This window comes from Isoptericola halotolerans, assembly GCF_045689585.1.
In the GTDB taxonomy this organism is placed as follows: Bacteria; Actinomycetota; Actinomycetes; order Actinomycetales; family Cellulomonadaceae; genus Isoptericola; species Isoptericola halotolerans_B.
In genome coordinates this window covers 3743178-3798524 of the sequence record NZ_CP140108.1, presented here as the reverse complement: position 1 = coordinate 3798524, position 55347 = coordinate 3743178, and the positions used below count along the sequence as shown (strand labels likewise).

Genomic DNA, 55347 nt, shown 5'->3' with positions numbered 1-55347 from the left:
TGGGTCCCGGGTCGGGACGGGGCCGAGCCGGAGGCCCGCCGGTGAGCGCCCGGACGGTGGACGTCGTGCGGGGAGTGGTGCTGCCCCGTCCCGACGGCAGCCTCACGTCACCCCAGGACGTCCTCCTCGACGGCGGCCGGCTACGCGCGGTCGAGCGGTCGTCGCACCGGCGCGGCGGGACGGTGCTCGACGGTGGCGGCCGCCTCGTGCTGCCGGGCTTCGTCGACGCCCACGTCCACGGGGGCGCCGCCGTGCTCGAGCCGGAGGTCCAGCACGCGCTGCTGCGCCAGGGGATCACGGCGATCGTCACCGGGGCCGACGGCGTGGGGTACGCGCCGTCGGACCGGACCTCCGCTGCCTGGGCGGGCCGCTACTTCGCGGGCATCGACGGCGAGCACCCGCGGTTCGACGGCGGCAGCGTCGCCGAGCTGCTCGCCGGCTACGACGGGACCATCCCGGTGAGCGTCGCGGCGCTCGTGCCGCACGGCACCCTGCGCCGCACCGTCGTGGGCGTCGACCGGCGTCCGGCCACCCCCGCCGAGACGGCGACGATGGTGGCGCTGGCGCGCCAGGGGCTCGCCGACGGCGCGGTGGGGCTGTCCACCGGCTTCGAGTACGTCCCGGCGGCCTGGGCGCACGAGGACGAGCTGCGCGCCGTCGTCGCGGTCGCCGCCGAGCACGGGTTGCCCCACGTCTCGCACATGCGGGGCTACGAGGACCGTGCCGTCCCGGCGCTCGAGGAGCTGCTGCGGCTGGCCGCGGCGACGGGCGCCGCCACGCACGTGTCGCACCTGCACGGCCCGGCGGCACCGATCGTCGCGCTGCTCGACGCGGCGCGCACTGCCGGCACCGACGTCACCTTCGACTCCTATCCGTACCTGCGGGGCTGCTCGCTGCTGTCGATGGTGGCCCTACCGACCTGGCTGCCGCTCGCCGACCCGGACGCCACCGCCGCGGCCCTCGACGCTCCGGCCCACGCCCGCCGGCTGCGCGCCCACCTCGACGAGCTGGCCGGCCTCTGGCCGCGCGTCACCCTCGCCTGGGTGCCGGGGCTGGCCCCGCACGAGGGTGACGTGGCGGGCCGGGCGCTGGTCGACGTCGCCGCGCGCTGGGGCGTTCCGCCGTCGGAGGCCGCGCTGCGCATCCTGCGGGCGTCCCGGCTGCGGGCGAGCTGCGTCTTCGCCCAGCCGCCCACCGGGACGGCCGCCGCGGTGCGCGCGCTGGCGAACCATCCCGCGCACCTCGCGGGTTCCGACGCGATCTACCAACCCGTCGGCGCTGCCGCCACGGAGGGTCGGCCGCACCCCCGCGGGTGGGGTGCCTTCGCCCGGTTCCTCGCCGAGCACGTGCGAGGCACCGGCGACTGGACGTGGCACGACGCCGCCGAGCACCTCTCGGGCCGGGCCGCACGTCGCTTCGCGCTGGCAGGCCGTGGACGCGTCGCGCCGGGGGCCGTCGCCGACCTCGTGCTGGTCGACCCTGACGCCGTGGCCGACCGGGCGACCTACGAGGCGCCCCGGGCCCCCGCGTTCGGGATCGACGACGTGCTCGTCGCCGGACAGCCGGTGCTCGCCGGCGGTGAGCTGACCGGCGCTCGTCCCGGCCGCGGCCTGTGGGCCGCTGCCGCCACCCGACCCCAGGAGAGGAGCCCGTCGTGAGGATCGACGACCCGGACCGGACGTGGCCGCTGCTCGCCCTCGACCGCAGCGGCGTCGAGCACAACGTCGCCACCGTGGCCGCCGCGCTGGCCGGGGCCGGCGTCGAGCACGCCCCGCACGTCAAGACCCACATGTCACGCCGGCTGTGGGACCGCCAGCGCGCGGCGGGAGCCTGGGGCGCCACCGTCGCGACCCCGGCGCAGCTGCGCACCGTGCTGGGGTGGGGCTCCGCGCGGCGGCTCCTGCTCGCCAACGAGCTGGTCGATGTCCGGGACGCCACCCGGCTGCGCGCCGCGCTCGACGGCGGCGCCGCCGAGGAGGTCTGGGTCTGCGTCGACTCACCCCACGGGGTGGAGGTGCTGAGCCGGGCCTTCGACGGCGTCACGCACCGGCGGCTCGGCGTGCTCGTGGAGCTGGGTGTCGACGGCGGGCGCACCGGGGTCCGGACCGTCGACGGTGCGGTGCGGCTCGCCCGGTCCGTCGTCGACGCCGGGCTGCGGCTCGTCGGTGTCAGCGGCTACGAGGGGCCGGTCGCGTCCGGGACGACCGCAGCCGAGCTCGACGCGGTCGCGCGCTGGTGCGGCCACCTGCGCGACGCCGGGGCCGCCGTCGCGCCGTTCGTGGACGGGCCCGTCGTGCTGTCCGCGGGCGGCAGCGCATTCGCCGACGTCGTGGTCCGGCACCTCACCGCGGCGGCGGGTGCCCGCGTCGTCGTCCGGTCGGGCGCCTACGTCGCGCACGACCACGGTCACTACGCGCACGCGGACCCGTGGACGCGCCTCGGCGTCGCGGCGCTGCGCCCGGCGATCACCGTGTGGGCGGCGGTGCTCTCGGCGCCCGAGCCCGGCCTGGCGGTGTGCGGGCTGGGGCGGCGCGACGTCTCGTTCGACCTGCACCTGCCGGTCCCGCTGGTCGCCCGGGGGACCGGCCCCACCGGCCGGCTCACCGGCCCCCGAGCGCTCGACGCGCAGGTGACGGCGCTCGACGACCAGCACGCCTACCTGCGGGTGCCGGACGACGACCTGTCGCCGGGCGACGTCGTCGGGTTCGGCGTCTCGCACCCGTGCACCACGTTCGACAAGTACCGCACCGGCGTCCTCACCGACGGCGACGTGGTGGTCGGCACCCTGACGTTCGACTTCTCGGAGGAACCATGACCAAGACCGCCGTGTCCACCCAGCACGCGCCCGCGCCCGCCCACACGTTCCACCAGGGGGTGCGCCGCGGGCCGTTCGTGCAGGTCTCCGGGCAGGGCCCCGTGGACCCGGTGACGGGGGAGTACGTGTTCGCGGACGACGTCGCGGCCCAGACGACGCGAACCCTGGAGAACGTGCGCGCGATCGTCGAGGCGGCCGGGGCGACGTTCGACGACGTCGTGATGCTGCGCGTCTACCTCACCTCGCGGGAGCACTTCGCGGCCATGAACGAGGCCTACGGGGCCTTCGTGACCCGGCACTGCCCGTCCGGGGTGCTGCCGAGCCGCACCACGGTGATGGTGGGGCTGCCGCGTCCGGAGATGCTCGTGGAGATCGACGCGTTCGCCGTCACGGCGTGAGGAGCGCCGGTCAGCGCCCGTCGTCCGCCGACGACGCGCTGTCCTGCGCGCTGTGGTGTGCGCCGTCCTGCGCGTCGTCCCGGGCTCCGTCCTCGGGGTCGCGTGACGAGCCGGCCCGACGGCGGCGGCGCACGAGCCGGTAGACGACGTAGCCGACGGCGGCGAGGACGAGCCACGGCAGCAGGACCCCGAGCACCAGCACCACGGTCTCGACCGTGGCGACGAGCGCCTCCCACCCGGTGGCCAGCCCGCCGGTGAACCCGCCGCGCGGAGCGGTGATCTGCGCCTCCGGCGCGTCGATCTGCACGTGGAGGGTCGACATCGCGACCTCGTCGCTCAGCGCGTCACGCTGGGCGACCAAGGAGTCGAGCTCGGCCTGCCGCTCGGAGAGCTCTCGCTCGACCTCGAGCAGGTCGGCGGTGGAGCCGGCGGCGGCCAGGAGCTCGGTGAGCCGTTCGGTCGACGTCGTGAGCGCCGAGATGCGGGCGTCCAGGTCCTGGCCGCGGCTGGTGACGTCGGTGCTGGACAGCTCGACGTCCTGCACGGTCCCGAGGTCGCCGATCGCGTCCACGGCGCTCGACGTGCGGTCCGCGGGGACCCGGACGGTCAGGCTGGCCGAGCCGGGGGAGTCCTCGTCGCCGGGGCTCTCGTGGCGCTCCTCGACGTGGCCACCGGCCTGCTCGACGAGGCGGACCAGCTCGGCCGCCGTCGTCGTGGGCTGCTCCGACACGAGCGAGAGGTAGCCGGTGACGACGACCTCGCGGTCGACGACCGACGAGGCGGAGTCGTCCTCCTCGGTCGCCGCGGTGGCCTCCGCGACGGCGGCTGCCTCCCCGGCGGAGTCCTGCGCGGACATCTCGGCGCCGGCGTCGCCGGAGCCCCCCGCCCCGGAGCCGGAGCACCCCGCGAGTCCGAGGGCGAGGACCGCGGCGACCGTGGCGGTCACGGCGCGACGAGGCAGGGATCGGATCGGCATGGCCCCGACTCTAGGTGGCTGACCTGGCCCGACGCGCGCCGTGGTCAGGATCGTGATGGGACCGTGGCGCGACCGTGACCTCCGTCCCGGACCGTGGGACGAGCGGCCGCCGACCGATGGTTACGATCGAGTAACGAAGGCGAACGGGCGATGGACAACGGGTCTGTTAAGACGCTCTACTAACAAACATGACCACGACGACTACGCGCACCAGCCGACGGGGACTGGGTGGCGGTCTGCGAGCCACCTCGAAGGTGCTGCCCGAGCACGCGAGGGCCCACAACCGCTCGCTGGTGCTCCAGCACCTCTTCCACGAGGGCCCCACGTCGCGCGCCGGTCTCGCGCGCGCCACCGGCCTCACGCGCGTCACCATCTCGGACCTGGTCGGCGTGCTCCTGGCCGAGGACCTCGTCGAGGAGCTCGGCACCCAGCCGGGGCGCCGGGTGGGCAAGCCCGCGATCCTCGTCGGGATGCGCACGGACGCCTACCAGATCGTCGCCGTCGACCTCTCCGACGACACCGTCCTGCGCGGCGCCGTCCTGACCCTCACGGGCGAGGCCGTCGTCCGCCAGGAGCTCGAGGTGGGCGACCGTCGCGGTGACGACCTGGTGGACCTGATCGCCCGCTTCGCCCGCCGTCTGGTGGCCGCTGCCACGCGTCCCGTCATCGGGGTGGGCATCGGCTCGCCGGGTGTCGTCGACCACGCCGGACGCGTCGTCGAGGCACCGAACGTCGAGTGGCGGGACCTGCCGCTCGCGGCCACCCTCACCGACCGGCTCGGGCTGCCGGTGCACGTCGCCAACGACGCGAACTCCGCGGCGCTCGCCGAGTACACCTACGGCGGGGCGGCCGACTCGATGCTGGTCCTCACCGTGGGGCAGGGCGTCGGTGCCGGCGTCATGGTCGACGGCGCGCGCGTGCACGGCTCCGCCGACGCCGCCGGCGAGCTCGGGCACGTCACCGCGGTCGACGACGGCCTGCCCTGCGCCTGCGGGCGCCGGGGGTGCCTGGAGACGGTGCTGTCGGCGCCCGCGCTGCGACGCGCCGTCGAGGGTCTCGACCGCGCGGCGGCGGACGCGGTGCTGGCCGACGTCGGCCGCACGCTGGGCAAGTCGCTCGCACCGGTCGTCGGCGCGCTCAACCTGGGCGAGGTGCTGCTCTCCGGCCCGCCGGAGCTGCTCGCCGGGGCGCTGCGCGCCGCGGCCCACGAGACCCTCGTCGCGCGGACCATGCCGGCCACCGCGGCCGGACTCAACCTGCGCATGGCGTCGCTGGACGACGACGTCGTGCTGGCCGGAGCCGCCGTCCTCGTCCTCGGCGCCCAGCTCGGAGTCTCCTGACATGACTCCTGACACGGCTCCCCGCAGCAGTCCCTGACCCGCTCCATCGACCGACCACCGCCGGTGCCACCTGGTACCGGCCCCCGCGTACCCCAATTTGGAAGGAAACCGAAGCAGTGAGAAGAACACGCACCGTCGTCGCTGCGGCGTCGACCATCACGCTCGCACTCACGCTCGCCGCCTGCGGCACCGACGAGCCGGCCGACACCACGGACGGCGAGACCTCCGACAGCGCCGAGGTGGAGCCAGGTGACATCACCCTCTGGGTCGCCGGCGCCGACACGCCCGAGGAGCTGCGCACCTATCTCGTGGACACGTTCGCCGAGGAGAACCCCGGCTCGACGCTGACCATCGAGGAGCAGGACTGGGGCGACCTGGTCACCAAGCTCACCACGGCGCTGCCCGACGCCGAGAACACCCCGGACGTCGTCGAGATCGGCAACACCCAGTCGCCGACCTTCACCAACGCCGGTGCGTTCCGGGAGATCTCCCCGGAGCTGTACGAGGAGCTCGGCGGCGACAAGCTGCTGCCGTCCTTCGTGGAGGCCGGTTCCGTGGACGACACCATCTACGCGCTGCCCTACTACTTCGGCTCGCGCTACATGTTCTACCGCGCGGACCTCTGGGACGAGGCGGGCGTCGAGGTGCCCGAGACGCTGCCGGAGTTCACCGAGGCCGTCACCGAGCTCACCACCGACGACCTGTCCGGGTTCGCCATGGGCGGCCAGGACTGGCGCAACGGCATCTCCTGGGTCTTCGCCAACGACGGTGAGCTGGCGGTCAAGGAGGGCGACCAGTGGGTCTCCACCCTCTCCGACCCGAACACCGTCGCCGGCCTGGAGATGTGGCAGGAGGTCTACGAGGGCGCCTCGAACCTGCCCGCGACCGAGCGCGACGTCGCCTACTGGGACTTCCTGAACGACGCCGAGGACGGCGGGGCCCCCGAGGCCGCGACGATCATGGCGCCGGGCTGGGCCCGCTGGTCCATCGGTGAGCTCGTCGAGAACGACGAGGGCGAGATGGTCCGCGACGGCATGGCCGACGCGGAGAAGTACGACATCTTCGCCCTGCCGGGTCTCGACGGTGGCATCGCCCCCGTCTTCGCCGGTGGCTCCAACGTGGCCGTCTCGGCCCAGTCCCAGCACCCCGAGCTCTCCGAGAACCTGCTGCGGATCATCTACTCGGACGAGTACCAGACGATGCTCGCGGAGAACGGGCTCGGCCCGGCCAACGCGGACTTCAACAGCATCATGGAGACCGACACGTTCGGCGAGGTGACGGTCGCGACGGCCGAGGCCTCCAAGCTCACCCCGGCCGCGCCGGGCTGGGCCGCCGTCGAGGGCGCCTTCGTCTACGAGGAGCTCTTCCAGAAGATCGCCGAGGGCGGTGACGTGGCCGAGCTCGCCGCCGAGTACGACGAGAAGCTCACGCCGATGCTCAACGGCCAGGCCGGCTGACGGTCCTCGTCCGCACGACCGACTGATCACGACGGGCGGGGCGGCGCTGCCGAACGGCTGCCGCCCCGCCCGCCCCATGACCCGGGAAGGAGGACCGCATGACCACGACCACCGGCGACACCGCAGGCACCGACGGCATCGCGATCCGCCGTCGGCGCAGGCCGGCCACCCCTTATCTCCTGCTGATCCCCGCCGTCGCGGCCCTCCTGGTCGGTCTCGGGTACCCCGTGTACTGGCAGGTCGTCACCTCGCTGCAGGAGTACGGCCTGATGCAGCAGTTCGGCGCCCCGCCGGCCTTCGTCGGGCTCGAGAACTTCGCCCGCATCTTCACCGACACCGAGGTGTGGGCGGTCGTGGCGAAGTCCATCGCGTTCTGCCTCGTCAACGCCCTGCTCACCGTCGGCATCGGGCTCGGCCTCGCCGTGCTCATGCGTGCGGTGCACGGCTGGGTGCGCATCACCATGCAGATCACGCTGCTCCTGGCCTGGGCCACCCCGCTCGTGGCCGCCGTCACCGTGTTCCGCTGGCTCTTCGACTACCGCACCGGCGTGGTCAACTGGTTCTTCGTCCAGCTCGGCGCCGAGCAGATGGACTCCTACAACTGGCTGGGCAACGTCTGGACGTTCTTCCTCGTGGCGTCGTTCGTCGTCATCTGGATGTCCGTGCCGTTCGTCGCGATGTCCATCTACGCCGGGCTGACCCAGGTCTCCGAGGAGGTCCTCGAGGCCGCGCGGATCGACGGTGCCAACCCGCGCAAGATCCTCTGGCTCATCATCATGCCGCTCGTCCGCCCGGTCATCGCGATCGTGCTGCTGCTGCAGATCATCTGGGACCTGCGGGTCTTCGCCCAGATCCGCCTCCTGCAGGACGCCGGCGCGCCCATCTCCGAGACCAACCTGCTCGGCAACTACATCTACGAGCTCGGCGTCGGCAGCCAGGACTTCGGCGGCGCCGCCGCCGTCTCCCTGTTCGTGCTGGTGCTCACGGTGGTGCTCGCGGGGCCGTACGTGCGCTATCTCATGAAGGAGGACGCGGCATGAGCGCCGTCCTGACAGCCACCACGCCGGCCGCCCAGGCCGACCGCACGCCGCTGCGTCGCCGTCGGCTCCGGCCGGGCAAGGTCCTGCTCAGCGCGCTGGGCCTCGGCCTCGCGCTGGTCTGGGTCTTCCCCGTCTACTGGATGATGCTCTCGGCCGTCACGCCGGACGCGATCCTCGGCGGCTCGACCCCGCACTTCCTCCCGGCCGACTTCACGTGGACCAACCTGTCCTCGGTGCTGACCGACTCGGGCTTCCTCAACGCCCTCGGCATGAGCCTCATGGTCACGGGGTTGACGATCACCCTGGTGCTCGCGTTCGCGTTCTTCGCCGCGCTGGCCATCAGCCGGTGGCGCTTCCGCGGCCGGACCAGCTTCATCCTGGCCGTGCTGTTCATCCAGATGCTCCCGGCCGAGGGGCTCTTCATCGCGCAGTACCAGATGATGTCGAGCCTCGGGCTGCTCAACCAGGTCATCGGGATCTCCGTGCTCTACGTCGCGATGCTGGTGCCGTTCACCGTGTGGATGCTGCGCGGGTTCGTCGCCGGGGTGCCGATCGAGCTGGAGGAGGCCGCCATGGTGGACGGGCTGTCCCGCCCGAAGGCGTTCCTGCGGATCACCTTCCCGCTGCTCGCCCCCGGCCTGGTCGCGTCCGGCGTGTACGCGTTCCTGCAGGCGTGGAACGAGTTCACGACCGCGCTCGTGATCCTGCCGGCCGAGTCGGCCCAGACCCTGCCGATCTGGCTGCGCAGCTTCCTGTCCGCCTCGGCGAACCGGGGCATCAACTGGGCCGAGGTCATGGCCGCGTCCACCCTCATCGCGGTGCCGGTCATCGTCTTCTTCCTGTTCGTGCAGGGGCGGATGACGTCCGGCCTGGTCTCGGGTGCGGTGAAGGGCTGACGTGAGCGACGCAAGAGCGACGGCGCGGACCATGCCGTCAGGGTTCAGCGTGGGCCTGGACATCGGGGGCACCAAGACGCTGGCGGTGCTGCTCGGCGGCGACGGCGAGGTGCTGGCACAGACCCGGCTCGCGACGGTCCGGGGCCCCGCCGGGGTCGTCGACGGCGCGGTCAGCGCCGTGCAGGGCGTCGTCCGCCAGGCGGGCGTGCCGATCGGCGACGTGACCGGCGTCGGGGTCGGGGTACCGGGCCTGGTGGACTCGGGTGCGGGGACCGTGCGGCACGCCGTGAACGTCGGCGTCGACGGCGCCCCCCTGGAGCTCTCCACCCTGCTCTCCGCGCGGCTCGGCGGGATCGGGGTCGAGGTCGAGAACGACCTCAACGTGGCCGCCGTCGGCGCCGCGCACCTCGTCGAGGCCGAGGGTGTCGGGCACACGCCGACCGACCTCGCCTTCCTGGCGCTCGGCACGGGGCTCGCGGCCGGGATCGTCCTCGACGGCCGCCTGCGGCGTGGCAGCCGCGGTGCCGCCGGGGAGATCGGGCACGTGCCCGTCGACCCGGCCGGACCACCCTGCGCCTGCGGGCAGCGGGGATGCCTGGAGCTGTACGCCTCGGGCTCCGCGGTGACCGCCCTGTGGCCCACGACCGCGGGGCGGCCCGCGCCGGTCGAGCTGTTCGAGGCCGCCGCCCGCGGCGACCTCGACGCCGTGGCCGCCCGGTCGACGTACGCGCGGGCCGTGGCCGCGGCCGTCCGGATGCTCGTGCTCACCGTCGACGTCCAGCACGTCGTCCTCGGCGGTGGCGTGTCCCAGCTCGGCCAGCCCTTGCTCGACGTCGTCCGCGACGCGCTGGACGACGAGTCGGCGGCGTCGGCGTTCCTGCGTTCGCTGGACCTGCCGGGGCGGGTGCGCCTGGCACCGGGGCGGGTCGCCGTCGGCGCCGTCGGTGCCGCCGTCGTCGGCCGGGCCGCCGGTGCCCGCGCCCGCGACCTGGCGGGATAGCGCACCACCACACCGGGCCCTGCGCGGGCGATCCTCGCGCCGGCCCACCCGTCATGACGAGAGGAACCTCCACCGTGATCCGACGACGCGCCGCATCCCGAGCCAGGGCCCTCGCGACCACCCTTGCCGCGGGCCTCGCCCTCGTCCCCGTGCTGGCCGCGTGCGGACCCGAGGAGGTCGTCCCGGAGAGCTCGGACGACATCGTCCTGTGGCTCGTGGGCGCCGACACCGGGGACGACCTGCGCCGGCACCTCGTCGAGACGTTCGAGGCGCGCAACCCGGGCGCGACGCTGACGATCGAGCAGAAGGAGTGGGGCACCCTCGTCGACGACCTGGAGGCCTCGCTCGTCGACCCGGCGGCGACGCCCGACGTCGTCGAGCTGGGCAACACCCAGGCGCCGACCTTCGCCGACGCCGGGGCGTTCCGTGCGATCTCGCCCGCGCTCTACGAGGAGCTCGGCGGGGAGGACCTGCTGCCGTCGTTCGTCGAGGCGGGCTCGGTGGACGGCACCGTCTACGCGCTGCCGTACTACTTCGGCTCGCGCTACGTCTTCTACCGCAAGGACGTCTGGGACGCGGCCGGTGCCGAGGTGCCGCGCACGCTCGAGGAGTTCGGCGAGACGGTCAAGGACCTTCGCGACGGCAACCAGGCCGGCTTCGCCATGGGCGGGCAGGACTGGCGCAACGGCATCTCGTGGGTGTTCGCCCACGGCGGCGAGCTCGCCGTCAAGGAGGGCGAACACTGGGTCTCGACGCTGTCCGACCCGAACACGATCCGCGGGCTGGAGGAGTGGCAGGACATCTACGAGAGCGCGTCCCAGCTGCCCGCCACGGAGGTGGACGTCGACTACTGGGACTTCATCAACGACGGGCTGGCGACCGGCGAGCCCGCGGCGGCCAGCATGATGGCGCCGTCGTGGGCCCGGTGGTCGGTCGGGGACATCGTGCGCGACGACGACGGTGCCGAGGTCCGCGACGGCATGGCCGACACCGAGAAGTTCGGGATCTTCGCGCTGCCCGGGGTGGACGGCGGTGTGGCGCCGGTCTTCGCCGGGGGATCCAACATGGCGGTCTCCGCGCTGACTCGCAACGTCGCGCTGTCCGAGGACCTGCTGCGGGTGGTGTACTCGGAGGAGTACCAGACGATGCTCGCCGAGGCCGGGCTCGGGCCGGCGAACACCGAGTTCACCGAGCTGATGACCGGGGACAAGTTCGGGCGCACGCTGGTCAAGACGGCCGAGGCGTCGAAGCTGACCCCGCCCGCCCCGGGCTGGGCCGACATCGAGGCCCGCGGCATCTACGAGGAGCTGTTCAAGGAGATCGCGCGCGGCGGCAGCGTCCCCGCGCTCGCCCAGCAGTACGACGCCCGCATCACCCCGCTCCTCGACGGGACCGTCGAGGAGGAATGAGCCGGCCCCCGTCGTCCGTACGGACCCGACGGGTGGACCGCAAGCCTGACTGGAAGGATGTTTCGATGGAGGTCGTGATCGCTCCGGCGCAGGAGCTGGCGGTGCTGGCTGCTGATGCGGTCGAGGGGGTGCTGGGTTCGCGGGGCGAGCCGGTGCTGGGGTTGGCGACGGGGTCGAGCCCGTTGGCGGTGTATGACGAGCTGGTGCGGCGTCATGTCGAGGAGGGGCTGTCGTTCGGGCGGGCGTGGGGGTTCATGCTCGACGAGTACGTCGGGCTGTCCGCGGACCACCCCCAGCGGTACCGCAACGTCATCGCCACGGAGATCGCCGACCGCGTGGGCTGGCCCGCCGAGCGCGTCGCGGGCCCGGACGGGGCGGCGACGGACCTGCCGGCCGCGTGCGCGGCGTACGAGCGGTCGATCGCGGCGGCGGGCGGCGTGGACCTGCAGATCCTGGGGATCGGTACGGACGGGCACATCGGGTTCAACGAGCCGGGATCGTCCCTGGCGTCGCGCACACGGATCAAGACGTTGACGCAGCAGACGCGGGTGGACAACGCGCGGTTCTTCGACGACGAGGTGGACCAGGTCCCGACGCACTGCCTGACGCAGGGGCTCGGCACGATCATGGAGGCCCGGCACCTGGTGCTCCTGGCGACCGGGAGGCACAAGGCGCAGGCGATCCACCAGCTGGTGGAGGGGCCGGTCTCGGCGTTGTGGCCGGCGACGGTGATGCAGTGGCATCCGCATGCCACGGTGCTGGTCGACGAGGCGGCGGCGTCGCGGTTGCAGCTGGCGGGGTACTACCGCCAGACGTACGCGTCCAAGCCGTCCTGGCAGGGCCTGTGACCCGCCCCGCAGCGGTCCTGCTGCCGTCGGACGCGCCGTCGGTGTCGGTGGCCGGCACGTAGGATGGAGTCATGAGCGAGCCCCTCTCCACCCCACCCGCGGATCCTGCCCAGGAGACCGGATCGGGCACCAGCGTGCTGGAACGGCCGGACACCCGTGAGCAGGCCGCGGAGCCGGGCGATCACGAGCGGTTTGCGCACTATGTGCGCAAGGAGAAGATCATGGCCTCGGCGATGTCGGGCAAGCCCGTGATCGCCCTCTGCGGCAAGGTGTGGGTCCCCGGTCGCGACCCGTCGAAGTTCCCCGTGTGCCCCGTCTGCAAGGAGATCTACGACGGTCTGCGCGACCCGCAGGACGGTGGCAAGGACGGCGACGGCGACTCCGACACGTGAGTGCGTCGTTCCCCGAGCCCGAGTCCGTCGATCTCTTCGAAGCCGCCTCCGAGCCGCAGGAGGCCGCCAAGCCGCTGCCGCAGTCCCCGTCGGTCGCGGCGGCCTCCCACCTCAGCCCGGCCTACCCGCGCCGGGCGCCGTGGGGGACCGCCTCCAACCTGCGTGCCTGGCAGGCCGAGGCGCTCGAGCTGTACCACGAGCGCTCGCCGCGGGACTTCCTCGCCGTCGCGACGCCCGGCGCCGGCAAGACGACGTTCGCGCTGCGGGTCGCCACCGAGCTGCTGGAGGCGGGTGTCGTCCGCCGTGTGACGATCGTCGCGCCCACGGAGCATCTCAAGCACCAGTGGGCGGACGCCGCGGCCCGGGTCGGCATCAGGATCGACCCGTCGTTCAAGAACTCGCAGGGCCGGCACGGCTCCCACTACGACGGCGTCGCGCTCACCTACGCCCAGGTGGCGGCCAAGCCGGCGCTGCACCGCGCCCGCACGCAGGCGGCCCGCACGCTGGTCATCCTCGACGAGGTGCACCACGGCGGCGACGCGCTGAGCTGGGGTGAAGCCGTCCGCGACGCGTTCGAGGACGCGACGCGGCGTCTGGCCCTGACCGGGACCCCGTTCCGCAGCGACACGGCCTCCATCCCGTTCGTGACCTACGAGGCCGACCACGAGGGCATCCGGCGTTCCAAGGCCGACTACACCTACGGCTACGGCGAGGCCCTGCGCGACCACGTCGTGCGGCCCGTGCTGTTCATGACGTACTCGGGCGAGATGCGGTGGCGCACCCGGGCCGGCGACGAGGTCTCGGCGCGTCTCGGCGAGGCCATGACCAAGGACATGCACGCGCAGGCGTGGCGCACGGCCCTCGACCCGAACGGCGAGTGGATCCCGTCCGTGCTCGCCGCGGCGGACAAGCGCCTGACGGAGGTCCGCCGCGCCGTGCCGGACGCCGGCGGGCTGGTCATCGCCTCCGACCAGACCGACGCCCGCGCCTACGCCGGGCACCTGGCCCGCGTCACCGGGCAGAGCCCCACCGTGGTGCTGAGCGACGACGACGGCGCGAGCGCCCGCATCGACGAGTTCGCGGCAGGCTCGCAGCGCTGGATGGTGGCCGTCCGCATGGTCTCCGAGGGCGTCGACGTGCCGCGGCTCGCCGTCGGCGTGTACGCCACCAGCACCTCCACGCCGCTGTTCTTCGCCCAGGCCGTCGGCCGGTTCGTGCGCGCCCGCAAGCGCGGCGAGACAGCGTCCATCTTCGTGCCCAGCGTGCCCCTGCTCCTCGAGCTGGCGAACGGCATGGAGATCGAGCGCGACCATGCGCTCGACCGGCCGCAGACGGCCGAGGAACAGGGCATCGAGTACGACCCGGAGGCGGCGCTGCTCGCCGCGGCGAACAAGGAGGAGAAGGCCTCCGGGGAGCTCACCGGCTCCTTCGAGGCGCTCGAGGCCCAGGCGTCCTTCGACCGCGTGCTGTTCGACGGCGGTGAGTTCGGCACCGGCGGCGACATCGGCTCCGCCGCCGAGCAGGACTTCCTCGGCATCCCCGGGCTGCTCGACGCCGACCAGGTCACCACGCTGCTGCGTCAGCGCCAGGCCGCGCAGGCGAGCGGCCGGTCCGGGGCCGGGGCGACGGCGTCGGAGGCCGCGCTCGAGCAGTCCGAGCAGGAGCACCGCCGGGCCGCCGCCCTGCGCAAGGAGCTGTCCAAGCTGGTCTCCGCCTGGGCGCGCAAGTCCAGCCGCCCGCACGGCTCGGTGCACACGGAGCTCCGCCGGCGGTGCGGGGGACCGGAGGTGCCGCTCGCCACGGCCGACCAGCTCGCCGAGCGGGTGGAGATGGTGCGCGGCTGGTTCGTCGGCAAGAAGTAGGCCGCCCGTCTCGGACCACCCTGCTGGGTGCGCGGCGGGGACCTTGCCGCTCAGTCGAGGACGGCCACCGCCAGCGGCTCGTCCTGGCCGTCCCAGGATGCGACCAGCGTCGCAACCCCGGGCTCCGGCGCGTGCGGCAGCCGGACCGTGCGGACGGTGGCGGCGTCGTCTGGCGCGTCGCCTGCCAGGCGCTGGGCCCGGATCGTGGGGGGTCGAGCAGCGACCGTCCCGTCCGCGTGGTGCACCGTCTCCGCGGCCTGCGCCGGGCCGGTACGGATCGCCTGCCGCACGGCCGTCAGGTAGACGGGGTCCGCGGTGGCGTCGTAGACCCAGCGGGTGCCGAGGACGGAGTGCTCCGCCGTGCCCATCAGCGCGTGGGCGAGCTCGGGTGCTGCGGTGCCGCGGTAGGTGCACGGGACGTGGACGACGGTGCCGTCCTCGGCGCGCACGAGCAACAGCTCGACACCCACCTCTCCGGCAGGATCGTCGAGCCGGAACCCGCCGATCGTCTGGACCTCTCCTCCGGGGTACCACGGCCGGTCGGGCAGCCAGCCCGCGAGGATCTCGCGCTTGCTCGGCACGATGGTTGCCTGGTGGAGGATCGCCATGACCAGCCACCTTACGCCGCCGCCCGGCGCGCCCGGGGTGGACGGCGCCGACCGCAGGAGCGCGCCGGAACGAGAGAGCCGGTCTCAGGTTGAACGTTAAACGTTTCGGTTCCGCCGTTCGGGGCGACCGTCGGGGCAGGATGTTAGCGATCACATCACGGGCCACGACGACGTGGCCCCGAACCAGGAGGAGTGAAGGATGAAGAGGTCCAGAGCCCGCCTCGCACTGGGAGTGGCCGCCGCGCTGGTGCTGGCCCCGGTGCTCGCGGCACAGACCGAGGCGCCCGCCGTCGCCGACGACGGTGTCAACCTGGTGAGCAACGGAGACATGGAGGACGGCACGAACGGCTGGACGGCGTTCGGTGACGGTGCGGTGGAGCCCGGCTGGTACCCCGTCCACGACGGCAGCATGGCGCTGCGGTCCATCGGCCGGAGCGCCTCCTGGAACGGTCCGGCCCAGGACGTGACCGCCGCGCTGTCGAACGGAGCGACCTACTCCACGAGCGTCTGGATGCGGACGGAGACCGGGACCCCCGACGGCAAGGTCACGCTGAGCGTCACGGCGGGCGGCACGACCGACTACGTCACGCTCGCCCAGGGCGGCGTCAGCTCCGGAGGCTGGACGGAGCTCACCGGCGAGGCCACCGTGTCCTGGCCGGGGTCGCTCGAGTCGGCGACCCTGTACGTCGAGACGACCAGCGGCACCGACGACTTCCGCATCGACGACGTCCGCGTCGCCGGCGGGACGGGCGGGGGCTCCACCTGCGAGCTGCCGTCGTCGTACGACTGGTCCTCGACCGGACCGCTCGCACGGCCGGGCCCGGGCTGGGCGTCGCTCAAGGAATTCACCACCGCCCCGTACGACGGCGGTCATCTCGTCTACGCCACCACCCACGACTTCGGTGACTCGTGGGGCTCGATGAACTTCGACGTCTTCGGGGACTGGTCCCAGATGGGGTCTGCGGCCCAGCACGGCATGCAGTCCTCGACCGTGGCGCCGTCGCTGTTCTACTTCGAGCCCGATGACACGTGGGTGCTCGCCTACCAGTGGGGGCCTGGCCGTTCATCTACCGCACGTCGGACGACCCGACGGACGCGAACGACTGGTCGCAGCCCAGCCCGATGTTCACCGGGTCCATCCAGAACTCCGGCACCGGCCCGATCGACCAGGCGCTCGTCGCCGACGACACCCACATGTACCTGTTCTTCGCCGGCGACAACGGCAACATCTACCGGTCCCGGATGCCGATCGGGGACTTTCCGGGGAACTTCGGGTCGTCGTACGACGTCGTCATGAGCGACACGACGGACAACCTGTTCGAGGCCGTCCAGGTGTACACGGTCGACGGCACCGGCGAGTACCTCATGATCGTCGAGGCGATCGGCGCGAACGGCCGCTACTTCCGTTCGTTCACCGCCGACAGCCTCGACGGGCAGTGGACGCCGCAGGCGGCCACGGAGGCCGACCCGTTCGCCGGCCGCGCCAACAGCGGCGCCACCTGGACGGACGACATCAGTCACGGTGAGCTCATCCGCACCAGCGCCGACCAGACGATGACGGTCGACCCGTGCAACCTGCAGCTGTTGTACCAGGGTCGCGACCCCGGCTCCGACGGGGTGGACTACGGCCTGCTCCCGTACCGTCCGGGTCTGCTGACGTTGCGGGACTGACCTCCGGCACGGTGGGCGCGGGCGGCTCCGGCCGCCCGCGCCCGTCAGAGCGCCAGCTCGACGGTCGGGATCGCCGCGTCACCGTGGGACAGCCGCCGGGCACCGCGCGGCAGCTCCGCGCGCGACGTGCGGTGCTGCGTGGCGGCGTTCGCCACGCCGTAGGCGCCGACCCAGCGGGAGTCCACCGCGCCGTCGGTCACGAGCGGCACGTGCAGGCGGCGCAGCCGACCGCTGTCCTCACCACCGTCGCTGCCGTCCGGCTCCCAGGCGACGACGTCCTCGTCGGGTCCGATGACGAGCACCTCCTCGACGGCGCGCCCCTGGTCGTCCAGGCGCCGGGCGGGAGCCTTGCGTCCGCCGCGGCTGGACTTGCGGCTCGAGGCCTTCTCGACCGGGTGCATCACGCCGGTCGAGTCGGTCCGGGCGACCAGCTTGTAGACCATCCCGCACGTCGGCGCACCCGAGCCGGTCACCAGGGAGGTCCCGACGCCGTAGACGTCCACCGGTGCGGCGGCCAGGCCGGCGATCGCGTGCTCGTCGAGGTCGGAGGTGACCACGATCTTCGTCTCGGTGGCGCCCAGCGCGTCGAGCTGCTCGCGCACCTCCACGGCGAGCGCCCCCAGGTCGCCGGAGTCGAGCCGCACGGCTCCCAGCCCGGGGCCGGCGGCCTCGACGGCACGCTCGACGCCACTGGTGACGTCGTAGGTGTCGACCAGCAGCGTGGTGCCGGGCCCGAACGCCTCGACCTGGGAGGCGAAGGCCGCACGTTCGTCGTCGTGCAGCAGGGTGAAGGAGTGCGCGGCCGTGCCGATCGTGTCCAGGCCGTAGCGGAAGCCCGCCTCGAGGTTGCTGGTCCCGGTGAAGCCGGCGACGACGGCGGCCCGGGCGGCGGCGACGCCGGCCTGCTCGTGGGTGCGGCGCGAACCCATCTCGAGCACGGGCCGGTCGACGGCGGCGCTCGTCATGCGGGACGCAGCCGAGGCGATCGCGGAGTCATGGTTGAGGATCGCGAGCACGAGCGTCTCGAGCAGCACGGCCTCGGCGAAGGTGCCCTCGACCTGCAGCACGGGGGAGCCCGGGAAGAACGTCTCGCCCTCGGCGTAGCCGGTGATGGTCCCGGTGAACCGGTAGCTGCGCAGGAAGTCGAGGGTGCGCTCGTCGACGACACCCGCCTGCTCGAGGTAGGAGAGCTCGGTGTCGCCGAACCGGAAGGCGGGCAGCGCCTCGAGCACCCGGCCCGTGCCGGCGACGACGCCGTACCGACGCCCCGCGGGCAGCCGGCGGGTGAAGACCTCGAACACGCAGTGCCGGTGCGCGGTCCCGTCGGCGAGCGCCGCCTGCAGCATCGTCAGCTCGTACCGGTCCGTCAGCAGCGAGAGCGACGGTCGCAGCGTCGGCAACGGCGCGGCCGGCAGCGACAGCGGGGAGACGAGGGACTCGGGCGACGAGGCCCCGTCGCCCCGGTACGCGTCGTTCATGCCCCTACCGTAGGGCGCGGCAGGCCCGGGAGCAGCATGAGCGGCGCGTGTCCCCCTACCCTGGTGCTGTGGTGACGACGATCTCGGCGACGCAGGAGGACACCCGCACCGAGGAGGTGTCCCGGCTGGCCGACCCCTGGGTGACGATCGTCTGGAACGACCCGGTCAACCTCATGAGCTACGTCGCCTACGTGTTCGAGAGCTACTTCGGCTACCGGCAGGCCAAGGCGCAGAAGCTCATGATGCAGGTGCACCACGAGGGCCGGGCCGTCGTCTCGACGGGCCCCCGCGAACGGATGGAGGTCGACGTGCAGGCGATGCACGGCTTCGGGCTGTGGGCCACGATGCAGCAGTCCGGGGCCCCGGGCACGGGCGGTCCGTCAGGTGCGGGGGAGGACGCGTGACGCCGTTCCGTGCCACGCCCGCAGGATTCGTCGCGCACTGGGAGCCGGTCGAGCGCGAGGTGCTGGCACGGGTCGCCCGCGACGTCGCGGGTCTGCTGAGCGCCGACGCCGGCCTGCCGGACGAGGTGACGGAGGAGGCGGTGGCGTTCACCGGCGTGGCGCGGGTCCCGCGCGACCCCGCCGTGCAGCGGCTGCTGCCGGACGCCCACCGCGAGGACGCCGACGTGGCCGCCGAGTTCCGGCACCTGACGCAGACCGACCTCGCGGCGGGGAAGCTGACGCGGCTGCACCACTTCGCCGACACGGTCGAGGGCGACGGCGAGGTGCTGGTCACGCGCGAAGCGGCGCAGGACTTCGCCGGGGCCCTCACGGACGTGCGCCTGGTGCTCGGCGAGCGTCTCGGCCTCGACGACGACGCCGATGTCGAGCACCTGCACCACGAGGTGCTGACGGGGCTGGGCGTCGTCGAGGACGGCGACACCGGTGCGCCGGGCACCGACCCGGACGCCACGGACGCCGCCGGGCTGGACGCCGAGCAACGGTCCTACTGGGGCGGGGTGTTCGTCGCCGCGGGGTTCGCCCAGGAGTCCCTCATGGACGAGATGCTCGCCGAGCTGCGCGCCGGCCGCGGCGGATCCTGAACCGGGGCGCCGTCGTCGGCCGGGGACCTGTGGCCCTCACCACGCGTGTCCCGGCTCACGAACCCGGTGATCAGCGCCGTGCGCCGATAGGCTGCCAGCCGTGAACGACGCCCCCATCGGGATCTTCGACAGCGGGGTGGGCGGTCTGACGGTCGCCCGCTCGGTGCTCGACCAGCTCCCGCACGAGCAGCTGCACTACATCGGAGACACGGCGAACGGCCCCTACGGGCCCAAGCCGCTCGCCGCCGTGCGCGCCATGGCGCTCGCGGTCATGGACCGGCTCGTCGACGACGGTGTGAAGATGCTCGTCATCGCCTGCAACTCCGCCTCGGCCGTCGCGCTGCGCGACGCCCGCGAGCGCTACACGGTGCGCCGCGGGATCCCCGTGGTCGAGGTGATCCTGCCGGCCGCCCGCCGCGCCGTCGTCGCCTCCCGCTCCGGGCGCATCGGCGTCATCGGCACGAAGGCGACCGTGGACTCCCTGGCCTACGACGACGCGTTCGCCGTCACCCCTGGCCTGCAGCTCACGAGCAAGGCGTGCCCCGAGTTCGTCCGGCTGGTGGAGGAGGGCACGACGTCGGGCCCCGAGGCGCTGCAGATCGCCGCCGAGTACCTGGCGCCGGTCAAGGCCGCCGGCGTCGACACCCTCGTGCTGGGCTGCACCCACTACCCGCTGCTGACCGGGCCGATCTCGTACGTCATGGGGCAGGACGTCACCCTGGTGTCCTCCGCCGAGGAGACCGCGATGGACGTCTACCGCAAGCTCGTCGCGCACGACCTCGAACGTCCGCTCGACGCGCCCGCGCCGGCCCACCGCTTCGCCACGACGGGCGACCCGCAGCAGTTCGAGCACCTCGCGCGCCGGTTCCTCGGGCCGGAGGTCAACCTGGTGGAGGTGGCATGAGGCTCGTGCCCGTCGGCGTCTCCGGATCCCTGCCCGGCCCGGACTCGCCCGCATCCAGCTATCTGGTCCAGGCCTCGGACGGCGAGCGGGACTGGAGCGTCGTGCTCGATCTCGGTTCGGGCTCGCTCGGCGCGCTGCAGCGCTACGTCGACCCCCTCGACGTCGACGCCGTCGGGCTCTCGCACCTGCATCCAGACCACTGCGCCGACCTGTCGGGCCTGTACGTGTACCTGCGCTACCACCCCGAGCGGGGCTCGCACCGCACCGGTGTCCCGCGGCGGCTGGCCGTGCACGGCCCGACGACGTCCCGGGAGCGGGCCGCGGCCATGTACGGGCTGACACCCGGCGAGGACATGGACTCCGAGTACGACTTCCGGAGCTGGCAGCCGGGCCGGTCGGTCCAGGTCGGTCCGCTGACCCTGGAGCCGTTCCCGGTCTGGCACCCGGTCGAGGCCTACGGCATCCGGGTGACCGGACCGTCGGCGCGACGGCCGGGGGAGCAGGCCACCCTCGTGTTCTCCGGCGACACCGACTACTGCGACTCCCTCGTCCAGGGTGCGCGCGGCGCGGACCTGCTGCTGTGCGAGGCGGCGTTCACGGAGGGACGGGACGACGGCGTCGCCGGGATCCACCTGACGGGCCGGCGTGCCGGTCGGGTCGCCGCCGAGTCCGGGGCCGGACGTCTGCTCCTGACCCACCTGACGATCTGGACCGATCCGGCGGTGCCGCTCGCCGAGGCCCGTGGCACCTATGCGGGACCGCTGGACGTGGCCGTGCCGGGCGAGGTGTACGAGCTGTGAGCGCGCTCGGGCGTCGTGGCGCGGCGGCTGCGCTGGCGGGCGACGTGGCCTGCGTGGTGGCCTTCACCCTCATGGGTACCTCGAACCACGGCTCCGGGGGCTCGCTCGAGCACGTGCTCGCGGTGGGTGCGCCGTTCGTCGTCGCCCTGGCCGTGGGCTGGGTGGTGTGTCGCGCTTGGCGATCTCCCTGGCGGGTGTGGCCCGTCGGCGTCGTCGTCTGGTTCACGACGGTCGTCCTCGGCCTGGCGCTGCGGCCGCTGTTCGAGGGCGGCTTCGCGTGGTCGTTCGCGCTGGTGACGGCCGGTTTCCTCGCGATCACGATGCTCGGCTGGCGGGCGATCGTGTCCTTCGTCGCTGTGGGTATGGGATCGACGGCCCAGCGCGACGCTGGACCGTAGATTCCCTACCCACAGCGCACGGGGTGGGTCAGAGGGCCTCGGCGATCATCGGGGCCAGGGTGCGCAGCGCCTTGCCGCGATGGCTGATCGTGTTCTTCTCCTGAGGCGTCAGCTCGGCCGACGTGCGCGTGCCCGGCCGTCCCTCCGGGCCCGGCTCCTGCTCGGCGGGCACCAGGATCGGGTCGTAGCCGAACCCGTGGGCACCGCGCGGTTCGCGCACCAGCACGCCCGGCATCTCGCCCATCGCCACCTCCTCGCGCCCGTCCGGGGTGACCAGGGCCGCCGCGCAGACGAACGCCGCGCCACGGTGCTCGTCGCGCACGTCCCCGAGCTGGGCCAGCAGCAGACCGAGGTTCGCGACGTCGTCGCCGTGGCGACCCGCCCAGCGTGCCGAGAAGATCCCGGGGGCGCCGCCGAGCACGTCGACGCTGAGCCCCGAGTCGTCGGCGACGGCGGGCAGCCCGGAGGCCGCGGCGAGCGCACGCGCCTTGATGAGGGCGTTCTCGGCGAACGTCAACCCGTCCTCGACGGGCTCGGCGGCACCCAGGTCGCCCGCGGTGACGACGGCGCCGGCGGGCAGGGTGTCCAGCCCCGGCTGCGTGCGCAGGATCGCGAGCAGCTCGACGAGCTTCTTGCGGTTGTGCGTGGCCAGGACCATCCGGGCCGACGACGGGACGTCCGCGCCTGCGAGGGTCATGCTCAGAGCTCCTGGGCGAGCGCCGCCTGCTGCAGCGCCGTCAGCTCGGCGGTGCCGGCGGTGGCGAGGTCGAGCAGAGCGTCCAGCTCGGCGCGGTCGAAGGGGACGCCCTCGGCGGTGCCCTGCACCTCGACGAACGCCCCGGAACCGGTGGTCACCACGTTCATGTCGGTCTCGGCGCGCACGTCCTCGACGTACGGCAGGTCGAGCATGGGGACACCGTCGATGATGCCGACGCTCACGGCGGCGACCGAGTCGGTGAGCACCTGCTTGCCGCCCTTGACGTGCCCGTGGCGGGCACCCCAGGCGACCGCGTCGACGAGGGCCAGGTAGGCGCCGGTGATCGCGGCGGTACGGGTCCCGCCGTCGGCCTGCAGCACGTCGCAGTCCAGCACGATGGTGTTCTCGCCCAGCGCCGTGATGTCGACGACGGCGCGCAGCGACCGGCCGATCAGCCGGGAGATCTCGTGGGTGCGGCCGCCGATCTTGCCCTTGACGGACTCGCGCTGGCTGCGGGAGTTGGTGGCCCGGGGGAGCATCGCGTACTCGGCCGTGACCCAGCCCTCGCCGGAGCCCTTCTTCCAGCGCGGCACGCCCTCGGTGAACGAGGCGGTGCACAGCACGCGCGTCTTGCCGAACTCCACGAGGACGGAGCCCTCGGCGTTCTCGCTCCACCCGCGGGTGAACGACACGGGTCGGAGCTGGTCGGGCGTACGGCCGTCTTCGCGAAGCGTCATGCCGCACACCCTATCCACCGCCGAACAGGAACCTGGTCCCGCTTTGGGCCACGAATACGGGACGAGGCTCCTGTTCGGCGGGTGTCACATGCCGAACCGGCGGCGCAGCTCGCGGGCGTGCCGCCGCGACACCTCCACGCGCGAACGCTGCCGGTCCGCCATCACCACCACCAGTGCCCCCTGGAAGTCCGGCACCAGCTCGCGCACGTGGTCCAGATTCACCAGGTACGAGCGGTGCGCCCGGAAGAAGTGTCCACGCAACCGTCGCTCGAGCTCGTTGAGGGACATCGTCACGAGGAGCCGCTCGTCGGCCAGCTTGAGGTAGGAGTACCCGCGCGCCGCGCTGGCGTACACGATCGACGCCCCGTCCACGAGCACGGTGCGCCCGTCCTTCTGCACCGGGATGCGCACCAGCGGGTCGACGCCTCCCCGCGACGGCGAGTCTGCCGTGCCGGCCGAGCTCGCGGTGCCGGCGCCCGGGCTCGCGCCGTCCGACGACGGAGCCGAGGCCGCGCTGGCCGCGACGGATGCCGACGCCGCGCCGTCGTCGGCCAGTGCCCGGTCGAGGGCACGCCGCAACCGGTCCGCGTCGAACGGCTTGAGCAGGTAGTCGGCCGCGGCGAGGTCGAACGCGTCGACCGCATGGTCCGGGTAGGCCGTGGTGAAGATGACCTTCGGAGGGTCGGGCCGGTCCCGCAACGCCGCGGCGACCTCCAGACCGGAGCCACCGGGCATGCGCACGTCCAGCAGCACCAGGTCGTAGTCGAGCGACCCCAGCAGGAGCAGGGCCTCCTCGCCGTTCGTGGCCTCGCCCACGACCTGGACCTGCCCCACCTCCTCGAGCAGGTAGCGCAGCTCGGCCCGTGCCGGGGCCTCGTCGTCGACGATCAGGGCCTTGGGTCGCATCGCGCGTCACCTTAGCGGGATCTGGAGGTCCACGGTGGTCCCCTTGCCCGGGGTGGACGCGACGTCGAACGAGTACCGGTCGCCGAACAAGGAGTCGAGGCGCTGAGAGATGTTCCACAGGCCGACGCCGGAGTGCCGGGGACCGGCGGTCCCCGGACGCTTGCCCGCGAGCAGACGGTCCAGGACCTCCGGTGCCATGCCGGCGCCGTCGTCGCTGACGCGGATCGACGTGGTCCGCGTCAACGGGTCCACCCGGGCGCGCAGCTGCACCGTCCCCCCGGTCACGGAGTCCGCGATGCCGTGCTTGACGGCGTTCTCCACGATCGGCTGGATGACCAGCACCGGCACCCGCGAGGTCAGCACCTGCGGGTCGAGGTCGTAGCGCACGCGCAAGCGGTCGCCGAACCGCGCCTGCTCCAGCGACACGTACGTCCGCACGAAGAAGTACTCCTGGCTGAACTCGGCGAAGTGGCCGTCCTGGCGCACCGCGTACCGGAAGAAGTCGCTCAGGCGCAGCAGGAGCTGGCGCGACTCGTCGGGGTCCGTGCGCGACTTGGAGGCGATCGTGTTGAGGATGTTGAACAGGAAGTGCGGGTTGATCTGGGCCCGCAGCGCGTCGAGCTTGGCGTCGGAGGCCAGGTGGCGCTCGCGGTCCATCTCCGCGAGCTCCAGGTGCAGCGACAGCATCGAGGCCATGTCGTCGACGAGCACGCGCGGCGCCGGCTCGTCGTGGACGCGGTAGACCTTCAGCGTGCCCACGACCCTGTCGGCTACGGCGAGCGGGGCGACGACGGCGGTGCGCAGCGGGCAGTCGGGCTCCGGGCAGCCGATCCCGTCGCGGGCGTGCATGACGACGGTGCGCTTCTTGTCGAGCGCCAGCCGGGACACGCGGGTCTGCAGGGTGCCGCCCACGTGGTGGTGGTCGGCACCCGGCCCGACGAAGGCGAGCACCTGCTCCGTGTCGGTGATCGCCACGGCGTCGCCGCCGAGCAACGGCTTGATGAGCTGGGCCGTGCGCCGGGCGGCGTCCGCCGTGAGCCCGTTGCGCAGCGGCATCGACCGACCGGCGGCCGCGATCGTCAGCCCGTCGCGCACGCCCCGGGGGTCGCGCGGGCGGGACGGCCGCCACGACCGGCGGGAGGCCGCGGCGGTGCCCCGTGCTCCACCGCGTGGCCCGCCCCGTGGCCCCCGCAGCGCGGAGGGGTAGCCGAGGACGACGACGGTGCTCACCACGAGGCCGGCCGCCAAGGTCGGCAGCACGCCGAGCGGAGGGTCGACGAGGACCTGCGTGGCGAGGTAGACCACCGCCCAGGCCGCCGCGAGGACACCGGCGAGCAGCCGGCTACCCCCGCGCACGGCGTGCTCCCCGTGCCCAGCGCGTGGTGCGCGGTCCCCGTGCCGCGGCGCGGCGTCGCCTGTTCTCCGCCAGCACGAGGCGGGCGAGACGTTCGGCGTGCCGGTCGGCGGCGGTGCCGTGCATGACCAGCCAGGACCTCTCGACGTCCGGCGGCGGGACGGTCCGGCGGGAGACGAGCACCGTGACGGCGGCCGCCAGCGGGGCCGCCACGAGCGTGGGTGTCACCAGCGCCTCACGCAGGAGGCCGCCCGCGGCGAACAGCCCGGCGGTGAACATGCTCACGGCGACCACCATGCCGGTGGCCATGCCGGCGACGGCTCCTGCCGCCGTCGTGCGGGGCCACCAGATCGCCAGCAGGAAGACCGGCGTCAGCGCGGAGCCGGCGATCGCGAACGCCCAGGTGACCATGGTCGCCACGATGGACGGGGTGGCCGCGGTGAACGACTCCGGCCGCATGACCAGGCCGAGGCCCGCCGCGGCGCAGGCGGTGGCCAGGGTGGTGACCCGGCCGGCCAGGACCGCCTGCCGCTGGGTGGCGCGCGGGTTGATGTGCCGCTCGTAGACGTCGTGCCCCCAGGAGGCCGCCGCGGCGAGCAGCAGCCCGGCGATGGTGGACATCACCGCGATGAGGGCGCCGGCGGCGATCACGCCGAGCCCGGTGTCGCCGCCGTAGATGCGGCCGAGCACGGGCAGGGCGTGCTCGGGGACCTGCAGCACGCCGTCGACGGTGAGCTCCGCGAGCCAGGGGTGGTCGGCGACCGCGCTCGGGACGATCTCCCGTGCCGCCGTGCCGAGCATGACGGCCAGCGAGTAGAAGACGCCGGCCAGGCAGAGCACCCACACCGTGGTGGTGCGGGCGGCGGCGCCGGTCGGCGACGTGAAGTAGCGGTTCATGACGTGCGGCAACCCCGCGGTGCCCATCGCGAGGGTGATGATGAGCGCGAACTGGCCCAGGCCGCCGTAGCGGGCGCCGGGCTGGCCGAACACGGCGGGCTCGTCGGGGTGCAGGGCGTTCTCCTCGGAGGCGAGGCCCCCGTCGGTGGCGGGGTTCTCCAGCGGGGTGCTCGACAGGTCCGCGACCGCGTCGCCGTAGTGGAAGCCCGCGCCCACGACCGTCGCGGCCAGCCAGATTAGTGCGCCGAGCAGGAGCAGGAACTGCACCGCCTGCGTCCAGGTGGTCCCCCGCATGCCACCGAACGCGACCAGCCCCGTGACGACGGCCGTCGAGACGAGGATCCCGGTCGCGTAGGGGGACAGCCCGAGGACGCCCGACCCCACGAGCAGCTCCCAGGTGATCCCGGAGCCCACGGTCTGCGGCACGAGGTAGGACAGGATGACGAGCTGGACCACGCCCACGGCGACCAGACGCACCCGCTCCGAGCCGAGGCGACGTCCGAGGAAGTCCGGGATGGAGAACTCCCCGAACCGACGCAGCGGTGCTGCGACGAACAGCAGCACCGGGATGAAACCGGCGGCGAAGCCGACCGCGTACCAGGCGCCGTCCAGCCCGGTGGCGTAGACGGCCGCGGCGACCCCGAGGAACGACGCCGCAGAGAAGTAGTCGCCGCAGATGGCCCAGGCGTTCGTCGCCACCCCGACCCGCTGACCGGCCAGGTAGAAGTCGACGGTCGACGCCCCGCGCGGACGCATCACGACGGCGACGACCGTCAGCGCGGCCAGCACGACCGCCAGGGTCAGGGCGCTGGAGGTGGTCACGGCGCCTCACCGGTCCCGTCGAGCCCGACGTCCGCCGGGTCGTCGCGGGCGTCGCCCAGCATGCGGTGCTCCACGGCGGACGAGAGCCGGGCGACGGCGACGCCCAGCGCGGCGAAGAAGACGTAGAGGCCGAACGCGGCGACGAGGAACCCGGGGCTCATGCCGCCCGCGAGCCGGGCCTCGGACCACCAGTCCAGGGTCAGCGTGAGCACGGGGAAGGCGGCCACGGCGAGGAGGAAGACGACGAAGTAGCCGACGGCCACGCGGCGCAGCGTGCGGAAGGTGGCGTCCACCTCTGCGGGAGTGTGCCGAGCGTCGACGTCGTCGTCCATGAACGAGCACCTTACGGAGCGCAGGTTCCCAGCAACAGTGCCGGCCCGTGTCGTGCGCCCGGCGAGACGCGGTTCACGACGGCGGCGCGACCGCGGGCGTCCGGACGAGGCGGACGCCGGTGGTGAGGAGGATGACGGCGCCGCCGAGGACCATGACGAGCCCGATGCCCGGCATCGCCTGTCCCCAGGCGTCGGTCGCCTCGCTGACCTGGACGAGCCGCAGGAGCTGCCAGCCGGCCACGAAGGCGACACCGCCGCCGGCGAGGAAGCTGTGCGACACGGCGACCCAGCGGCGGGGGATCAGGGCGCCCGCCACGGCGATGAACCCGCCGCACAGGGTGAGCTGGCCGGGGCCCGCCAGACCGTTGATGTTCCCGAGGGGCGTGAGGACCCACGGCAGCATGCTCCCGACGATGACGGCCAGGGCGCCGACCAGCAGGCCGACGCTGCCGGGGTGCAGGATCTGCTTGCGCGGCTTTCCGGCTCGGCCGCCCGCGCGGAGCAGGTTGCCGAGGGGCGTGCTCGTCGTCGAGGCCATGGGCCCGACTCTAGGCGCGCTGCACCTTCTCTCGACCCCGCCGGTCGGTGAGCGGTGCGGTTCGTCCGGCGAGCGGTCGATCAGGCGGCGCGAGCGGTCGGGCCGCGTCGTCGTGCCGGTCGCAGGTCTCCCGCCGCCGTTCGCGGGACCGTCCGCGCCGTCGGGAGACCAGGCCTTGTGACCATCATGAACGGTGCGATTCGCTCACCCGGTGGGACGTATGCCGGGCGACGGTGCCCGGGAGTTCGCGACGAAGGGAGCGTCCGATGACGGACAGCGTGCACGAGAGCTCGTCAGATCCAGGGCCACCGGTCAACGGCTGGCGGCAGGAGTACTGGAAGAAGAACCTCCGGCTGATGGTGGTGCTGCTCAGCATCTGGTTCGTGGTGTCGTTCGTCTGCGGGATCCTGCTGATCGAGCAGCTGAACACCATCGTGATCCTCGGCTTCCCGCTGGGTCTGTGGTTCGCGCAGCAGGGATCGATCTACACCTTCATCATCCTGATCCTGGTGTACACGCTGCGCATGGACCGGCTCGACGACGAGTACGGCGTCGCCGAGCGTGACGGAGAGGGGAACCGGCTGTGAGCGAGATCCAGGTGTGGTCCCTCGTCTTCGTGGGACTGTCCTTCGCTGTCTACCTGACCATCGCCTGGCGCAGCCGGGTGAAGGAGACCAAGGGGTTCTACGTGGCCGGCCAGGGCATCCCCGCCGTGGCCAACGGCGCGGCCGTGGCGGCGGACTGGATGTCCGCGGCCTCGTTCATCTCCATGGCCGGGCTCATCGCCTTCATGGGGTCGGACGGCTCCGTGTACCTCATGGGATGGACCGGCGGCTACGTGCTCCTCGCGCTGCTGCTCGCCCCCTACCTGCGCAAGTGGGGCAAGTTCACCGTCCCCGAGTTCGTCGGGGACCGGTACTCCGAGTACGTGCGGCTCATCGCCGCGGTCGCCGCGATCATCGTGTCGTTCACCTACGTGGTCGGGCAGATGCGCGGGGGCGGCATCGTCTTCAGCCGCTTCCTCAACCTGTCCATCGAGGGCGGCGTCGCCGTCGCCGCGGCGATCATCTTCCTCTACGCCGTCCTCGGCGGGATGAAGGGCATCACCTGGACCCAGGTGGCCCAGTACACGGTGATGATCGTCGCCTACCTCATCCCGGCGTGGACCATCGCGCAGAAGATGACGGGCTTCCCCGTGCCGCAGGTGACGTTCGGGCAGATCCTGGCCGAGCTCGACGCGCTGAGCGAGAAGTTCGGTCTCGCCCAGTACACCGAGGCGTTCGCCGCGCGGCCGCAGCTGGACGTGTTCCTCGTGACGATGTCGCTGATGATCGGCACGGCCGGGCTCCCGCACGTCATCATCCGGTTCTACACGACCAAGTCGGTGCGCGGGGCGCGGTTCTCCGCGTTCTGGGCGCTGTTCTTCATCGGCCTGCTCTACACGACCGCTCCGGCGGTCGGGGCGTTCACCAAGCTGAACCTCATGCAGTCGGTCGACGGCGTGGCCGTCGCCTCGCTGCCGGCGTGGGTGAACAACTGGGCCGCGACCGGACTGGTCACCGTCTCGGACAGCGCGTCGACGATCACCTCGCTCAGCAACGACCCCGAGTCGGGTGCCGACCTCATCGTCAACAACGACATCCTCGTGCTGGCCACCCCGGAGATCGCGGGTCTGCCCGCGCCGATCGTCGGGCTGGTCGCGGCGGGCGGTCTCGCGGCGGCGATGTCGACGGCGGCCGGCCTGCTGCTGGTCATCTCGTCCTCGGTCTCGCACGACCTGTACTTCCGGGTCGTCAAGAAGGAGGCCTCGGAGTCGCGGCGCCTGCTCGTGGGCCGCATCGCCATGGGGCTCGCCGTGGTGGTCGCCATCTACGGTGGCATCAACCCGCCGGCGTACGTGGCTCAGGTGGTCGCGTTCGCGTTCGGGCTGGCGGCCTCCACCTTCTTCCCGATCCTGGTGCTGGGGATCTTCTGGAAGCGCGCCAACGCGATCGGTGCGGCCTCCGGCATGATCTCCGGCCTGGTGTTCACGGCGTCGTACATGATCTACACGCTCGACGTGTTCGGGACGTCCGCGCACGAGCACGTCCTCGGCATCTCCCCGGAGGGCATCGGTGCCATCGGTGCGCTGGTGAACATCATCGTCACCGTGGTGGTGTCGAAGCTCACGGCGCCACCTTCGGAGCACGTCCAGGAGATGGTGGAGGGGATCCGCTACCCGGCGGCGCGGAAGCAGGTGACCGCTGACGAGTAGTCCTGGGTACGGACGGGGCTCCCTGCTCCGCGCGGTCGCGCTCACGGGCGCTGCGCGCCCTCCGCTTCCGGTCTGACGACCGCGCGGAGCAGGGAGCCCCGTCCTTCTGTCCTTCCCGCGGTCGGAGCGGGCAGGCGAGAAGAGGGCGTGCGGCAGAGGAGCGGGCGCGGGGTACGTAGGGTGGTCCGGTGCATCTCGTCGCCTCCGACCTCTCGTTCGGCTACCCCGGCCGGCCCGTCCTGGCGGGCGTCGACCTGCGGGTGTCCGACGGCGTGCGGCTCGGCGTCGTCGGGGAGAACGGCTCGGGCAAGTCGACCCTCCTGCACCTCCTCGCGGGCGACCTCGTGCCGTCGGCCGGCGAGGTGCGCCGCAGCGGTTCGGTGGCGCTCGTGGAGCAGGAGCTCACCGTGCCGTCCGGGCTGACGGTCGGCGACCTGGTCGACGCCACCCTGGCGGACCTGCGCCGCCTCGCGGCCGACCTGGAGGCCGCCGCGGCAGCCTTCGACCACGACGCCGGTGACCTGCGCGAGCTCGGTGACCTCCTGGCCCGGGTGGAGCACCTCGCCGCGTGGGACGCCGACCGCCGCGTCGACGAGGCACTGACGCGGCTCGGCGCGGTCCGCGACCGTGACCGGCGCCTCGCGACACTGTCCGTCGGGCAGCGGTACCGCGTGCGGCTCGCCTGCCGCCTGGCCGAGCGCGCCGACCTGCTCCTCCTCGACGAACCCACCAACCACCTCGACGACTCCGGCCTGGAGTTCCTGACCGAGACGGTGGTCGGGTGGCACGGCGGCGTCGTGCTCGTCACCCACGACCGCGAGCTGATCGACGACGTCGTCACCGCCGTCTACGACCTCGACCCGTCGATGGACGGCGTCCCGGTGCTCTACGGGCAGCCGGGGTACCTGTCCTACCGGTTCGCGAAGAACCAGGCGCTGCAGCGGTGGAAGCAGCGCTACCGCACCGAGCAGCAGCGCGCCGCCGAGCTCGCGTACCGGCTCGACCGGTCCTACGAGGGCCTCTCGGACGAGTGGCGCCCGCCCAAAGGTTCCCAGAAGCACCGCCGGGGGACGCGCGCCCGCATCCACGTCAAGGCCGCCGACCGTCTCGTCGAGAAGCTGAAGGCCGAGGCGGTCGACGTCCCGCCCCCACCGCTGGAGCTCGCCTTCCCGGACCTGCCCGCACTGTCCGTCGGCTGGGACCCCGCCGAGCCCCTCGTCGACCTGCGGTCGCCGCGCGTCGAGGCGCCCGACGGCGGGGTGCGGCTCGACCTGCCCGGCACACGGCTGGCCGTCCCGCCGTCGGGCCGGCTGCTCGTCGTCGGACCCAACGGCACCGGCAAGTCGACGCTGCTCGGGGCGTTCGCAGGGACGCTGCCGCTGGCCCGTGGCACGAGGACGTCCCGCGACGGCGTGCGGATCGGTGTCGTCGGACAGGAGGGCAGGGTGCCCGACGGCAACGCCGACGCCCAGCGCTCGTCGGAGTCCGGTCTCGACGCGTACGCGGCCGAGGCGCTCGCCCTGCTGGACCGCGGCGAGCTCGATCCCGACCACCTGGTCCCCGTGGCGGCGCTGGGCCTGCTCACCGAGGACGAGCTCGAGCGACCCCTGCGCGAGCTGAGCGTGGGGCAGCGGCGACGGTTCGACATCGCGCTCGCGCTGCTGCACGCACCGCACCTGCTGGTGCTGGACGAGCCCACCAACCACCTGTCCGTGGACCTCGTGGACGCGCTGACGATCGCGTTCGAGCGGACTTCGGCGGCCGTCGTCGTCGCCACCCACGACCGCCGGATGCGGGTCGACCTGTCCGACTGGCCGGTCCTCGAGCTGGGGTGAGCGCTACCTCGACGGACCGTGCGCTACCTCGCGGCGGGGTCAGTCGAGGCGTCCGACGTGGGCCATCGCCTGGCGCACGAGCGTGCCCTGGCCGTTGACCATCTCCGCCTGCACGGTGTCGCTGCACGCCTCCTCCGGCGTGAGCCAGGCGAGGTCGAGGGCGTTCTGCTGGGGCCGGCAGTCGCCGTTGACGGGCACGACATAGGCCAGCGAGATCGCGTGCTGACGAGGGTCGTGGAACGGCGTGATGCCCGGGGTGGGGAAGTACTCGGCGACCGTGAACGGCTGCGGCGACGTCGGGACCTGAGGCAGGGCGACGGGGCCGAGGTCCTTCTCGATGTGGCGCAGCAGCGCGTCGCGCACGCGCTCGTGGTAGAGCACCCGGCCGGTGACGAGCGCACGGGTCATGCTGCCGAGCGGGGTGGCACGCAGCAGCAGGCCGACGGAGACGACGTCGCCGGACTCGTCGACCCGCACGGGTACGGCGTCGACGTACACCAGCGGCAGCTGGGCCCGGACGGCGGCGATCTCCTCGGGTGTCAGCCATCCGGCCTGCCCGGTGGGGTGCTCGTTCTCGTCGTCCGGTGGGAACTCGGCGGTGTCGGTCACCCTTCGTTTCTACCAGCCCGACGGCTGTCGCGGCCTGCGCTGGTGCCCCGGTCGCGGTGACGTGGGACACGCTCGGCCCGCGGTCGCGACGAGCGGTGGAATACCTGGGCGCGTGCGGGCGCTGTGCCCAAGAGGCAACCCCCACGAGAGGACTACGCATGGCTACCGTCGAGCTCACCGACACCACGTTCGAGCAGGCGATCAAGGACAACGACATCGTGCTGGTCGACTTCTGGGCCTCCTGGTGCGGCCCCTGCCGCCAGTTCGCGCCCGTGTTCGAGGCGTCGAGCGAGCAGAACACCGACGTCGTGCACGCCAAGATCGACACCGAGGCCCAGCAGCAGATCGCCTCGGCCGCCGGGGTGACCGCGATCCCGACGCTCATGGCGTTCCGCGAGGGCGTGCTCGTCTTCAACCAGGCGGGTGCGCTGCCCGCCCCGCAGCTCAAGCAGGTCGTCGACGCCGTCAAGGGCCTCGACATGGACGAGGTGCGATCCCAGATCGCCGCCGCGTCCAACGGCGAGCAGCAGGGCTGAGCCCTTCCCGCACGACGCAGCGGCCGCCGCCGGACCTCGGGTCCGGCGGCGGCCGTCGTGCCTCCTGCAGGGGCCCGAGGACCTGATTCAGGAGAACGGGAGGCTGAGCGACGACGCCGCTCCGGTCGCGACCGTGGGACTGCCGCTGCCGAGCACGCTCCACAGCTCGACGCGCACCGTGCCGCCGTCGAGATCACCGAGCACACCCTGCGACGAGGTCAGCCGCCCGGTGGCCGTGTAGGTCTCGTCGCCCGGCACGGGGTCCGTCGCGAAGTACGCGTACGTCTCGGTCCGTTCAGGGTCGCCGTCGCCGTCCAGGTCGTAGGTGACACGCGCCTGGACGGCCAGCCCGACCTCGGTCCCGGCGTCGACGGCGAACGAGAACGCCGTGTCCTGCCCGGTGTGCGCCGCCGTCAGCCCGGTCGCCTCGAAGACGGCCGGCTGGTGCGGGGTGCCGTCACGGTTCTGGCCGCCGGCGCCGGCCAGCTCGACGCGCCCGTCGGTGCCCGCGGCGGCGTCGAGCGTGCCGCCCTGCCCGAGGTGCCGCACCGGCTCGAAGTCCCCGGGCTCGGGGTCCGGCGTGGGGTCCGGGTCCGGCGTCGGGTCGGGGTCCGGGCCGGGGCCGCCCGGCGCACCGCCGCCGGACCACTGGTGCGCCCCCGTCGCGACCGTCGTGCCGGCGGGCACCTCGACGGCCGTCCCGTCGGAGAACGTCACGGTCAGGGCAACCGCGGTGACGTTGGCCGCCACGTACGTGCGCCCCTCGTCGCCGTCGAACGCCGCCGCGAGCGCATGGTCCGCGCCGACGTCGTCGGCCACCGTGCCCAGGGAGGCCAGGTTGGCCACCCAGTGGAACGTGTGCGCGGGTGTCTCGCCCTCCTCCGGCTCGAACGACGAGGACGTCAGCAGGTCCAGCGCCCGCTGCCCGTCGCCGAGCGCCAGATAGCTCCACAGGATGTCCTGCCACACCGTCGGCGGGCCGCCGTTGACGGCCTCGAGATGGTCGTACGCGCCGCGCACCGTGGACGGCGAGTCCCCGAGGTACAGGTGCGACCCCGTGATCGGCAGCGTGTTGATGCCCTGGATCATCTCCGGCTCGGCGCTGAACCACGTGGAGTAGGCGCCGCCGTCGCCCCAGACCATCCCGACCACGGGGTGCTCGAACTCGTCGGGGTAGGAGGTACCGTCCACGTCGAACCAGTAGCGCTGGATCGCGGCCGCCTGCGTCGCGTACAGGTAGGCGCCGGCGTCGCGGACCTCGTCGTCGCCCGTCGCCTCGCCCCACTGGACGAGCGCACCGGCGAAGTTCATGCCCTCCGAGCTGGACTCCTGGTTGTTGCCGGCCGCGAACGCCCCGTGGCCGGAGGCCCAGTCGTGCCCGGCGTAGACGTCGAAGTCGCGTAGGTACGGGAACCGCGTCTCGTCACGGTCGTAGCCGTTCGCGTCGCGGATGAGCAGGTCCACCATCGGCCCGTAGTCGGCGGCCCACTGCGGGTCGAACCGGGCCAGGGTGGCCGCCGCGGCGACGTAGTAGCCGTAGTGGAAGTGGTGGTCGTTCAGCTCGGTGTCCGCCCCGTACGAGGCCGGGTAGCCGATGAGGGTTCCCCAGCGGTCGTCGTAGCCGAAGACCTGCTCGGTCTTGCCCGGCGTGGCGGTGAACCAGTCGGTGAGGACGTCGCGCACGGCGTCGAGCGCCTCGTCGCGCTGGTCGGTCCGGCCGAGCTGGTCGGCGATCTCCACGATGCGGGTCGCCCGGCCGAGGGCCTTGCCCGTCCAGTAGGTGTCCGCCTGGCGCTGGTCGAGCGGGTCGCCGACCTCGTCGAGGTAGGCCTCCAGGGTGGCGCGGTCGGCGCCGGCCGACGTCGCCACGGCCGGGAGCTCGGGCAGGACCCCGCCGTAGGGGGTGGTCGTGGTGAACTCGGTGGCGTCCGTCAGGACCACCATGTCGCCGCGCGGCGAGACGTAGGTGGGGCCGCTCGGGGAGGCCCCGGTGAGGTGGGCGCTCTGGTGCGGGTACAGCGCGGCGACCGTGCCGCCGTCGGGCGCTCCCGGCCAGGGCGTCGTCTCGAAGGTGTAGGTGGTGCGCACCACCGAGTCGTCGACGTCGTAGGTGTAGTCGGCGCGTGTGCCGGTGACCGGGGTGCGGCCGGCGGCGGTGTAGTCGTCGACCAGCGCGGCGCGCTCCGCCACGGGGACGTCGGGCAGGACGGCGACGGCGTAGCGGCCGGTGGGCGCGGTCGCGGACGTGCCGCTCACGGACCACGGGACGCCGTCCGGGGTCACGGCGAGGTAGTCGGCACCGCCGACGCTCACCCCGAGCCGACCGGGCTCGTCGAGCCAGACCTCCGGGGTGCCGGCGAACGTCAGCTGCGCGTCGCCGCCGGTCGCCTCGAACCAGGCGACCGGCAGGCCGTGGCCGATGGTCGCGCGCAGGGACTGGTCGCCGTCGTCCCACACCGGGGTGACGGTCCAGTCGGTCCAGTCGGCGACGGCGACGTGCGGGGCGTCCATCCCGACGACGCCTGCGCGGAGGTCCTCGGTGTACGGGTAGTGGTACTCGCTGACCCCCGCGCCGCTGCCGCTGATGGCCGCCTCGGTCGTGTAGGAGATGCCGAGACCGCCGGTCGAGGGCAGGTAGGAGGCCGGGTGCGCGTGCAGGGGTGCGCTGAAGGAGCAGTCGAACACCTTGTACGCCAGCGACGTCCACCAGTCGTTGGTGGGCAGCGGGGTGTCGGGCGCGTCGTCGGTGACGAAGGCGCGCGGGTCCGCCTCCACGGCGTCGCACCCCTGGGGCGTGGGGCCGACCGGGTCGGTCGTGTAGCTGCCCTCGCCGACGTCCACGACGTCGGCGGAGGCGGGCGGGGCCACTGCTGTGACCGCGCCGCCGGCGATCAGGGCGAGTGCTGCGACACGGGCGGTCCGCCGGTGTCGCGCGGGTGGTGAGGGGGTCATCGTTCACCTCGCGGGTCGGTCGCTCCGGCAGGCGCTCGCGAACGGACCCTGCGGCCGACGTCCTTGCCGGCCCCGATCAGGAGCGTGGAAGCGATCCCAACACCTTGGCGGAAAAAGGTGACACGTGCAACCTCGGATCGTGCCGACGTGCTGGCTCCCGGTGCGCGAGGCGGGACTCGAACCCGCACGTCCGAAGACACTGGGACCTAAACCCAGCGCGTCTGCCTGATTTCGCCACTCGCGCGTGCGCCCCGAGTCTACGACCGGGGCGTCACATCCGGATTCTTCGGATCTCGGGTCGTCCGGGCCTGCGGTTCCGCTGCGGGCGAGTGCCTCGTGCCTCGGCCCTCACCCTGCGCTGCACCTCCGGCTCAGTCGAGCCCGAGGGCCTTGCGCAGCCGTGCCACGTGTCCCGTCGCCTTGACGTTGTACTGGGCGAGCTCCACCGTGCCGTCGGGGCCGACCACCACGGTCGAGCGGATCACGCCGACGACGGTGCGGCCGTAGTTCTTCTTCTCGCCCCAGGCGCCGTACGCCTCGAGGACCTCGCGCTCGGGGTCCGAGGCGAGCGGGAACGTCAGGGCGTCCCGCTCGACGAACTCGGCGAGCTTGGCGGGCGCGTCGGGGGAGATGCCCACGACGGCGTAGCCCGCGCCCTGCAGGGCAGCGAGCGAGTCACGGAAGTCGCACGCCTCGGTGGTGCAGCCCGGTGTCATGGCGGCCGGGTAGAAGTAGACGACGACGCCGCGGTCCGCCTGAGCGCGCAACGTGGAGAGCGAGACGCTGCCGCCGTCGGCGGTGGTCAGCGTGAAGTCGGGGGCGGGGTCGCCGACGGCGAGACGGGGCACGGGACACTCCTCGGGCAGGTGGTGCGGGACGGGCCCGAGCCTAGCGTCCACCGGTCTCGCCGTCGGCTCGGTGCCGGCCCGGTGCCGGCTCGGGGTCGCCGCTCGCGTAGCGTAGTGCCCGTGAGTCCCGCAGCATCCAGCGCCACGTCCCCCGCCGGCACCACGCCCGGGCGGAGCGTCGAGCCGTTGCCCATCCGCATGCTCCACGACCGCGTGCTCGTGGACCCGGAGAGGGATCGTTCCGAGCGCCAGTCGTCGGCGGGGCTCGTCATCCCCGCCACGGCGACCGGACCCAAGCGGCTGACCTGGGCGACCGTGGTCGCCCAGGGCGAGCACGTGCGGCAGGTCTCGGTGGGCGACCGGGTGCTGTACGACCCCGAGGACCGTGCAGAGGTCGACCTGGGCGGCACCGACTACGTGCTGCTGCGCGAGCGGGACGTGCACGCCGTGGCCGAGCGGTCCGCCGACGCCGGGACCACCGGCCTGTACCTCTGAGCCCTGCCGCTCCGCGGGCTGGGGGCCGTCGACGACGGGCTGTCGTGCAGGTCACAGCCGCTGGACGCGGATCGAGGTTCCTGTCCCAGGTCCGGGCCTGGTAATGTTTCACACCGCTACGCGCCATTAGCTCAATGGGTAGAGCAGCTGACTCTTAATCAGCGGGTTCGGGGTTCGAGTCCCTGATGGCGCACCAGCGAGGATGTTCGGCCGGTCGATCGGCCGTCGTCCGCGCTTCGTCGCGCGCCATTAGCTCAATGGGTAGAGCAGCTGACTCTTAATCAGCGGGTTCGGGGTTCGAGTCCCTGATGGCGCACCACCGAGGCCCCGTCGCAGCAGCGACGGGGCCTCTTCGCGTCACGCGTTCCGCGCCGGTGGCTCGACGCTCAGCAGGTCGCCGGGCTGGCAGCCGAGGACGTCGCAGACGGCCGTCAGCGTCGAGAACCGGATCGCGCGGGCCCTGTTGTTCTTGAGCACGGAGAGGTTCGCCACCGTGACGCCGGCTTCCTGGGCGAGCTGGGCGAGCGTCATGCCGCGCTGCTCGAGGAGCGTGTCGAGGTGCGACACGACCCGGTGCGGGGCGGCGGGTTCTTCCGTGCGGTGCGTCCTGCTCACACGAGTCCCTGCAGGTCGGCGTGCATGCTGCTGCCGCGGCGCAGGACAGCGGCGACCACCCAGAGGGTCGCGGCGACGACGAGGGCGGTCACCGGGAGCTCGACGGCGCCGCTCGGCCCGCCGACGGCGGACGCGGGGGTCTGCAGGCCCAGCGTCGTGGGGTCCAGGGCGGTCAGGCGTCCCAGGGTCGTGAGCCCCGCCGCCACGACGCCGCCGACGAGCACGATCACGCCCGTGGCGGCCACCCGTCGCGGGTTGTCGCGGTGGAACGGGTCGCCCGCCTCGACCGAGCGGAGCATCCGACGCAGGAGCACACCGCACACGACGACGGTGGCGCACAGCACGGTGGCCGGCGCGAAGACGAGGAGCCGCTGCAGGAGGGTCGGTGCGGTGATCGTCAGAGTCGTCGTGGTCGGGCCACCGAGGAGCAGCGCACCGTCGCCGACGGCGGCCAGCGCGATGAGCGCCGTCAGCACCGCCGCGCGGGCAGACGTCCGCCGTCGGCCAGGGTGAGGGGCGTCGTCGGGGCCGTCGGACCGTATCGACAATCGATGTGCTTGCGTCATACCATCATGATAATCGATATGGCGGGGTGCGGTCCGTCACCCGACCCGAGTGAGGACTCCTTCCATGACCCCGTCGACGACCTGGGCGCCGGCCCGACCCCGTGCCGGCGCTGTCGCCACCTTCACGGTCGGCGTCGTGGCCTGCTTCGTCGCGCCGCCGCTGATCGTCGACGTCTTCAGCGACCACGGGCCCGGCGTGCTCGTCCTGCTCGCCGTGGGCCAGCTCGTGGGAGCCCTCCTGCTCGTCGGCTGGTGGCTGAGACGCCACCGGTTCGGGTGGCGGGCGGTGGGCGCCGACCGCACGAGGTGGCGTCGCGACGCGCTCCTCGGCGCCGCGACGGTCCCGCCTCGTGCCCTCCTCGAGTTCGGGGTGCTCGTCCCGCTGGCCGGAGGTGCCTCGAACGCGGAGGTCCAGGAGGTCCTGCGCAACGTCGGCACGAACGGCTGGTCGCGCTGGTGCTCGGCATGATCGGCGGCGGGATCGCTGAGGAGCTCTACTTCCGCGGGTTCCTCGTCGACGGCGTCCCCCGGGTCTTCCGCGACCGCCGTCGTGCCCGCCGCGTCGCCGTCGTCGTCTCCGTGGTGTTCTTCGCCGCGCTGCACCTGCCGGCCAACCTGTCCGACGCCGTCTCCATCCTCGTGGCCGCGCTGGTCTACACGGTGCTGTTCACGACGACGAACCGCCTCACGGCCCCGATGGTGGCGCACATGCTCTGGAACGCCACGGCGATCGTCGGCGTGCTGGCCCTGCACGGCTGAGCGGGCCACGGCCCGCGAGGGTTGCGCCCGTGCCGCGGGGGGGCACGATGGACGGATGATCTCCACCGACCTCGCCACCCGCCTGCGCGACGCGGGGCTCATCTGGAAGCCTGCGGACGGTGACCGGTTCCACATCGACGCCCCGGAGCTCGCGGCGGAGGTGTTCACGGTCTCCACCCTGACGATCGAGGCCCACCACTTCTCCACCGGCACGGTGCTCGGCTTCAACGGGACCACCGAGTGGGCGCTGGACTCCGTGGACATCGAGGACACCCTCTGGCTCCCGCGTGAGGACCAGCTGCGCTCGCTGCTCGGCAGCACCTTCCGTTCCCTGCGGCACGACGACGGCGGGTACGTCGTCGAGGTCGTCCTCCTCGACCAGCCGCGGACCTTCACCGCAGCGGAGGCAGCCGACGCCTACGGAGAGGCGCTGCTGGCCCTGGTGGAGCTGTCCGGAGACTGATCCCGTGCGCCGTACCCTGGTGCGGTGCCCGAGACACCATCGCGACCCGACGAGCTCCGACCGCCGACCGAGCGACGGGCCGGCGAGAACTTCTTCCGTCGCCCGCTCAGCTACGTGCGCCGCACCGAGCGTCTGACCGTCGGGCAGCAGCGCGCGTGGGACACCCGTCGCCTCCGGTACCTCGTCGACGTGCCGCGCGAGCACCGCGAGCTCTCCGTCGACCCCGGCTGGACCTTCGACGCCTTGGCCGAGTTCGGCCGGCAGGCCCCGCTCGTGCTGGAGATCGGGACGGGCCTGGGGGAGTGCATCGTCCACGCGGCGGCGACCCACCCGGAGCGCGACCACCTCGCGGTCGAGGTCTACACCCCCGGCGTCGCGCAGACGATCGTCCGTGCGGGGCACGCCGGGGCGGACCCCGCGGACGCCGGCGGCGCCCCCGGCCAGGAGCTCGCCAACCTGCGGATCATGCAGGTCGACGCCGCCGAGCTGCTGCGTCACGGCCTGCCCGAGTCGAGCCTGGACGAGCTGTGGGTGTTCTTCCCGGACCCGTGGCCCAAGCAGCGCCACCACAAGCGGCGCCTCGTCTCGCCGGAGCTCGCCGAGCTGGCCGCCCGCGTGCTGCGTCCCGGCGGCCGCTGGCGGCTGGCCACGGACTGGGCCCGGTACGGCGAGGTGATGCTGAAGGTCGGCGACGCCGCCGAAGGGTTCCGCAACGCCTACGGGCCGGGTGGGCGCGCGCCACGGTTCGAGGGGCGGGTCATGACGAGCTTCGAGCGCAAGGGCCTGAACGCCGGCCGGGAGATCACCGACCTGGAGTACGTCCGCGTCTGAGCGGCCCACCGTCCGCGCACGGACGGGCGCGGGGTCGCGACCGTCATCGAGAACGGCGATGCCGAGGCCTCCGAGGTGTGCCAGGGCGAGGTCGCCGAGAAGTGCGACGAGCAGGGCATCGAGTACTGAGCCGTCGGCCGACCGGGACCTCGCGCCGTGCCCACCGGTACGACGCGAGGCCCCGCCCATCCACAGGAGGGACCACGGTATGAGCGACGTGCCGATCATCGAGCTGCAGGACGTGCGCAAGAGCTTCGGACCGGTCAGCGTGCTGCAGGGCATCGACTTCCGGGCCTACCCCGGCAAGGTCACCGCGCTCGTCGGTGACAACGGAGCCGGAAAGTCCACGCTCATCAAGGGGCTGGCCGGCGTGCAGCCGTACGACAGCGGCACGGTCCTGTTCGACGGCCGGCGGGTCGAGCTGCAGGGCCCGCGTGACGCGGCCCGCCTCGGCATCGAGGTGCCTACCAGGACCTCGCGCTGTGCGACAACCTCGACATCGTGCAGAACATGTTCCTCGGCCGCGAGGAGATGTCCCACGGCACCCTCGACGAGGGGGTCATGGAGAAGGAGGCCTCGGACGCCCTGCGGTCCCTGTCGGTCCGCACCATGACGTCGGTGCGACAGAAGGTCGCCTCGCTCTCCGGAGGACAGCGGCAGACGGTCGCGATCGCCCGTGCCGTGCTGAAGAAGGCCCGGGTGGTGATCCTCGACGAGCCCACAGCGGCGCTCGGGGTGGCCCAGACCGCCCAGGTGCTCGCACTGGTCGAGCGGCTGGCGCAGCAGGGCGTCGCGGTCATCATCATCAGCCACAACCTCCAGGACGTGTTCGAGGTGGCCGACTACGTCGCCCCGCTCTACCTGGGCCACCTGGTGGCCGAGGTGCCGATCGCGGCGACGACCTACGACGACGTCGTCGGGTACATCACCGGGAGCAAGACCTACCAAGGAGCGGAGGCCTCGACATGACCGGCACCCAGACCACGGCGTCCGGCCCGGACGCCGTGCTGATCGGTTCCGGCGTCGAGGGCGGCATCCGTGACCAGGTCCGCGGCTGGTGGGACCGGGTACGCGGCGGAGAGATGGGCGCTCTGCCGGCGTCCGCCGGGATCGTCGTCCTCACCGTGCTGTTCACGTTCCTCAGCCCCTACTTCCTCACCGAGCGCAACTTCGCGAACCTGCTGACCCAGGCGGCCACGCTCGTCATGCTGGCGATGGCGCTCACCTTCGTGCTGCTCCTGGGGGAGATCGACCTGTCCGCCGGCGTGACGGCCGGCATGACGATGGCGCTGTTCGTCGTGCTCGACAACGTGTTCGGCATCGCCTGGCCGATCGCGCTGCTCGCCGCCTTCGGGGCGGGCCTGGCCACCGGGCTCGTCATCGGCTTCTTCGTGGCGCGGGTCGGTATCCCGTCCTTCGTCGTCACCCTCGGTCTGTCCCTGGGCTACCAGGGTCTCGCGCTGACCATCATCGGCGACGGTGGCCTGTACCGGCTCCAGGTCCCCGAGATCCTCGCGATCCAGAACTCGAACATGCCGGTCTGGGGCGGCTGGGTGATGCTCCTGGTCATCCTCGCGGTGGTGGCCGCGACCTCGGTCCTGGACCGTCGTCGTCGTGACCGGGCCGGGGTCCCGAACCGCACCGTCACGCTCGTGTGGGCCAAGCTCGCGGTGGTGCTCGCCGTGGGCGGCGCCGTCGTCGGCGTGCTCAGCCAGAACCGTTCGGCCTCTCCGGCGGCGGTCGTGGCAGGGGTTCCCGTGGTGGTGCCGATAGTGCTGACCATCCTGTGGCTCGGCACGTTCCTGCTGGACCGCACCCGGTTCGGGCGGTACGTCTACTCGGTGGGAGGCAACGCCGAGGCCTCCCGCCGCGCCGGGATCAACGTCCGGATGATCCGGTGGTCCGGGTTCGTGCTCTGCTCGACGCTCGCCGTAGTCTCCGGCCTGTTCTCGATCAGCAAGGTGGGCTCGATCGACGCCGCGTCCGGGCGCGAGATCGTGCTGTCGGGCGTCGCGGCAGCCGTCGTCGGCGGCGTGTCGCTCTTCGGGGGGCGGCCGACTGCTGCACGCCGCTGTCGGCGCGCTGGTCATCGCGATCATCACCAACGGCCTCGGGTTGCTCAATCTTCCGGCAGGCGTCAACTTCATGGTCACCGGCAGCGTGCTGGTCCTCGCGGCGACCGTCGACGCGGTCTCGAGGTCGCGGGCGTCGGGCACGGTGCGGCGGAACTGAGCTCCCGCCCCCTCCTGCGGGCGCCGGCCGGGGCGGTTCACCCGGGGTCGTCGAGGCCGCGCGCCCGCAGTGCTTCGCCGAGCGCGTCGGCCCGCCGCAGAGCCCCGACGACGAGCGGTACGGCGAGCGCCCGGACGTCGTGCTCGCGGCCGCGGGCGCGCTGGGCGTCACGCACACTACCGGCGAGGCTCGCCAGCACCGGGACGGAGCGCACCGCCAGCGCGAGCACCAGCGCGGCCCGCTCGGCGTCGACCCGTACCCGTCGCAGCGGACCCAGGGCACGCTCCAGGGCGCCGAGGATCGCCGAGGTCGGTGTCGTGAGCGTCACGAGCCCCGCCAGGGCGACCAGTGCCACGAGACGGGTGGTGAGCACGGTCGCGGCTGTCGGGCCGAGCGTGGCCCCCTGCACCGCGACCAGCACCGGCACGAACCAGCGCAGCGGACGCACCTGCGACCACAGCGCCCGCGGCCCCAGCCGGGCCGCGGCGTACAGCGCCAGCACGCCGAGGACGGCGACCCCGGACTCGGCCGGAGTCCGCACGGCGAGCAGCGCGAGGGAGCAGGCGCACAGCCCCAGCAGCTTGGTCCCGGCACCCAGCCGGTGCAGCGGGCTCATGCCATCAGCCGGCGGTAGGCCGGCACCGCGCGTGCGGGGACGTCGTCGACCACCACCCGTCCGCCGTCGACCACGAGGACGCGGTCGTAGCCGGCCACCAGGTCCAGGTCGTGCGTGACCAGCACCACGTGCTGGTCGAGGGCTGCCAGCCGGGCGGCGACGGCCCGGGTGTTGCGCAGGTCGAGCAGGGTCGTGGGTTCGTCCGCCACGACGAGGCGCGGGTCGGTCACCAGCACGCTCGTCAGCGCCAGGAGCTGCTTCTGGCCGCCGGAGAGCAGGTGGGCGGGGTGGTCGGCGTGCCCGGCGAGCCCGTGCCGCTCGAGCTCGGCGGCGACCCGGGCGGAGACCTGCGCGGGGGAGAGGCGTGCCCGGCGCAGCGAGTAGGCGACGTCCTCCGCGACGGTCGGCATGATGATCTGCGCGTCCGGGTCGGTGAAGACGAACCCCACGCGGCGGCGCACCTCGCGCCCGCGCCGACGCGTGTCGAGGCCGTCGACGAGCACCCGGCCCGAGGAGGGCAGCACGAGGCCGTTGAGCAGGCGGGCCAGGGTCGACTTGCCGGAGCCGTTCGCCCCGATGACCGCGACCCGGCGCTCGGTCAGGCGCAACGAGACGCCGTGCAGCACCTCGCGCTCGCCGTGGTGCACGTGCACGGCGTCGAGCACGACGTCGGTCATCGGACCACCTCCACGAGCAGGGCGACCCCGGTCCCGCCGGCCGCGGCCGCCGTCGCCAGCCCGACGGTGCCCGCGGGCGCACCCGCGGTCACGAGGCGCGTGAACAGCCGTACGACGGCGACCGCCCCGCTCGCGCCGAAGGGGTGCCCGAGGCCCAGCGTGCCACCGTCGGCGTTCCACCGGGGGTCGTCACCGACGCCCAGGTCGTCCGTGACGGCGATCGCCTGGGCGGCGAAGGCCTCCACCAGCTCGACCGCCGCGACCGCCTCGAGCGGGACGCCCGCTCGGGAGCACACGGCGCGCACGGCGGCGACCGGGCCGAGCATCGGCCACGCGGGGTCCACCCCGCACGTGGCGGCCGACCGGACGCGCAGCCCCGGGAGCGCGCCGCGCGCGTCCTCGCGCACGAGCACGACCGCGGCGGCCCCGTCGCCGGACGGCGCGGCAGAGGCAGCGGTCACCGTGCCGTCGGCCCCGAAGGCTCCGGGCAGGCGGTCCAGGACACGGGGGTCGAGAGGGCGCGCGTGCTCGTCGCGCGAGAGCCCGCCGACCCGCAGCGTCTCGGGCGCGAACCGGCCCGCGGAGTGTGCCGCCCGGACCCGGGCGTGCGAGCGGACCGCCCAGGCGTGCTGGCGCTCGCGGCCGATCCCGCGGGCGCGAGCGAGCCGGTCCGCGGCGAGCCCGGGGCCGGGGTCCGCCCACGGCGGCGGGGCGAACGACGCCCGCTCGTAGGCGAGGGGCCCGTGCGCGCGCGACGGCGCCCGCGACCCGCTCTCCACACCGCCGGCGAGCACGGTGCGCGCCTGCCCGGAGTCCACCAGCGCGGCACCGACGGCGACGGCGGCCAGCCCCGAGGCGCACTGCCGGTCAACGGTCACGCCCGGTGCGGCCAGCCCGGCGGCGAGAGCGGCGCGCCGGGCCACGTTGCCGCCGTGGCCGGCCGCGTTGCCGAGCACGACGTCGTCGACGGCGTCCGGCCCGGGTCCCGGCGCGGCGTCCCGCGCCGCGGCGGTCAGCGCCGCCGCGGCCAGCACCGTCTCGTCCACCGTGGCATGGCCGCGGCCGGCCACGGCGAGCCAGGTGCGTCGCGCCGCGACGATCACGCTCACCGCAGCACCGCCAGGTCGCCAGGGTCCGCCGACGGGTCGGTACCGGCGAGCCGGGCGGCGAGCACCGCCCTCGCCACCTTGCCGTCCGCGGTCCGCGGCAGCGTGTCCAGCCGGTACCAGCGGCGTGGACGCTGGGCGGGCGCGAGCGTGGCCCGCGCGACCCGCTCCAGGTGGACGCGCAAGCCGGGACGGTCGTCCGCCTCCACGACGGCGACGACCACGGCGCCGAGGCGCCGGTGCGGTGCCCCCGCCACGACGACGTCGCGCACGCCCGGTACGGGACGCAGCGCCGCCTCGACGTCCTCGGGCACGACGGTCGCCCCTGCGGTGAGGACCGCCCCGTCCCCGCGGCCGCGCAGCACCAGGGGACCGTCGGGCACGTCCGGCACCTCGGCGAGGTCGCCCACGGTGGCCCACGCCCCGTCGCGTCGCAGCGGTCCACGAGCCCCGGCGAGATACCCCGACGAGACCCACGGCGAGCGCACCCAGACCTCCCCGAGGCGGGTGCCCTCCTGCGGGCGCACCTCGACCTCCGCCTGCGGGAACGGGCGCAGGCCGCCACCGGTGTCGATCGCGACGAAGCTCAGCTCGACGGCTCCGTAGTACGCCACGACGTCGACGCCGTGGGCGGCGGCCCGCTCCCGCTGGACGGGGTCCAGACCGGCGCCGCCGACGACGGCGGTCCGTAGGCGTGAGGGCATGCGGGCGTCGAGCGCGTCGAGCACGTCGTCGAGACGGGAGGGGACCAGGTGGACGAGGTCGCTGGTGGCGAGCGCCGCGGTGGTCGCGGTGGTCCCGGGCGCGAGCTGCGCGCACGCGCCGACGGCCAGGGCGTGGACGGTGGCGAAGCAGTGCAACGAGCTGGCGAGCGGCCCGGTCACCGCCACGGTGTCGGTCGGTCGGGTGCCCGTCAGCTCGGTGACGTGCCCGAAGGACCGGGTCCACGACCCGCGGGTGCGTGCCACGGCGCGCGGTCGGCCCGTGCTGCCGGACGAGAACCCCGCCCAGGCCACGGCGTCGTCGTCGGGGGCCGGGCCCGTGTCGCCGACCGGCGCACCAGGGGCCGCGCGGGGCAGCGGCACGTGCACGACGACGGCGGGCGTCAGCGCGCGCAGCACCTCGGCGCGCTGGTGCACGGGCCAGGCGGGGTCGGCGACCAGGGCGGTGCCGCCCGCGAGGTCTACCGCGAGCAGCGCGACGACCGTGTCCATCGGGTCGTGCAGCAGCAGGGCCACCAGGTCGCCGGGGTGGGTACCCGTGGCGACCAGGTGCTGGGCGCCGGCTCGGGCGTCGGCGGCCAGGTCCGCATAGCTCCGCGTGCGGGCACCGCAGCGCAGCGCGGGCCGGGTCCCGCCGGGACCGGCCGCGTGGCGCAGGACGTGGTGGGCGACCGGCACCCTCAGCCCTCCCGGGAGTGGGGCACCGGGGTCCGGCGGCCTCGGGTTCGGTGGCCTGCGGTGCGGTGGTCCGGCGTGCGCCCGCGGAACGCCGCGGGATAGGCGCGCGCCACCGCGACGGTGATCGCGGCGCAGGCGAGCGCCTTGAGCAGGTCGCCCGGCAGGAAGGCGAGCGAGAGCCAGGCGGTCTGGGTCAGGGGGACGCCGGTGACGAGCGCCTGCACGGGCACGCCGCACGCGTAGACCACGCCGACACCTCCGACCAGCGCCGCGACGAGCACCCCGATGAACGAGACCCGGCGGAGCCGCTCGACCATCAGGCCCACGACGAACGCCCCCGCGACGAAGCCCACGAGGTAGCCGGCGGAGGGCCCGACGAAGACGCCGAGGCCCCCACGGCCCCCGGCGAGCAGCGGCAACCCGGCGGCGGCCAGCGCCAGCAGGGTGAGCACCGCCAGCGCGCCGCGCCGGGCGCCCAGCACGGCACCGGCGAGCATCACCCCGAGCGTCTGCAGGGTGATCGGTACGGCGTTGCCGAACAGGCTCAACGACCCCGGCATGCCCAGCACGGCGATCAGTGCGGCGAAGGTCGCGACGCGCGCGGCGTCGGCGGCGTCCAGGCCGCGGGAGACCCCGCGCTCCGCCGCACCGGTCGTGGCGGGCCCGGTCGGTCCGGTCGTCTCGGTCATCGGTGCTCCTGGGTCGTCGGTTGCGGACCGTCCGTGCCGGTCGGTGCAGCAACCACTCTGCTGGCCCGGGCCCCCGGGGGGCGCCGGGCACCGCGCCCACCGGTGCGGCGCCGTCGTGCACGAATCCCACAAGCGGTTGCGGGAACCACCAAACCGCCCCGGGCGGGGCTGGTGACACCGGCCATGGTGCCGACGCGGTGGCGGGTGCGGTCCAGGCACGACACGATGCCCGCATGGATCAGACGTACGACGTGATCGTCATCGGTGCCGGACCCGTCGGGGAGAACGCGGCGGGCCGGGCCTCCGCCACAGGGCTCTCGGTCGCCGTCGTGGAGGCGGAGCTCGTGGGCGGGGAGTGCTCCTACTGGGCCTGCATCCCCTCCAAGACGCTGCTCCGACCTGGTGCGGTGCGTGCGGCGGCCCGCGCGACGCCCGGCGTGGCCGACCCCGGACCGCTCGACACCGCGGCCGTCCTCGCCTGGCGGGACCGGATGACGGGCGAGGGGGACGACTCCGGCCAGGAGAAGTGGCTCGAGTCGGTCGGGGTCGCGCTGGTGCGCGGCCACGGTCGGCTGGTGGGGGAGCGCACGGTCGAGGTCACCCCGGGCCCCGGACCCGTGGACGACGGCGGCACCCACGTCCTGCACGCCCGGTGCGCCGTGGTGGTGGCCACCGGCAGCGCACCGGTGCTGCCGCCGGTGCCGGGTCTAGGTGCGGCCAACCCGTGGACGTCGCGCGAGGCCACGGCCGCCGAGGAGGTGCCCGAGTCGCTCGTGATCCTCGGCGGTGGTGTGGTCGGCTGCGAGATGGCGACCGCCTACGCCGACCTGGGTTCGCGGGTCACCCTCGTGGCGCGCAGCGGGCTACTGAGCGGGGCCGAGCGGTTCGCGGGCGACGCGGTGACCGACGCGCTGCGGGAGGCGCGGGTCGAGGTCCGGCTCGGTGCCGAGGTGGCCGAGGTGTCCCGTCCCGAGGTCGGCGGTCCGGTCACGGTGACGATCGAGGACGGTCGGGGGACGCAGCGGGTCACGGCCGCAGAGCTGCTGGTGGCCACCGGGCGGCGGCCCCGGACGGGCGACGCGGGCCTGGACAGCGTCGGACTGGCCACCGACGCGCCGCTGACCACGGACGACTCGATGGCCGTGGAGGGCGCCTCACGTGCCGCCGGCGGGCGGCCCTGGCTGTTCGCCTGCGGGGACGTCACCGGCCGCGTGGCGACGACGCACCAGGGCAAGTACGAGGGACGTGTCGCCGGAGACGTCGTCGCCACCCTGTACGGCCCGGACAACGGCGGTGCCGCGGTGCCGCCGCCGGGCGAGCGGGCCTGGACCCGGTACGCCGCGACGGCCGACCACGGCGCGCAGACCCAGGTGGTGTTCACCCGTCCGCAGGTCGCCTGGGTCGGGCCGACCGAGGCCGAGGCGCGCGCCGCGGGACTGCCCGTGCGCACGGTCGGGTACGACCTGTCGGCCGTCGCGGGTGCCGGTGTCACCTCCCCCGAGTACGGGGGTCGAGCGCAGGTGCTCGTCGACACCGAGCGGAAGATCCTCGTGGGCGCGACCTTCGTGGGGCCCGACGCGGGCGAGATGCTGCACGCCGCCACGATCGCCGTCGTCGGCGAGGTGCCGCTCGACCGTCTGTGGCACGCCGTGCCCGTCTTCCCGACCGTCTCGGAGGTGTGGCTGCGCTTCCTGGAGGAGTTCGGGCTCTGACGCCCACCGGATAGGGTCGTGGCCGTGACCACGACGACGAAGCGAGTCGGACTCGCCACCTGCTCCGTCCTGCCCGACCTCGAGGCGGACGACCGCGCCCTCGTCCCCGCCCTCGCCGCCCGCGGGGTCACCGCGGAGCCGGTGGTGTGGGACGACCCCGACGTCGACTGGTCGGGCTACGACCTCGTCGTCGTGCGCTCGACCTACGACTACTCACCGCGGCGTGACGAGTTCGTCGAGTGGGCGCGTTCCGTGCCCCGCCTGGCCAACACCGCCGACGTCATCGCGTGGAACACCGACAAGACGTACCTGCAGGCGCTCGACGACGCCGGCGTGCCCGTCATCCCCACCATCTGGCTGGACCCCGAACGGCACCTGTCCAAGCGAGCGATCCACACGCGCATGCCCGCCTTCGGCGACTTCGTCGTCAAGCCGGTCGTCTCGGCCGGGGCCAAGGACACGGGGCGGTACCAGCCGGTCAGCTCCGCGTCCCGGGCGCTCGCGATCCAGCACGCCAAGGCGTTGCTCGACGACGGTCGCGCCGTGATGATCCAGCCCTACGTGACCAGCGTGGACACCCAGGGCGAGACCTGCCTGGTCTTCGTCGAGGGTGAGATCCGGCACTCCGTGCGCAAGAACGCCCTGCTGACCGGCCCGAGCCGGCCCACCCAGGGGCTCTACGCCCGCGAGAAGATGCGCCCCGTCGAGGCGACCGACGCCGAGATCGAGGTCGCCCGGCGCGCGCTCGCCGTCGCCCACGAGAAGCTCGGCGTGAGCGCACCGTTCCTCTACGCGCGCGTCGACCTGGTGGGCGGCGAGGAGTCCCCGACGGTCATCGAGCTCGAGCTCACCGAGCCGTCGCTGTGGCTCAAGCACGACGGCGGCGCGGGGACCGCCGGGGCGCTCGCAGACGCCATCGTCGGCCGGCTGGGCTGACGGTTCGGTCAGGGTCGGGCCCTTCTCGGCGCGGTCGCGCTCACGGGCGCTGCGCGCCCTCCGCTTCCGGTCTGACGACCGCGCCGAGAAGGGCCCGGCCCTGACCTGGTGTCCTTCCGACCGGAGGTCAGCCCAGGTCGTTCTCCGCGAGCCAGTCAGCGGCGATGTCCTCGCTGGAGCGCTCCTCCTCGGTGGACTGGACGTTGAGGTCGACCAGTCCCTCGGGGGTGAGCGCGGCGCTGACCGGGTCGATGGCGGCGGAGACCTCGTCGGCCACGTCCGCGCTGACCAGGGGGACGACGTTGGAGGCGAGGAACAGGCCCTCGGGGTCCTCCAGCGTGACCAGACCCTCGGTCTGGATGCGCGGGTCGGCGCTGAACACGTTGGCCACGTTGACGGTGCCGGCCACGAGGTCCTGGACCGTCGTGTCGCCGGTGGCCTCGAACGACACGTCGACGCCGTAGACGTCCGCGAGGCCCTGCGGGCCGTACGGGCGCTCCTCGAGCTCGGCGGGGCCGCCCACGACGATCTCCTCCTCGACGTCGGCGAGATCACCGATCGACGTCAGGTCGTTGGCCTCGGCGAAGTCGGCCGTGACGTTGTAGGAGTCCTGGTCGGTCGCGGCCGACTGGTCGAGGACCGCCAGGCCGTCCGGCAGAGCCTCCTGGAGCGCGACGTAGACGTCGTCGGTCGAGGTCGCGGTGGTCTCCGGGTCGAAGAACTGCAGCAGGTTGCCCGTGTACTCGGGAAAGACCTGCACCTCGCCGTTCTCGAGGGCCGGCATGTAGGCGTCGCGCTGGCCGATCGAGAAGTTCCGTTCGACGGTGAACCCGTCGGCCTCGAGGGCCTGGGCGTAGATCTCCGCGATGATCTCGTTGGAGTAGTAGGCCTGGGAGCCGACGACGATCGTGTCGGACTCCATGGCCTGCTCGCCCGTGTCCTGCTCCAGCGGGTCGGAGTCGCCGCCGCAGGCGGTCAGCGTCAGCAGGGCCGCGGCGGCTCCGGCGACGAGGGCGGTGGTGCGTCGGGTGGTGCGCATGGTCTGCCTTTCGTGGGCTGTCGGACGTACGGACGTGCGGTCAGTTCTCGCTGGTGCGCCGGGTGGAGACCCCGGCCGGGACCACGACCCGCTCGAGGACGGCGAACAGGACGTCCAGGACGACGGCGAGCGCGACGATGACGAGCGCCGCCCCGAGGATCTGCGCGAAGTCGCGGATCTGGATGCCCTGGACGATGTAGAACCCCAGGCCCCAGCTGCCGACGTAGCCGGCGAGCGTGACGGTGGCGACCACCTGGAGGGTGGCCGACCGCAGGCCGCCGATGAGCAGCGGCAGGCCGAGCGGGACCTCGACCTTGCGCAGCACCTGCGTCGGGGTCATCCCCACCGAGCGGGCGCCGTCGACCACCCGCCGGTCCACCGCCTCGACGCCCGCGTAGGCGCCGGCGAGGATGGGCGGGATCGCCAGCAGGACGAACGCCGTGATCGACGCCCCGACCTTGTGGGTGACGCCCAGGACGAGGACGAGCAGCAGCACGAGCCCGAAGGAGGGCACCGCGCGCGCGGCGCCGGACAGCGCGACCGCCACCTCGCGCCCGCGGCCCGTGTGACCGATGAGCCACCCGAGGGGCACGGCGATCACGGCGGCGATCAGCACCGAGACGGCGGTGAACGCCAGGTGGGTCCCGACCGCCTCGGACAGCGGCAACGAGCCGGTCTGCCGGTCCGGGGAGAAGATCCAGGCGAAGGCCTCGGCGAAGAGGTCCATCACGCCCCCTTCCTCGTCCACGGCATGAGCGCACGGCCGAGCAGGACCAGCAGCCAGTCGACCAGCAGGGCGATGACCACGACGGCGACCACGCCCGCGAGGATCTCCGGGACGATCTGGCGCTGGTAGCCGTTCGTGAACAGGTAGCCCAGGTTGTCGATGCCGATGAGGATGCCGACGGTCGCCAGCGAGATGGTGGACACCGCGGTGACGCGCAGGCCGGCGAGCACGACGGGGCCCGCCAGCGGCAGGTCCACCTGCCAGAACCGGCGCCAGGGCCCGTACCCGACGGCGACGGCCGCCTGGCGCACCGAGGGTTCGACCGAGCCGAGGGCGTCGGCGACGAACCGGGTCATGATCGCCACGGCGTAGATCGTCAGGGCGATGACGAGGTTGACCTCGCTGAGGAAGCTGATGCCCAGCAGCGGCGGCAGGAGGGCGAACAGGGCGAGCGAGGGGATGGTGTAGAGCAGCCCGACGAGGGTCAGCAGGAGCCCCCGCGTCAGGCGGAACCGGAAGGCGACCCAGCCGGCGGGGATCGAGAGCAGTAATCCCAGCAGGATGGGCAGCGCGCTCTGCCGCAGGTGTTCCACGGTGAGCCGTCCGACGAGGTCGAGGTTGTCGGCCACCCAGGTCATGCAGCGCCCCGCCCGTCCCCCTCGACGAGGACACCCTGCGTGCGACCGACGCCGTCGACGAGCACGGTGCCGCGGTCGGTCTGCTTGGTGTGCAGCGCCCGGGCGCCGCGCTCGGCACCGATGAAACTGGCGACGAAGTCGCTCGCGGGATTCTCGATGATCTCGCTCGGCGAGCCGATCTGGGCGACCTGGGCGCCCTTCTCCAGGATGACGACCTGGTCGCCGAGGAGGAACGCCTCGTCGATGTCGTGGGTGACGAACACGACGGTCTTGTGGAGCTCCTGCTGCAGACGCAGCGTCTCGGTCTGCAGCTCGGCGCGCACGATCGGGTCGACGGCGCCGAACGGCTCGTCCATGAGCAGGATGTTCGGGTCGGCCGCCAGCGCCCGGGCGACCCCGACACGCTGCTGCTGCCCGCCGGAGAGCTGGCTGGGGTAGCGCTCGGCGAGGGCTCGGTCGAGGCCGACGACGTCCAGCACCTCGGCGGCGCGGTCGCGCGCCTCGCGCTTCGGCACGCCCTCCAGCCGCAGCACCGTGGTGACGTTGTCGATCACGCGGTGGTGGGGCAGGAGGCCGCCGTTCTGCAGCACGTACCCGATGCTGCGCCGCAGCCGGACGGCGTCCCGGTCGAGGACCGACTCGCCGTCGATCTCGATGGTCCCGGCCGTCGGCTCCACCATCCGGTTGATCATCCGCAGCAGGGTCGTCTTCCCGCAGCCGGAGGAGCCGACCAGGACCGTCGTCGTGTGCGGAGGCACGACGAGGTCGAAGTCCGCGACGGCGTGGGTGCCGTCGGGGTACGTCTTGGTCACCGAGCGGAACTCGATCATGGGGGTGGCCCTCCCGAGGGTCGGCGGGTTCCGACGTCCTACCCGACCACATTCGCGCGCAGCGCGCGAGAGAACCCGCCGGTGCGGTGAGAGATCCGGCGCCCCGGACCACCGCGACGGCGCGTGCCCGTCCGGCAACGAGAACGAGGCCCGGAGCACGTCCAGGAGTGATCCTGGCGTGTTCCGGGCCTCGTGCGGTGGGGTGGCTAACCGGGCTTGAACCGGCGACCTCCTGGACCACAACCAGGCGCTCTACCGACTGAGCTATAGCCACCATGGCTTCGACAGACGAGTGACAACGAGTGCCTCAGCCGTCGAAAAGTGTACATGCTCCGCCGGGCGATCAGGACATCGCGGGACGGTTCGTGACCGAGGTCTCCTCGATCCGCGCGGCGACGGCGCGGGCGGTCTTCGTGTCCGGCCCCGGCTGCGGGACGAACAGCGCCTCGCGGTAGTACCGCAGCTCGTCGATCGACTCCAGGATGTCGACCAGCGCCCGGTGGCCGCCGTTCTTCTTCGGCGAGGCGAAGTAGACGCGCGGGTACCACCGCCGGGCCAGCTCCTTGATCGAGGAGACGTCGACGATCCGGTAGTGCAGGTGCCCGACGAGCTCGGGCATGTCCCGGTCGAGGAACATCTTGTCGGTGCCCACGGAGTTGCCCGCCAGCGGTGCCTTGCCGATCTCGGGGACGTGCTCGCGGACGTAGGCGAGCACCTGCGCCTCCGCATCGGCCAGCGTGGTCCCGCCGTCGAGCTCGGTGAGCAGCCCGGAGGTGGTGTGCATCTGGCGGACGAAGTCGTTCATCTGCTCGAGGGCCTCGGCGGGCGGGCGCACGACGACGTCGACCCCCTCGCCCAGGACGTTCAGCTCGGAGTCGGTGACGACGGCGGCCACCTCGACGAGCGCGTCCGCGCGCAGGTCGAGGCCGGTCATCTCGCAGTCGATCCAGACGATGCGGTCGTTCGGGTTGCTCGGGCTCACAGGTGCCAGCCTACGTTCCGACGCCGACGGTCCGGGACGGGGCACGACGCCGAGCGGACGCGGAGAGCCCCGGCGGTCTCGACGCTGTGGTCGTGACGGCCGGGGCTCTCGGCGTCGTGCGGACGGGCGGTCATGCGGCTCGCCATCCCCGGGCGGGGGCGGCGACGAGCCGGAGGCGGAGCCGGGACGTCCGGCGCTTCCGCCGGCCCCGGGGAGACGCCGGCTGGGCCTCGCGCTGCCGACGCATCTGTCGGGCACGCTCGGCCTCGGCGAGGCGCTCGTGGTGGATGGCGCGCGCGACGGCGTGCGCTTCGATCGGGTGCATGGTGCGTGGTTCCTTCGTGACGTGGGTTCGTCGGTCCGGGCCAGGGACCACCCGACCGCCCGGCATCTGGCCGGACGGGCGTCACCGCGGTGTTGTTCCGAGCATGCACCGTGCCCGTGGTGGATGCACGGCTTTTTCGCTGGTAGCAGCCTCGCGCCGGTCGTGCTCCCGTATCGTGCGCCAGGTGCCCGCACCCGTGCCCGCGCCCGTCGCCGCGCTCCGTACCGCGCAGTTCAGGACCCTGACCGCCGGCTGGGCGCTGACGAACTTCGGCGACTCGGTGCTCGTCCTGATCCTGGCGGTGTGGGTCACCGACCTCACCGGCAGCGCGGCGCTCGGTGGTGCCACCTTCGCGGCGCTCGGCGTCCCGGCGCTGGCGGCGCCGTTCCTCGGGCGCCTCACCGACCGCGTGTCCCGCCGTCGGATGCTGGTGTGGACCTACGCGGCCGGGGCGCTGGTGCTCGTCCCGCTGCTCGCCGTCTCGCGCGCGGAGCACGTCTGGGTCGTCTACGTCGTCACCGTCCTCTACGCGACCGTCGCCTACGTGACGGCCGCCTGCCAGTCCGGCCTGCTCAAGGACCTGCTGCCCGACGAGGCCCTGGGCCACGCCAACGGGCGGCTGGCCGCCATCGACCAGGTGTTCCGGATCGCGATGCCCGTGCTCGGCGCAGCCGTGTACGCGTGGATCGGCCCGGCACCGCTGGTGGTCGCGGCGATCGTCGCGTTCGTCGCGTCGGCCGCCGTCTTCGCCGTCGTGCGCATCACGGAGTCCCGGCCCGACGGCGAGACCGCGGAGGGGTTCTGGGCCGAGGCCACCGAGGGGTTCCGCTTCCTGTTCTCCACACCGCCGCTCGGGGGCATGACCACGGCGATCCTCTGGGCGATGGCGGCTGTCGGCCTCGTCAACGCGGTGGCCTTCGCGATCCTGGAGCACCTGGGCCTCGACGCGGCGCTGCTGGGTCCGTTGACGGCCCTGCAAGGCGTCGCCGGGCTGGCGGCCGGGCTCGTCGTCGGGCGCCTCATGCTGAGGTTCGGCCGGGTGCGGGTGTTCGCCC

58 protein-coding genes, 4 tRNA genes and 2 pseudogenes (2 of these 64 running past the window's edge) are annotated in these 55347 nt (G+C 73.3%); 36 read left to right on the top strand and 28 right to left on the bottom strand.

The window, feature by feature from the left end; genetic code table 11:
• The 4 genes in view from UQW22_RS17895 to UQW22_RS17880 are tightly spaced (each overlapping or abutting the next) and all read left to right on the top strand, a layout consistent with a single transcriptional unit that may run on beyond the window.
• A protein-coding gene (locus tag UQW22_RS17895) for a beta-N-acetylhexosaminidase (RefSeq protein WP_407318527.1) crosses the window boundary here: on the top strand, positions 1-45 show its 3' portion. It extends 1755 nt beyond the left edge of the window; the window shows 45 of its 1800 coding nt (coding positions 1756-1800); its start codon lies beyond the left edge, outside the window; the stop codon is at positions 43-45.
• The gene (locus tag UQW22_RS17890; RefSeq protein WP_407318526.1) at positions 42-1658 is read left to right on the top strand and encodes an amidohydrolase family protein; all 1617 of its coding nucleotides are present in this window, start codon (positions 42-44) and stop codon (positions 1656-1658) included. Before UQW22_RS17895 ends, UQW22_RS17890 begins: the two co-directional genes overlap by 4 nt.
• Positions 1655-2815: an alanine racemase gene (locus UQW22_RS17885; RefSeq protein WP_407318525.1), complete on the top strand. Its 1161-nt coding sequence runs from the start codon at positions 1655-1657 to the stop codon at positions 2813-2815. Before UQW22_RS17890 ends, UQW22_RS17885 begins: the two co-directional genes overlap by 4 nt.
• On the top strand, positions 2812-3213 hold the full coding sequence (locus UQW22_RS17880) for a RidA family protein (RefSeq protein ID WP_407318524.1): 402 nt from the start codon (positions 2812-2814) through the stop codon (positions 3211-3213). Before UQW22_RS17885 ends, UQW22_RS17880 begins: the two co-directional genes overlap by 4 nt.
• Positions 3214-3223: 10 nt before the next feature.
• On the opposite strand, the gene UQW22_RS17875 is transcribed toward UQW22_RS17880, so the two are convergent.
• Positions 3224-4189 carry a DUF4349 domain-containing protein gene (locus UQW22_RS17875; RefSeq protein WP_407318522.1) on the bottom strand — a complete coding sequence of 322 codons (966 nt, stop codon included), beginning with the start codon at positions 4187-4189 and terminating at the stop codon, positions 3224-3226.
• Between the two features lie 188 nt (positions 4190-4377).
• Between UQW22_RS17875 and UQW22_RS17870 the strand changes: the two genes are divergently transcribed.
• The 9 genes from UQW22_RS17870 to UQW22_RS17830 all read left to right on the top strand — a co-directional run bounded on the left by UQW22_RS17870 (position 4378) and on the right by UQW22_RS17830 (position 14433).
• A complete protein-coding gene (locus UQW22_RS17870; protein WP_407318521.1) occupies positions 4378-5529 on the top strand; it encodes an ROK family protein in 1152 nt (383 codons plus the stop codon).
• Positions 5530-5645: 116 nt separating this feature from the next.
• Entirely contained in the window at positions 5646-6986 is a 1341-nt protein-coding gene (locus UQW22_RS17865; protein WP_407318520.1) for an extracellular solute-binding protein, read from the top strand.
• A gap of 98 nt (positions 6987-7084) precedes the next feature.
• Complete coding sequence (locus UQW22_RS17860; RefSeq protein WP_407318519.1) at positions 7085-8026, top strand: carbohydrate ABC transporter permease; 942 nt, start codon at positions 7085-7087, stop codon at positions 8024-8026.
• The gene (locus UQW22_RS17855; protein WP_407318518.1) at positions 8023-8922 is read left to right on the top strand and encodes a carbohydrate ABC transporter permease; all 900 of its coding nucleotides are present in this window, start codon (positions 8023-8025) and stop codon (positions 8920-8922) included. Before UQW22_RS17860 ends, UQW22_RS17855 begins: the two co-directional genes overlap by 4 nt.
• Position 8923: 1 nt before the next feature.
• A complete protein-coding gene (locus UQW22_RS17850; RefSeq protein WP_407318517.1) occupies positions 8924-9922 on the top strand; it encodes an ROK family protein in 999 nt (332 codons plus the stop codon).
• Between the two features lie 74 nt (positions 9923-9996).
• Complete coding sequence (locus tag UQW22_RS17845) at positions 9997-11331, top strand: extracellular solute-binding protein (RefSeq protein WP_407318516.1); 1335 nt, start codon at positions 9997-9999, stop codon at positions 11329-11331.
• Positions 11332-11396: 65 nt separating this feature from the next.
• On the top strand, positions 11397-12179 hold the full coding sequence (gene nagB, locus UQW22_RS17840; protein WP_407318515.1) for a glucosamine-6-phosphate deaminase: 783 nt from the start codon (positions 11397-11399) through the stop codon (positions 12177-12179).
• A gap of 71 nt (positions 12180-12250) precedes the next feature.
• Positions 12251-12571: a DUF3039 domain-containing protein gene (locus tag UQW22_RS17835; RefSeq protein ID WP_407318514.1), complete on the top strand. Its 321-nt coding sequence runs from the start codon at positions 12251-12253 to the stop codon at positions 12569-12571.
• Between the two features lie 74 nt (positions 12572-12645).
• The gene (locus UQW22_RS17830; RefSeq protein ID WP_407320854.1) at positions 12646-14433 is read left to right on the top strand and encodes a DEAD/DEAH box helicase; all 1788 of its coding nucleotides are present in this window, start codon (positions 12646-12648) and stop codon (positions 14431-14433) included.
• Positions 14434-14483: 50 nt separating this feature from the next.
• On the opposite strand, the gene UQW22_RS17825 is transcribed toward UQW22_RS17830, so the two are convergent.
• Positions 14484-15041, bottom strand: a complete 558-nt coding sequence (locus UQW22_RS17825) for a maltokinase N-terminal cap-like domain-containing protein (RefSeq protein WP_407318513.1) — start codon at positions 15039-15041, stop codon at positions 14484-14486.
• 199 nt (positions 15042-15240) lie between these two features.
• Between UQW22_RS17825 and UQW22_RS17820 the strand changes: the two are divergent.
• Positions 15241-16712 (top strand): annotated as a pseudogene (locus tag UQW22_RS17820) (non-reducing end alpha-L-arabinofuranosidase family hydrolase).
• Positions 16713-16756: 44 nt separating this feature from the next.
• On the opposite strand, the gene UQW22_RS17815 reads toward UQW22_RS17820, so the two are convergent.
• Positions 16757-18190 (bottom strand): nicotinate phosphoribosyltransferase, encoded by a 1434-nt coding sequence (locus UQW22_RS17815; protein ID WP_407318512.1) that lies wholly within the window; start codon positions 18188-18190, stop codon positions 16757-16759.
• 68 nt (positions 18191-18258) lie between these two features.
• Here UQW22_RS17815 and clpS point away from each other — a divergent pair, with 68 nt between their 5' ends.
• From clpS to UQW22_RS17790, 5 genes are all read left to right on the top strand, one after another.
• Positions 18259-18594 (top strand): ATP-dependent Clp protease adapter ClpS, encoded by a 336-nt coding sequence (clpS, locus tag UQW22_RS17810; RefSeq protein WP_407318510.1) that lies wholly within the window; start codon positions 18259-18261, stop codon positions 18592-18594.
• Positions 18591-19235 (top strand): DUF2017 family protein, encoded by a 645-nt coding sequence (locus UQW22_RS17805; protein WP_407318509.1) that lies wholly within the window; start codon positions 18591-18593, stop codon positions 19233-19235. The genes clpS and UQW22_RS17805 overlap by 4 nt, the downstream gene beginning before the upstream one ends.
• 100 nt (positions 19236-19335) lie before the next feature.
• Positions 19336-20139: a glutamate racemase gene (gene murI / locus UQW22_RS17800; protein ID WP_407318508.1), complete on the top strand. Its 804-nt coding sequence runs from the start codon at positions 19336-19338 to the stop codon at positions 20137-20139.
• The gene (locus UQW22_RS17795; protein ID WP_407318507.1) at positions 20136-20939 is read left to right on the top strand and encodes an MBL fold metallo-hydrolase; all 804 of its coding nucleotides are present in this window, start codon (positions 20136-20138) and stop codon (positions 20937-20939) included. Before murI ends, UQW22_RS17795 begins: the two co-directional genes overlap by 4 nt.
• Positions 20936-21337: a DUF3054 domain-containing protein gene (locus UQW22_RS17790; protein ID WP_407318505.1), complete on the top strand. Its 402-nt coding sequence runs from the start codon at positions 20936-20938 to the stop codon at positions 21335-21337. The genes UQW22_RS17795 and UQW22_RS17790 overlap by 4 nt, the downstream gene beginning before the upstream one ends.
• 28 nt (positions 21338-21365) lie before the next feature.
• Here UQW22_RS17790 and rdgB read toward each other — a convergent pair whose 3' ends face one another.
• From rdgB to UQW22_RS17755, 7 genes are all read right to left on the bottom strand, one after another.
• Entirely contained in the window at positions 21366-22034 is a 669-nt protein-coding gene (rdgB, locus tag UQW22_RS17785) for an RdgB/HAM1 family non-canonical purine NTP pyrophosphatase (protein ID WP_407318504.1), read from the bottom strand.
• A gap of 2 nt (positions 22035-22036) precedes the next feature.
• Positions 22037-22771 (bottom strand): ribonuclease PH, encoded by a 735-nt coding sequence (gene rph, locus UQW22_RS17780; protein WP_407318503.1) that lies wholly within the window; start codon positions 22769-22771, stop codon positions 22037-22039.
• Between the two features lie 84 nt (positions 22772-22855).
• Positions 22856-23677: a LytR/AlgR family response regulator transcription factor gene (locus UQW22_RS17775; RefSeq protein WP_407318501.1), complete on the bottom strand. Its 822-nt coding sequence runs from the start codon at positions 23675-23677 to the stop codon at positions 22856-22858.
• Positions 23678-23683: 6 nt separating this feature from the next.
• Entirely contained in the window at positions 23684-25033 is a 1350-nt protein-coding gene (locus UQW22_RS17770; protein WP_407318500.1) for a sensor histidine kinase, read from the bottom strand.
• Complete coding sequence (locus UQW22_RS17765) at positions 25020-26750, bottom strand: cation acetate symporter (RefSeq protein ID WP_407318499.1); 1731 nt, start codon at positions 26748-26750, stop codon at positions 25020-25022. The genes UQW22_RS17770 and UQW22_RS17765 overlap by 14 nt, the downstream gene beginning before the upstream one ends.
• Positions 26747-27082, bottom strand: coding sequence for a hypothetical protein (locus UQW22_RS17760; protein ID WP_407318497.1), 336 nt, complete (start codon positions 27080-27082; stop codon positions 26747-26749). The genes UQW22_RS17765 and UQW22_RS17760 overlap by 4 nt, the downstream gene beginning before the upstream one ends.
• A 73-nt stretch (positions 27083-27155) precedes the next feature.
• On the bottom strand, positions 27156-27620 hold the full coding sequence (locus UQW22_RS17755) for a hypothetical protein (RefSeq protein ID WP_407318496.1): 465 nt from the start codon (positions 27618-27620) through the stop codon (positions 27156-27158).
• Between the two features lie 266 nt (positions 27621-27886).
• Here UQW22_RS17755 and UQW22_RS17750 point away from each other — a divergent pair, with 266 nt between their 5' ends.
• From UQW22_RS17750 to UQW22_RS17740, 3 genes are all read left to right on the top strand, one after another.
• Positions 27887-28207, top strand: a complete 321-nt coding sequence (locus tag UQW22_RS17750) for a DUF4212 domain-containing protein (protein ID WP_407318495.1) — start codon at positions 27887-27889, stop codon at positions 28205-28207.
• Entirely contained in the window at positions 28204-29874 is a 1671-nt protein-coding gene (locus UQW22_RS17745) for a sodium:solute symporter family protein (protein ID WP_407318494.1), read from the top strand. Before UQW22_RS17750 ends, UQW22_RS17745 begins: the two co-directional genes overlap by 4 nt.
• A gap of 188 nt (positions 29875-30062) precedes the next feature.
• Positions 30063-31709, top strand: coding sequence for an ATP-binding cassette domain-containing protein (locus UQW22_RS17740; protein ID WP_407318493.1), 1647 nt, complete (start codon positions 30063-30065; stop codon positions 31707-31709).
• 39 nt (positions 31710-31748) lie between these two features.
• Here UQW22_RS17740 and UQW22_RS17735 read toward each other — a convergent pair whose 3' ends face one another.
• On the bottom strand, positions 31749-32318 hold the full coding sequence (locus UQW22_RS17735) for an NUDIX hydrolase family protein (protein ID WP_407318492.1): 570 nt from the start codon (positions 32316-32318) through the stop codon (positions 31749-31751).
• A 158-nt stretch (positions 32319-32476) separates the two neighbouring features.
• On the opposite strand from UQW22_RS17735, the gene trxA reads away from it, so the two are divergent.
• On the top strand, positions 32477-32854 hold the full coding sequence (gene trxA, locus UQW22_RS17730; RefSeq protein WP_407318491.1) for a thioredoxin: 378 nt from the start codon (positions 32477-32479) through the stop codon (positions 32852-32854).
• An 87-nt stretch (positions 32855-32941) separates the two neighbouring features.
• Here trxA and UQW22_RS17725 read toward each other — a convergent pair whose 3' ends face one another.
• The 3 genes from UQW22_RS17725 to UQW22_RS17715 all read right to left on the bottom strand — a co-directional run bounded on the left by UQW22_RS17725 (position 32942) and on the right by UQW22_RS17715 (position 36654).
• Entirely contained in the window at positions 32942-35806 is a 2865-nt protein-coding gene (locus UQW22_RS17725) for a glycosyl hydrolase (protein ID WP_407318490.1), read from the bottom strand.
• Positions 35807-35967: 161 nt separating this feature from the next.
• A tRNA-Leu gene (locus UQW22_RS17720) sits at positions 35968-36050 on the bottom strand.
• A gap of 127 nt (positions 36051-36177) precedes the next feature.
• Positions 36178-36654 carry a peroxiredoxin gene (locus UQW22_RS17715; RefSeq protein WP_407318489.1) on the bottom strand — a complete coding sequence of 159 codons (477 nt, stop codon included), beginning with the start codon at positions 36652-36654 and terminating at the stop codon, positions 36178-36180.
• 198 nt (positions 36655-36852) lie between these two features.
• On the opposite strand from UQW22_RS17715, the gene UQW22_RS17710 reads away from it, so the two are divergent.
• The 3 genes from UQW22_RS17710 (at position 36853) to UQW22_RS17700 (ending at position 37468) form a co-directional block, all read left to right on the top strand.
• On the top strand, positions 36853-37149 hold the full coding sequence (locus UQW22_RS17710; RefSeq protein WP_407320853.1) for a GroES family chaperonin: 297 nt from the start codon (positions 36853-36855) through the stop codon (positions 37147-37149).
• A gap of 120 nt (positions 37150-37269) precedes the next feature.
• A tRNA-Lys gene (locus UQW22_RS17705) sits at positions 37270-37345 on the top strand.
• Positions 37346-37392: 47 nt separating this feature from the next.
• A tRNA-Lys gene (locus tag UQW22_RS17700) sits at positions 37393-37468 on the top strand.
• Positions 37469-37506: 38 nt separating this feature from the next.
• On the opposite strand, the gene UQW22_RS17695 is transcribed toward UQW22_RS17700, so the two are convergent.
• The gene (locus UQW22_RS17695) at positions 37507-37764 is read right to left on the bottom strand and encodes a helix-turn-helix domain-containing protein (protein WP_407318487.1); all 258 of its coding nucleotides are present in this window, start codon (positions 37762-37764) and stop codon (positions 37507-37509) included.
• A complete protein-coding gene (locus tag UQW22_RS17690) occupies positions 37761-38330 on the bottom strand; it encodes a DUF2975 domain-containing protein (protein ID WP_407318485.1) in 570 nt (189 codons plus the stop codon). Before UQW22_RS17690 ends, UQW22_RS17695 begins: the two co-directional genes overlap by 4 nt.
• A gap of 64 nt (positions 38331-38394) precedes the next feature.
• On the opposite strand from UQW22_RS17690, the gene UQW22_RS17685 reads away from it, so the two are divergent.
• The 7 genes and pseudogenes from UQW22_RS17685 to UQW22_RS17655 all read left to right on the top strand — a co-directional run.
• Positions 38395-38799, top strand: coding sequence for a hypothetical protein (locus tag UQW22_RS17685; protein WP_407318484.1), 405 nt, complete (start codon positions 38395-38397; stop codon positions 38797-38799).
• The gene (locus tag UQW22_RS17680; RefSeq protein WP_407320852.1) at positions 38796-39089 is read left to right on the top strand and encodes a CPBP family intramembrane glutamic endopeptidase; all 294 of its coding nucleotides are present in this window, start codon (positions 38796-38798) and stop codon (positions 39087-39089) included. The genes UQW22_RS17685 and UQW22_RS17680 overlap by 4 nt, the downstream gene beginning before the upstream one ends.
• 55 nt (positions 39090-39144) lie before the next feature.
• A complete protein-coding gene (locus tag UQW22_RS17675; RefSeq protein ID WP_407318483.1) occupies positions 39145-39552 on the top strand; it encodes a pilus assembly protein CpaE in 408 nt (135 codons plus the stop codon).
• A 24-nt stretch (positions 39553-39576) separates the two neighbouring features.
• The gene (gene trmB, locus UQW22_RS17670) at positions 39577-40383 is read left to right on the top strand and encodes a tRNA (guanosine(46)-N7)-methyltransferase TrmB (RefSeq protein WP_407318482.1); all 807 of its coding nucleotides are present in this window, start codon (positions 39577-39579) and stop codon (positions 40381-40383) included.
• A gap of 58 nt (positions 40384-40441) precedes the next feature.
• Positions 40442-40996 (top strand): ATP-binding cassette domain-containing protein, encoded by a 555-nt coding sequence (locus UQW22_RS17665; protein ID WP_407318481.1) that lies wholly within the window; start codon positions 40442-40444, stop codon positions 40994-40996.
• Positions 40894-41352 (top strand): ATP-binding cassette domain-containing protein, encoded by a 459-nt coding sequence (locus UQW22_RS17660; RefSeq protein WP_407318480.1) that lies wholly within the window; start codon positions 40894-40896, stop codon positions 41350-41352. Before UQW22_RS17665 ends, UQW22_RS17660 begins: the two co-directional genes overlap by 103 nt.
• Positions 41349-42371 (top strand): annotated as a pseudogene (locus UQW22_RS17655) (ABC transporter permease subunit); the annotation flags it as partial. The gene UQW22_RS17660 and the pseudogene UQW22_RS17655, both read left to right, overlap by 4 nt.
• A 281-nt stretch (positions 42372-42652) precedes the next feature.
• Here UQW22_RS17655 and UQW22_RS17650 read toward each other — a convergent pair.
• The 5 genes from UQW22_RS17650 to UQW22_RS17630 are packed head-to-tail and all read right to left on the bottom strand — an operon-like array spanning position 42653 to position 47103.
• Positions 42653-43231, bottom strand: a complete 579-nt coding sequence (locus tag UQW22_RS17650) for an energy-coupling factor transporter transmembrane component T family protein (protein WP_407318479.1) — start codon at positions 43229-43231, stop codon at positions 42653-42655.
• The gene (locus UQW22_RS17645) at positions 43228-43908 is read right to left on the bottom strand and encodes an energy-coupling factor ABC transporter ATP-binding protein (protein WP_407318478.1); all 681 of its coding nucleotides are present in this window, start codon (positions 43906-43908) and stop codon (positions 43228-43230) included. The genes UQW22_RS17650 and UQW22_RS17645 overlap by 4 nt, the downstream gene beginning before the upstream one ends.
• Positions 43905-45017 carry an acetyl-CoA C-acyltransferase gene (locus UQW22_RS17640; RefSeq protein WP_407318477.1) on the bottom strand — a complete coding sequence of 371 codons (1113 nt, stop codon included), beginning with the start codon at positions 45015-45017 and terminating at the stop codon, positions 43905-43907. Before UQW22_RS17640 ends, UQW22_RS17645 begins: the two co-directional genes overlap by 4 nt.
• Positions 45014-46414: a class I adenylate-forming enzyme family protein gene (locus tag UQW22_RS17635; RefSeq protein WP_407318476.1), complete on the bottom strand. Its 1401-nt coding sequence runs from the start codon at positions 46412-46414 to the stop codon at positions 45014-45016. Before UQW22_RS17635 ends, UQW22_RS17640 begins: the two co-directional genes overlap by 4 nt.
• A gap of 2 nt (positions 46415-46416) precedes the next feature.
• Positions 46417-47103, bottom strand: a complete 687-nt coding sequence (locus UQW22_RS17630) for a biotin transporter BioY (protein WP_407318475.1) — start codon at positions 47101-47103, stop codon at positions 46417-46419.
• A 233-nt stretch (positions 47104-47336) separates the two neighbouring features.
• Here UQW22_RS17630 and UQW22_RS17625 point away from each other — a divergent pair, with 233 nt between their 5' ends.
• Together UQW22_RS17625 and UQW22_RS17620 are read left to right on the top strand one after the other, a co-directional pair.
• Entirely contained in the window at positions 47337-48815 is a 1479-nt protein-coding gene (locus UQW22_RS17625) for a dihydrolipoyl dehydrogenase family protein (RefSeq protein ID WP_407318474.1), read from the top strand.
• Positions 48816-48839: 24 nt separating this feature from the next.
• Entirely contained in the window at positions 48840-49751 is a 912-nt protein-coding gene (locus UQW22_RS17620) for a RimK family alpha-L-glutamate ligase (protein WP_407318472.1), read from the top strand.
• 127 nt (positions 49752-49878) lie between these two features.
• Here the strand turns inward: UQW22_RS17620 and UQW22_RS17615 are convergent, their stop codons facing one another.
• From UQW22_RS17615 to UQW22_RS17585, 7 genes are all read right to left on the bottom strand, one after another.
• Positions 49879-50790 carry an ABC transporter substrate-binding protein gene (locus tag UQW22_RS17615; protein WP_407318471.1) on the bottom strand — a complete coding sequence of 304 codons (912 nt, stop codon included), beginning with the start codon at positions 50788-50790 and terminating at the stop codon, positions 49879-49881.
• Between the two features lie 40 nt (positions 50791-50830).
• Entirely contained in the window at positions 50831-51517 is a 687-nt protein-coding gene (locus UQW22_RS17610; protein WP_407320851.1) for an ABC transporter permease, read from the bottom strand.
• A complete protein-coding gene (locus tag UQW22_RS17605) occupies positions 51517-52155 on the bottom strand; it encodes an ABC transporter permease (protein WP_407318470.1) in 639 nt (212 codons plus the stop codon). Before UQW22_RS17605 ends, UQW22_RS17610 begins: the two co-directional genes overlap by 1 nt.
• A complete protein-coding gene (locus tag UQW22_RS17600) occupies positions 52152-52985 on the bottom strand; it encodes an ABC transporter ATP-binding protein (protein ID WP_407318469.1) in 834 nt (277 codons plus the stop codon). The genes UQW22_RS17605 and UQW22_RS17600 overlap by 4 nt, the downstream gene beginning before the upstream one ends.
• Before the next feature lie 198 nt (positions 52986-53183).
• Positions 53184-53259 (bottom strand) — tRNA-His (locus UQW22_RS17595).
• Between the two features lie 69 nt (positions 53260-53328).
• Positions 53329-53967 carry an oligoribonuclease gene (gene orn / locus UQW22_RS17590; protein ID WP_407318467.1) on the bottom strand — a complete coding sequence of 213 codons (639 nt, stop codon included), beginning with the start codon at positions 53965-53967 and terminating at the stop codon, positions 53329-53331.
• 130 nt (positions 53968-54097) lie between these two features.
• A complete protein-coding gene (locus UQW22_RS17585; protein ID WP_407318466.1) occupies positions 54098-54292 on the bottom strand; it encodes a hypothetical protein in 195 nt (64 codons plus the stop codon).
• A gap of 184 nt (positions 54293-54476) precedes the next feature.
• On the opposite strand from UQW22_RS17585, the gene UQW22_RS17580 reads away from it, so the two are divergent.
• Positions 54477-55347, top strand: partial view of an MFS transporter gene (locus UQW22_RS17580; protein ID WP_407318465.1) — the 5' portion only. 338 nt of this gene lie beyond the right edge of the window; 871 of the gene's 1209 nt are visible here — the first part of the coding sequence; its start codon is at positions 54477-54479; the stop codon falls past the right edge of the window.

Excerpts from the sequence above, each read along its gene's own strand:
- UQW22_RS17880 (WP_407318524.1), top strand. The coding sequence starts at position 2,812 with ATGACCAAGACCGCCGTGTCCACCCAGCACGCGCCCGCGCCCGCCCAC.
- UQW22_RS17875 (WP_407318522.1), bottom strand. The coding sequence starts at position 4,189 with ATGCCGATCCGATCCCTGCCTCGTCGCGCCGTGACCGCCACGGTCGCC.
- UQW22_RS17870 (WP_407318521.1), top strand. The coding sequence starts at position 4,378 with ATGACCACGACGACTACGCGCACCAGCCGACGGGGACTGGGTGGCGGT.
- UQW22_RS17860 (WP_407318519.1), top strand. The coding sequence starts at position 7,085 with ATGACCACGACCACCGGCGACACCGCAGGCACCGACGGCATCGCGATC.
- UQW22_RS17855 (WP_407318518.1), top strand. The coding sequence starts at position 8,023 with ATGAGCGCCGTCCTGACAGCCACCACGCCGGCCGCCCAGGCCGACCGC.
- nagB (WP_407318515.1), top strand. The coding sequence starts at position 11,397 with ATGGAGGTCGTGATCGCTCCGGCGCAGGAGCTGGCGGTGCTGGCTGCT.
- UQW22_RS17835 (WP_407318514.1), top strand. The coding sequence starts at position 12,251 with ATGAGCGAGCCCCTCTCCACCCCACCCGCGGATCCTGCCCAGGAGACC.
- UQW22_RS17825 (WP_407318513.1), bottom strand. The coding sequence starts at position 15,041 with ATGGCGATCCTCCACCAGGCAACCATCGTGCCGAGCAAGCGCGAGATC.
- UQW22_RS17815 (WP_407318512.1), bottom strand. The coding sequence starts at position 18,190 with ATGAACGACGCGTACCGGGGCGACGGGGCCTCGTCGCCCGAGTCCCTC.
- UQW22_RS17795 (WP_407318507.1), top strand. The coding sequence starts at position 20,136 with ATGAGGCTCGTGCCCGTCGGCGTCTCCGGATCCCTGCCCGGCCCGGAC.
- rdgB (WP_407318504.1), bottom strand. The coding sequence starts at position 22,034 with ATGACCCTCGCAGGCGCGGACGTCCCGTCGTCGGCCCGGATGGTCCTG.
- rph (WP_407318503.1), bottom strand. The coding sequence starts at position 22,771 with ATGACGCTTCGCGAAGACGGCCGTACGCCCGACCAGCTCCGACCCGTG.
- UQW22_RS17775 (WP_407318501.1), bottom strand. The coding sequence starts at position 23,677 with ATGCGACCCAAGGCCCTGATCGTCGACGACGAGGCCCCGGCACGGGCC.
- UQW22_RS17760 (WP_407318497.1), bottom strand. The coding sequence starts at position 27,082 with ATGGACGACGACGTCGACGCTCGGCACACTCCCGCAGAGGTGGACGCC.
- UQW22_RS17755 (WP_407318496.1), bottom strand. The coding sequence starts at position 27,620 with ATGGCCTCGACGACGAGCACGCCCCTCGGCAACCTGCTCCGCGCGGGC.
- UQW22_RS17750 (WP_407318495.1), top strand. The coding sequence starts at position 27,887 with ATGACGGACAGCGTGCACGAGAGCTCGTCAGATCCAGGGCCACCGGTC.
- trxA (WP_407318491.1), top strand. The coding sequence starts at position 32,477 with ATGGCTACCGTCGAGCTCACCGACACCACGTTCGAGCAGGCGATCAAG.
- UQW22_RS17725 (WP_407318490.1), bottom strand. The coding sequence starts at position 35,806 with ATGACCCCCTCACCACCCGCGCGACACCGGCGGACCGCCCGTGTCGCA.
- UQW22_RS17710 (WP_407320853.1), top strand. The coding sequence starts at position 36,853 with ATGCTCCACGACCGCGTGCTCGTGGACCCGGAGAGGGATCGTTCCGAG.
- UQW22_RS17690 (WP_407318485.1), bottom strand. The coding sequence starts at position 38,330 with ATGACGCAAGCACATCGATTGTCGATACGGTCCGACGGCCCCGACGAC.
- UQW22_RS17685 (WP_407318484.1), top strand. The coding sequence starts at position 38,395 with ATGACCCCGTCGACGACCTGGGCGCCGGCCCGACCCCGTGCCGGCGCT.
- UQW22_RS17680 (WP_407320852.1), top strand. The coding sequence starts at position 38,796 with ATGATCGGCGGCGGGATCGCTGAGGAGCTCTACTTCCGCGGGTTCCTC.
- UQW22_RS17675 (WP_407318483.1), top strand. The coding sequence starts at position 39,145 with ATGATCTCCACCGACCTCGCCACCCGCCTGCGCGACGCGGGGCTCATC.
- UQW22_RS17665 (WP_407318481.1), top strand. The coding sequence starts at position 40,442 with ATGCCGAGGCCTCCGAGGTGTGCCAGGGCGAGGTCGCCGAGAAGTGCG.
- UQW22_RS17660 (WP_407318480.1), top strand. The coding sequence starts at position 40,894 with ATGTTCCTCGGCCGCGAGGAGATGTCCCACGGCACCCTCGACGAGGGG.
- UQW22_RS17650 (WP_407318479.1), bottom strand. The coding sequence starts at position 43,231 with ATGAGCCCGCTGCACCGGCTGGGTGCCGGGACCAAGCTGCTGGGGCTG.
- UQW22_RS17645 (WP_407318478.1), bottom strand. The coding sequence starts at position 43,908 with ATGACCGACGTCGTGCTCGACGCCGTGCACGTGCACCACGGCGAGCGC.
- UQW22_RS17630 (WP_407318475.1), bottom strand. The coding sequence starts at position 47,103 with ATGACCGAGACGACCGGACCGACCGGGCCCGCCACGACCGGTGCGGCG.
- UQW22_RS17625 (WP_407318474.1), top strand. The coding sequence starts at position 47,337 with ATGGATCAGACGTACGACGTGATCGTCATCGGTGCCGGACCCGTCGGG.
- UQW22_RS17615 (WP_407318471.1), bottom strand. The coding sequence starts at position 50,790 with ATGCGCACCACCCGACGCACCACCGCCCTCGTCGCCGGAGCCGCCGCG.
- UQW22_RS17610 (WP_407320851.1), bottom strand. The coding sequence starts at position 51,517 with ATGGACCTCTTCGCCGAGGCCTTCGCCTGGATCTTCTCCCCGGACCGG.
- UQW22_RS17605 (WP_407318470.1), bottom strand. The coding sequence starts at position 52,155 with ATGACCTGGGTGGCCGACAACCTCGACCTCGTCGGACGGCTCACCGTG.
- UQW22_RS17600 (WP_407318469.1), bottom strand. The coding sequence starts at position 52,985 with ATGATCGAGTTCCGCTCGGTGACCAAGACGTACCCCGACGGCACCCAC.
- UQW22_RS17585 (WP_407318466.1), bottom strand. The coding sequence starts at position 54,292 with ATGCACCCGATCGAAGCGCACGCCGTCGCGCGCGCCATCCACCACGAG.